This window comes from Dulcicalothrix desertica PCC 7102 (assembly GCF_003991905.1).
In the GTDB taxonomy this organism is placed as follows: domain Bacteria; phylum Cyanobacteriota; class Cyanobacteriia; order Cyanobacteriales; family Nostocaceae; genus Dulcicalothrix; species Dulcicalothrix desertica.
In genome coordinates this window covers 155,702-212,748 of the sequence record NZ_RSCL01000013.1, presented here as the reverse complement: position 1 = coordinate 212,748, position 57,047 = coordinate 155,702, and the positions used below count along the sequence as shown (strand labels likewise).

62 protein-coding genes and 1 pseudogene (2 of these 63 running past the window's edge) are annotated in these 57,047 nt (G+C 38.9%); 32 read left to right on the top strand and 31 right to left on the bottom strand.

The features are described 5' to 3' along the window. Window positions 1-728 carry the 3' portion of a cytochrome P450 gene (locus DSM106972_RS26500; protein ID WP_127083503.1) on the top strand. 607 nt of this gene lie to the left of the window's left edge, so only the last 728 of its 1,335 coding nucleotides appear in the window; its start codon lies beyond the left edge, outside the window; the stop codon is at window positions 726-728. A gap of 239 nt (window positions 729-967) precedes the next feature. Then, window positions 968-1,135: pseudogene (locus tag DSM106972_RS26495) on the top strand (DUF1902 domain-containing protein); the annotation flags it as partial. 90 nt (window positions 1,136-1,225) lie between these two features. Here DSM106972_RS26495 and DSM106972_RS26490 read toward each other — a convergent pair. Together DSM106972_RS26490 and DSM106972_RS26485 are read right to left on the bottom strand one after the other, a co-directional pair. After that, window positions 1,226-1,921 (bottom strand): potassium channel family protein, encoded by a 696-nt coding sequence (locus DSM106972_RS26490; RefSeq protein ID WP_127083501.1) that lies wholly within the window; start codon window positions 1,919-1,921, stop codon window positions 1,226-1,228. A gap of 151 nt (window positions 1,922-2,072) precedes the next feature. Further along, entirely contained in the window at window positions 2,073-3,407 is a 1,335-nt protein-coding gene (locus tag DSM106972_RS26485) for a TrkH family potassium uptake protein (RefSeq protein WP_127083500.1), read from the bottom strand. A 153-nt stretch (window positions 3,408-3,560) separates the two neighbouring features. Between DSM106972_RS26485 and DSM106972_RS26480 the strand changes: the two genes are divergently transcribed. Both DSM106972_RS26480 and DSM106972_RS26475 read left to right on the top strand, forming a co-directional pair. Further along, the gene (locus DSM106972_RS26480) at window positions 3,561-4,400 is read left to right on the top strand and encodes a methyltransferase domain-containing protein (RefSeq protein ID WP_127083499.1); all 840 of its coding nucleotides are present in this window, start codon (window positions 3,561-3,563) and stop codon (window positions 4,398-4,400) included. 132 nt (window positions 4,401-4,532) lie between these two features. Beyond that, window positions 4,533-5,453 carry a homogentisate phytyltransferase gene (locus tag DSM106972_RS26475; RefSeq protein ID WP_127083498.1) on the top strand — a complete coding sequence of 307 codons (921 nt, stop codon included), beginning with the start codon at window positions 4,533-4,535 and terminating at the stop codon, window positions 5,451-5,453. Window positions 5,454-5,532: 79 nt separating this feature from the next. Here DSM106972_RS26475 and DSM106972_RS26470 read toward each other — a convergent pair whose 3' ends face one another. Further along, a complete protein-coding gene (locus DSM106972_RS26470; protein WP_127083497.1) occupies window positions 5,533-5,718 on the bottom strand; it encodes a hypothetical protein in 186 nt (61 codons plus the stop codon). A 183-nt stretch (window positions 5,719-5,901) separates the two neighbouring features. Here DSM106972_RS26470 and DSM106972_RS26465 point away from each other — a divergent pair, with 183 nt between their 5' ends. The 5 genes from DSM106972_RS26465 (at window position 5,902) to DSM106972_RS26445 (ending at window position 10,532) form a co-directional block, all read left to right on the top strand. Further along, a complete protein-coding gene (locus DSM106972_RS26465) occupies window positions 5,902-6,366 on the top strand; it encodes a tetratricopeptide repeat protein (protein ID WP_127083496.1) in 465 nt (154 codons plus the stop codon). 75 nt (window positions 6,367-6,441) lie between these two features. Then, window positions 6,442-8,523 (top strand): ATP-binding protein, encoded by a 2,082-nt coding sequence (locus DSM106972_RS26460; protein WP_127083495.1) that lies wholly within the window; start codon window positions 6,442-6,444, stop codon window positions 8,521-8,523. 152 nt (window positions 8,524-8,675) lie between these two features. Continuing rightward, window positions 8,676-9,011 (top strand): hypothetical protein, encoded by a 336-nt coding sequence (locus DSM106972_RS26455; protein WP_127083494.1) that lies wholly within the window; start codon window positions 8,676-8,678, stop codon window positions 9,009-9,011. A gap of 292 nt (window positions 9,012-9,303) precedes the next feature. After that, a complete protein-coding gene (locus DSM106972_RS26450; RefSeq protein WP_127083493.1) occupies window positions 9,304-9,801 on the top strand; it encodes a GTPase in 498 nt (165 codons plus the stop codon). Between the two features lie 44 nt (window positions 9,802-9,845). Then, window positions 9,846-10,532 (top strand): N-acetylmuramoyl-L-alanine amidase family protein, encoded by a 687-nt coding sequence (locus DSM106972_RS26445; protein ID WP_127083492.1) that lies wholly within the window; start codon window positions 9,846-9,848, stop codon window positions 10,530-10,532. 32 nt (window positions 10,533-10,564) lie between these two features. Here DSM106972_RS26445 and DSM106972_RS26440 read toward each other — a convergent pair whose 3' ends face one another. The 4 genes from DSM106972_RS26440 to DSM106972_RS53880 form a co-directional block, all read right to left on the bottom strand. Then, window positions 10,565-10,930 carry a transcriptional regulator gene (locus tag DSM106972_RS26440; RefSeq protein WP_233787269.1) on the bottom strand — a complete coding sequence of 122 codons (366 nt, stop codon included), beginning with the start codon at window positions 10,928-10,930 and terminating at the stop codon, window positions 10,565-10,567. A gap of 192 nt (window positions 10,931-11,122) precedes the next feature. Next, window positions 11,123-11,467 (bottom strand): transcriptional regulator, encoded by a 345-nt coding sequence (locus DSM106972_RS26435; RefSeq protein ID WP_127083491.1) that lies wholly within the window; start codon window positions 11,465-11,467, stop codon window positions 11,123-11,125. Further along, a complete protein-coding gene (locus DSM106972_RS26430) occupies window positions 11,439-11,783 on the bottom strand; it encodes a type II toxin-antitoxin system RelE/ParE family toxin (RefSeq protein WP_127083490.1) in 345 nt (114 codons plus the stop codon). The genes DSM106972_RS26435 and DSM106972_RS26430 overlap by 29 nt, the downstream gene beginning before the upstream one ends. Before the next feature lie 52 nt (window positions 11,784-11,835). Beyond that, window positions 11,836-12,018 carry a hypothetical protein gene (locus DSM106972_RS53880; protein ID WP_127083489.1) on the bottom strand — a complete coding sequence of 61 codons (183 nt, stop codon included), beginning with the start codon at window positions 12,016-12,018 and terminating at the stop codon, window positions 11,836-11,838. A gap of 130 nt (window positions 12,019-12,148) precedes the next feature. On the opposite strand from DSM106972_RS53880, the gene acs reads away from it, so the two are divergent. The 4 genes from acs (at window position 12,149) to DSM106972_RS26405 (ending at window position 16,029) form a co-directional block, all read left to right on the top strand. After that, window positions 12,149-14,119, top strand: a complete 1,971-nt coding sequence (gene acs, locus DSM106972_RS26420; protein WP_127083488.1) for an acetate--CoA ligase — start codon at window positions 12,149-12,151, stop codon at window positions 14,117-14,119. 217 nt (window positions 14,120-14,336) lie between these two features. Continuing rightward, entirely contained in the window at window positions 14,337-14,969 is a 633-nt protein-coding gene (locus DSM106972_RS26415) for a hypothetical protein (RefSeq protein WP_233787914.1), read from the top strand. Next, the gene (locus DSM106972_RS26410; protein ID WP_127083486.1) at window positions 14,953-15,183 is read left to right on the top strand and encodes a hypothetical protein; all 231 of its coding nucleotides are present in this window, start codon (window positions 14,953-14,955) and stop codon (window positions 15,181-15,183) included. Before DSM106972_RS26415 ends, DSM106972_RS26410 begins: the two co-directional genes overlap by 17 nt. A gap of 237 nt (window positions 15,184-15,420) precedes the next feature. Then, window positions 15,421-16,029, top strand: coding sequence for a tetratricopeptide repeat protein (locus DSM106972_RS26405; protein ID WP_222596601.1), 609 nt, complete (start codon window positions 15,421-15,423; stop codon window positions 16,027-16,029). Window positions 16,030-16,068: 39 nt separating this feature from the next. Here DSM106972_RS26405 and DSM106972_RS26400 read toward each other — a convergent pair whose 3' ends face one another. Further along, complete coding sequence (locus DSM106972_RS26400; RefSeq protein WP_127083485.1) at window positions 16,069-18,651, bottom strand: choice-of-anchor D domain-containing protein; 2,583 nt, start codon at window positions 18,649-18,651, stop codon at window positions 16,069-16,071. 487 nt (window positions 18,652-19,138) lie between these two features. Between DSM106972_RS26400 and lpdA the strand changes: the two genes are divergently transcribed. From lpdA to DSM106972_RS26385, 3 genes are all read left to right on the top strand, one after another. After that, window positions 19,139-20,566 (top strand): dihydrolipoyl dehydrogenase, encoded by a 1,428-nt coding sequence (lpdA, locus tag DSM106972_RS26395; RefSeq protein WP_127083484.1) that lies wholly within the window; start codon window positions 19,139-19,141, stop codon window positions 20,564-20,566. 199 nt (window positions 20,567-20,765) lie between these two features. Further along, a complete protein-coding gene (gene trpC / locus DSM106972_RS26390) occupies window positions 20,766-21,668 on the top strand; it encodes an indole-3-glycerol phosphate synthase TrpC (RefSeq protein WP_127083604.1) in 903 nt (300 codons plus the stop codon). A 103-nt stretch (window positions 21,669-21,771) separates the two neighbouring features. Continuing rightward, on the top strand, window positions 21,772-22,020 hold the full coding sequence (locus tag DSM106972_RS26385; RefSeq protein ID WP_019493685.1) for a DUF5340 domain-containing protein: 249 nt from the start codon (window positions 21,772-21,774) through the stop codon (window positions 22,018-22,020). Between the two features lie 259 nt (window positions 22,021-22,279). Here the strand turns inward: DSM106972_RS26385 and DSM106972_RS26380 are convergent, their stop codons facing one another. The 6 genes from DSM106972_RS26380 to petM form a co-directional block, all read right to left on the bottom strand. Beyond that, window positions 22,280-22,510, bottom strand: a complete 231-nt coding sequence (locus DSM106972_RS26380) for a DUF2949 domain-containing protein (RefSeq protein WP_127083483.1) — start codon at window positions 22,508-22,510, stop codon at window positions 22,280-22,282. Window positions 22,511-23,034: 524 nt separating this feature from the next. After that, complete coding sequence (locus tag DSM106972_RS26375) at window positions 23,035-23,583, bottom strand: DUF192 domain-containing protein (RefSeq protein ID WP_127083482.1); 549 nt, start codon at window positions 23,581-23,583, stop codon at window positions 23,035-23,037. 145 nt (window positions 23,584-23,728) lie between these two features. Then, window positions 23,729-24,415 (bottom strand): response regulator transcription factor NblR, encoded by a 687-nt coding sequence (nblR, locus tag DSM106972_RS26370; protein WP_073621175.1) that lies wholly within the window; start codon window positions 24,413-24,415, stop codon window positions 23,729-23,731. Window positions 24,416-24,671: 256 nt separating this feature from the next. Next, complete coding sequence (locus DSM106972_RS26365; RefSeq protein ID WP_127083481.1) at window positions 24,672-25,589, bottom strand: NAD(+) kinase; 918 nt, start codon at window positions 25,587-25,589, stop codon at window positions 24,672-24,674. Between the two features lie 99 nt (window positions 25,590-25,688). Continuing rightward, the gene (locus DSM106972_RS26360) at window positions 25,689-26,684 is read right to left on the bottom strand and encodes an SDR family oxidoreductase (protein ID WP_127083480.1); all 996 of its coding nucleotides are present in this window, start codon (window positions 26,682-26,684) and stop codon (window positions 25,689-25,691) included. Between the two features lie 249 nt (window positions 26,685-26,933). Beyond that, window positions 26,934-27,041 carry a cytochrome b6-f complex subunit PetM gene (gene petM / locus DSM106972_RS26355; protein WP_127083479.1) on the bottom strand — a complete coding sequence of 36 codons (108 nt, stop codon included), beginning with the start codon at window positions 27,039-27,041 and terminating at the stop codon, window positions 26,934-26,936. Window positions 27,042-27,266: 225 nt separating this feature from the next. Here petM and DSM106972_RS26350 point away from each other — a divergent pair, with 225 nt between their 5' ends. After that, on the top strand, window positions 27,267-27,830 hold the full coding sequence (locus DSM106972_RS26350; RefSeq protein WP_186538537.1) for a hypothetical protein: 564 nt from the start codon (window positions 27,267-27,269) through the stop codon (window positions 27,828-27,830). A gap of 8 nt (window positions 27,831-27,838) precedes the next feature. Here the strand turns inward: DSM106972_RS26350 and DSM106972_RS26345 are convergent, their stop codons facing one another. Continuing rightward, on the bottom strand, window positions 27,839-28,999 hold the full coding sequence (locus DSM106972_RS26345) for an extracellular solute-binding protein (protein WP_127083477.1): 1,161 nt from the start codon (window positions 28,997-28,999) through the stop codon (window positions 27,839-27,841). A 74-nt stretch (window positions 29,000-29,073) separates the two neighbouring features. Further along, window positions 29,074-29,349 carry a DUF2470 domain-containing protein gene (locus DSM106972_RS26340; RefSeq protein WP_127083476.1) on the bottom strand — a complete coding sequence of 92 codons (276 nt, stop codon included), beginning with the start codon at window positions 29,347-29,349 and terminating at the stop codon, window positions 29,074-29,076. Window positions 29,350-29,743: 394 nt separating this feature from the next. On the opposite strand from DSM106972_RS26340, the gene DSM106972_RS26335 reads away from it, so the two are divergent. Continuing rightward, complete coding sequence (locus DSM106972_RS26335; RefSeq protein ID WP_127083475.1) at window positions 29,744-30,505, top strand: metallophosphoesterase family protein; 762 nt, start codon at window positions 29,744-29,746, stop codon at window positions 30,503-30,505. 76 nt (window positions 30,506-30,581) lie between these two features. Here the strand turns inward: DSM106972_RS26335 and DSM106972_RS26330 are convergent, their stop codons facing one another. Beyond that, window positions 30,582-31,439, bottom strand: a complete 858-nt coding sequence (locus DSM106972_RS26330) for a M48 family metallopeptidase (RefSeq protein WP_127083474.1) — start codon at window positions 31,437-31,439, stop codon at window positions 30,582-30,584. A gap of 377 nt (window positions 31,440-31,816) precedes the next feature. On the opposite strand from DSM106972_RS26330, the gene DSM106972_RS26325 reads away from it, so the two are divergent. The 3 genes from DSM106972_RS26325 to DSM106972_RS26315 all read left to right on the top strand — a co-directional run bounded on the left by DSM106972_RS26325 (window position 31,817) and on the right by DSM106972_RS26315 (window position 33,378). Then, window positions 31,817-32,344 (top strand): DUF4330 domain-containing protein, encoded by a 528-nt coding sequence (locus DSM106972_RS26325; protein ID WP_127083473.1) that lies wholly within the window; start codon window positions 31,817-31,819, stop codon window positions 32,342-32,344. 217 nt (window positions 32,345-32,561) lie between these two features. Next, window positions 32,562-32,984 carry a RusA family crossover junction endodeoxyribonuclease gene (locus tag DSM106972_RS26320; protein WP_127083472.1) on the top strand — a complete coding sequence of 141 codons (423 nt, stop codon included), beginning with the start codon at window positions 32,562-32,564 and terminating at the stop codon, window positions 32,982-32,984. Between the two features lie 88 nt (window positions 32,985-33,072). Continuing rightward, a complete protein-coding gene (locus DSM106972_RS26315) occupies window positions 33,073-33,378 on the top strand; it encodes a hypothetical protein (RefSeq protein WP_233787271.1) in 306 nt (101 codons plus the stop codon). Window positions 33,379-33,428: 50 nt separating this feature from the next. Here the strand turns inward: DSM106972_RS26315 and DSM106972_RS26310 are convergent, their stop codons facing one another. Further along, window positions 33,429-34,424: a Gfo/Idh/MocA family protein gene (locus DSM106972_RS26310; RefSeq protein ID WP_127083470.1), complete on the bottom strand. Its 996-nt coding sequence runs from the start codon at window positions 34,422-34,424 to the stop codon at window positions 33,429-33,431. Window positions 34,425-34,701: 277 nt separating this feature from the next. Between DSM106972_RS26310 and DSM106972_RS26305 the strand changes: the two genes are divergently transcribed. Further along, entirely contained in the window at window positions 34,702-34,995 is a 294-nt protein-coding gene (locus DSM106972_RS26305) for a ferredoxin (protein WP_019493669.1), read from the top strand. Window positions 34,996-35,099: 104 nt separating this feature from the next. Here the strand turns inward: DSM106972_RS26305 and DSM106972_RS26300 are convergent, their stop codons facing one another. After that, on the bottom strand, window positions 35,100-36,749 hold the full coding sequence (locus DSM106972_RS26300) for a SpoIID/LytB domain-containing protein (protein ID WP_127083603.1): 1,650 nt from the start codon (window positions 36,747-36,749) through the stop codon (window positions 35,100-35,102). A gap of 217 nt (window positions 36,750-36,966) precedes the next feature. Here DSM106972_RS26300 and DSM106972_RS26295 point away from each other — a divergent pair, with 217 nt between their 5' ends. From DSM106972_RS26295 to DSM106972_RS26280, 4 genes are all read left to right on the top strand, one after another. Beyond that, window positions 36,967-37,230: a ParB N-terminal domain-containing protein gene (locus DSM106972_RS26295; RefSeq protein WP_127083469.1), complete on the top strand. Its 264-nt coding sequence runs from the start codon at window positions 36,967-36,969 to the stop codon at window positions 37,228-37,230. Between the two features lie 43 nt (window positions 37,231-37,273). After that, complete coding sequence (locus DSM106972_RS26290; RefSeq protein ID WP_127083468.1) at window positions 37,274-37,759, top strand: Dps family protein; 486 nt, start codon at window positions 37,274-37,276, stop codon at window positions 37,757-37,759. A gap of 106 nt (window positions 37,760-37,865) precedes the next feature. Further along, window positions 37,866-38,522 carry a nucleotide exchange factor GrpE gene (grpE, locus tag DSM106972_RS26285; protein WP_186538539.1) on the top strand — a complete coding sequence of 219 codons (657 nt, stop codon included), beginning with the start codon at window positions 37,866-37,868 and terminating at the stop codon, window positions 38,520-38,522. A gap of 472 nt (window positions 38,523-38,994) precedes the next feature. Next, entirely contained in the window at window positions 38,995-39,324 is a 330-nt protein-coding gene (locus tag DSM106972_RS26280; protein WP_073621203.1) for an STAS domain-containing protein, read from the top strand. Here DSM106972_RS26280 and DSM106972_RS26275 read toward each other — a convergent pair whose 3' ends face one another. From DSM106972_RS26275 to DSM106972_RS26260, 4 genes are all read right to left on the bottom strand, one after another. After that, on the bottom strand, window positions 39,325-40,458 hold the full coding sequence (locus DSM106972_RS26275) for a PP2C family protein-serine/threonine phosphatase (RefSeq protein WP_127083466.1): 1,134 nt from the start codon (window positions 40,456-40,458) through the stop codon (window positions 39,325-39,327). Between the two features lie 52 nt (window positions 40,459-40,510). Continuing rightward, entirely contained in the window at window positions 40,511-41,302 is a 792-nt protein-coding gene (locus DSM106972_RS26270; RefSeq protein ID WP_127083465.1) for a DUF1350 family protein, read from the bottom strand. A 115-nt stretch (window positions 41,303-41,417) separates the two neighbouring features. Beyond that, window positions 41,418-42,137 carry a hypothetical protein gene (locus DSM106972_RS26265; protein ID WP_127083464.1) on the bottom strand — a complete coding sequence of 240 codons (720 nt, stop codon included), beginning with the start codon at window positions 42,135-42,137 and terminating at the stop codon, window positions 41,418-41,420. Between the two features lie 272 nt (window positions 42,138-42,409). Continuing rightward, entirely contained in the window at window positions 42,410-42,850 is a 441-nt protein-coding gene (locus DSM106972_RS26260) for a hypothetical protein (protein WP_127083463.1), read from the bottom strand. A gap of 649 nt (window positions 42,851-43,499) precedes the next feature. Between DSM106972_RS26260 and DSM106972_RS26255 the strand changes: the two genes are divergently transcribed. Continuing rightward, on the top strand, window positions 43,500-44,798 hold the full coding sequence (locus DSM106972_RS26255; RefSeq protein WP_127083462.1) for a cation:proton antiporter: 1,299 nt from the start codon (window positions 43,500-43,502) through the stop codon (window positions 44,796-44,798). 82 nt (window positions 44,799-44,880) lie between these two features. Continuing rightward, complete coding sequence (locus tag DSM106972_RS26250) at window positions 44,881-45,303, top strand: Na-translocating system protein MpsC family protein (RefSeq protein ID WP_127083461.1); 423 nt, start codon at window positions 44,881-44,883, stop codon at window positions 45,301-45,303. Here the strand turns inward: DSM106972_RS26250 and DSM106972_RS26245 are convergent. Next, on the bottom strand, window positions 45,266-45,685 hold the full coding sequence (locus DSM106972_RS26245) for a response regulator (RefSeq protein WP_158632881.1): 420 nt from the start codon (window positions 45,683-45,685) through the stop codon (window positions 45,266-45,268). The two genes, DSM106972_RS26250 and DSM106972_RS26245, sit on opposite strands and share 38 nt — an antisense overlap. Before the next feature lie 579 nt (window positions 45,686-46,264). Next, a complete protein-coding gene (locus DSM106972_RS26240; RefSeq protein ID WP_127083459.1) occupies window positions 46,265-47,356 on the bottom strand; it encodes a saccharopine dehydrogenase family protein in 1,092 nt (363 codons plus the stop codon). A 205-nt stretch (window positions 47,357-47,561) separates the two neighbouring features. Between DSM106972_RS26240 and DSM106972_RS26235 the strand changes: the two genes are divergently transcribed. Next, window positions 47,562-47,816 carry a helix-turn-helix domain-containing protein gene (locus DSM106972_RS26235; RefSeq protein WP_233787913.1) on the top strand — a complete coding sequence of 85 codons (255 nt, stop codon included), beginning with the start codon at window positions 47,562-47,564 and terminating at the stop codon, window positions 47,814-47,816. Here DSM106972_RS26235 and crtO (DSM106972_RS26230) read toward each other — a convergent pair. Continuing rightward, on the bottom strand, window positions 47,800-49,497 hold the full coding sequence (gene crtO / locus DSM106972_RS26230) for a beta-carotene ketolase CrtO (protein ID WP_127083458.1): 1,698 nt from the start codon (window positions 49,495-49,497) through the stop codon (window positions 47,800-47,802). The genes DSM106972_RS26235 and crtO (DSM106972_RS26230) overlap by 17 nt on opposite strands. Window positions 49,498-49,920: 423 nt before the next feature. Continuing rightward, window positions 49,921-50,103 (bottom strand): hypothetical protein, encoded by a 183-nt coding sequence (locus DSM106972_RS26225; protein WP_127083457.1) that lies wholly within the window; start codon window positions 50,101-50,103, stop codon window positions 49,921-49,923. Window positions 50,104-50,627: 524 nt separating this feature from the next. On the opposite strand from DSM106972_RS26225, the gene DSM106972_RS26220 reads away from it, so the two are divergent. Continuing rightward, window positions 50,628-51,086 carry a lecithin retinol acyltransferase family protein gene (locus DSM106972_RS26220; protein WP_127083456.1) on the top strand — a complete coding sequence of 153 codons (459 nt, stop codon included), beginning with the start codon at window positions 50,628-50,630 and terminating at the stop codon, window positions 51,084-51,086. Between the two features lie 59 nt (window positions 51,087-51,145). Here DSM106972_RS26220 and DSM106972_RS26215 read toward each other — a convergent pair whose 3' ends face one another. Both DSM106972_RS26215 and crtO (DSM106972_RS26210) read right to left on the bottom strand, forming a co-directional pair. After that, on the bottom strand, window positions 51,146-51,766 hold the full coding sequence (locus DSM106972_RS26215) for a type I restriction endonuclease (RefSeq protein WP_127083455.1): 621 nt from the start codon (window positions 51,764-51,766) through the stop codon (window positions 51,146-51,148). Between the two features lie 178 nt (window positions 51,767-51,944). After that, window positions 51,945-53,636: a beta-carotene ketolase CrtO gene (gene crtO, locus DSM106972_RS26210; RefSeq protein WP_127083454.1), complete on the bottom strand. Its 1,692-nt coding sequence runs from the start codon at window positions 53,634-53,636 to the stop codon at window positions 51,945-51,947. Between the two features lie 162 nt (window positions 53,637-53,798). On the opposite strand from crtO (DSM106972_RS26210), the gene DSM106972_RS26205 reads away from it, so the two are divergent. Further along, entirely contained in the window at window positions 53,799-54,356 is a 558-nt protein-coding gene (locus DSM106972_RS26205; protein ID WP_127083453.1) for an NUDIX hydrolase, read from the top strand. A 199-nt stretch (window positions 54,357-54,555) separates the two neighbouring features. Continuing rightward, complete coding sequence (locus tag DSM106972_RS26200; RefSeq protein ID WP_127083452.1) at window positions 54,556-55,020, top strand: ABA4-like family protein; 465 nt, start codon at window positions 54,556-54,558, stop codon at window positions 55,018-55,020. Window positions 55,021-55,096: 76 nt separating this feature from the next. On the opposite strand, the gene DSM106972_RS26195 is transcribed toward DSM106972_RS26200, so the two are convergent. Beyond that, entirely contained in the window at window positions 55,097-56,017 is a 921-nt protein-coding gene (locus tag DSM106972_RS26195; RefSeq protein WP_127083451.1) for a nucleoside hydrolase, read from the bottom strand. Window positions 56,018-56,131: 114 nt separating this feature from the next. Continuing rightward, window positions 56,132-57,047 carry the 3' portion of a ribokinase gene (gene rbsK, locus DSM106972_RS26190; protein WP_127083450.1) on the bottom strand. 11 nt of this gene lie beyond the right edge of the window, so 916 of the gene's 927 nt are visible here — the last part of the coding sequence; its start codon lies beyond the right edge, outside the window — the gene reads right to left on this strand; it ends in the stop codon at window positions 56,132-56,134.

Genomic DNA, 57,047 nt, shown 5'->3' with positions numbered 1-57,047 from the left:
TTGATAAGCTAATAGACCAGCGCTTACAACATCCTGCTGAGAATCAAGATGTATTAACGATTTTATTACAAGCGCAAGATGAAGAAGGTAAACACTTGAGTCGAGAAGAAGTAAAAGATAATTTGTTAGGTATGTTGGTTGCTGGACATGAAACCTTGACATCTGCGCTTACTTCGCTATGTTTACTACTCGCTCAACATCCAGATGTACTCGTAAAAGCGCACGTAGAACAGGAACAGTTTAAATTCTCAGAACCTATCACTCAAGAAGACTTAAAACAAATGACTTATCTTGAACAGGTTATGAAAGAAGTTTTAAGGATGGCGCCTCCTGTAGTTCGCAGTGGACTAAGAAAAGTTTTAGAACCATGCGAATTTGCTGGTTATAAAATTCCGCAAGGTTGGGGAGTATTTTATCAAATTCAAGAAACCCACCAAGACCAAACTATATATAGTCATCCTGAAAAATTTGACCCCAACCGTTTTAATACAGAAAAAGTAGAAGATAAACAAAAGCCTTTTGCCCATATTCCCTTTGGCGGTGGAATTAGAGAATGTTTAGGAAAAGAATTTGCCAAACTGGAAATAAAGCTATTTGCAGCATTATTAATTCGTGAATATGAGTGGGAACTGGCGCCAAGACAAAACTTAGAGCGAATTGTATTGCCTTTTTCTCGTCCGCACGATGGATTAAAGGTTAAATTTAGAAAACGTGGTAAGCTAGTATAAGTATGCTACCATTACAATTGACTTTAGTCATATGACCATTGCTCAATCAGCGAAACCTTTCAATAGCGATGTTACGGTGACATTGAAGCGGCTTGTCGGTCTATTAGAAACTTCGGCGCCTTCAAGCTAACTTTGTTAACTTTCTTCTCTATGGACTCTGCGTCTCTGTGGTAAAAAGATAATATGATTAAAACGTTGGAGATAAGATTATTGATAAATTATGACGGGATTTAGAAGCAGAAGTTTGGGTTGCAACGAGTGAAGATGTGCCAGCGTTGGTGACAGAAGCTGAGACAGTTGAGTTTTTGAATTCTAAGCTACGAATAATGATTCCGGAACTAATTTTTGCTAATAATGTAGTACCTTTAGATTATGCGGGTTTTATAAGTTTTCAATTAATTTTTTAGATAATATGTTGGGTTACGCGCTTCGTCCACCCAACCTACATATACTACATATGGAACAGGCAAGGATGCCTGTTCCACAAGAAAAGAAAATTAAATGGGTAGACGGTTAATGTCTTTGTTGCAACCAATTACAACCATTGCGGAACCTTTTTGCAGTCGTTTGTCGGGTTCTGGGTTAATTAAGAATTTACCGCCGTTACTAACTGCCAAAAGATTTAAACCGTAGCGGTTACGTAATTGTAATTCGGAGACGGTTTTGCCGTGAAATTCATCGGGGACTATGACTTCGACGATGCTGTTGTCGGGGTCTAGGTCAAATCTTTCGAGAATAGATGGTTTGGTTAAGGTTCTTGCTAATGCACAACCTGCTTCAAATTCAGGAAATACAACGTGGTCGGCGCCTACACGTGTAAGTAATTTACAATGAACTTCGCTTGAAGCTTTGGCGACGACATGAGGAACGCCACCTTCTTTAACATTTAAAGTTGTAACGATACTTTCTTGAATATAGTTACCTATTGCAACAATTACAGTATCAAATTCAAATATTCCTGCTTCTTTTAGTGCCGCTGGTTCGGTAGAATCAAGTTGTATTGCGTGTCCAACTATTTGTTCTGTCAAAGCATCCGATACGCGCTTCTCGCTAATATCGGTTGCTAACACTTGATAACCGAATTTATGCAATGTTGCACAGACAGAACGTCCAAAACGACCTAAACCAATAACGGCAAATTGATGGTTATCTTTACGCAAGCTGCGAAAAAAACCTAATGATGATAAATTCACGATTTTTACCTTGATGTATCCTGGCTATTTCTTGATTAGCTATTATTTAGCGGACGTCACTAGCTGCATAAATTTTAAAAAATAATTCTTTTATCCAGAAATTATTGTAACACTGCAAAGTCAAATTTAAGAGATTTACTTGTCACTTAAATTAGCCAACAAGCAAGTTCTCTTCTGGATAGCGAACATGACTTTGACGAGGGTCGCCTAATATCGCCGACATTAAGAGTAAAACACCAACGCGACCGATGTACATGGTGAGAATTAATATTAGTTTAGCGCCAATCGTAATACTACCAGTAATACCTGTAGACAGTCCAACGGTAGCGAATGCGGAAACTACTTCAAACAAAATTTGAATGAAAGAAACTTCAGGATCTGTAAAAGAGATTAAGATTGTTGCAAAAATTACTGTAGCAATTGAGCCAATTAAAACACCTACTGCTTTGAGAATTAAAGGCAATGCGATTCTACGTTCATACAACAATACTTCTTCTTTGCCTTGTAAAATGGCTTTTGTACAGCTTGTCAGTACACGCAAAGTTGTGATTTTCATACCCCCACCAGTACCACCCGGACTGGCGCCTATAAACATAAAAGCAATCGTAATAAACAAACCCGCATTAGTCATTTTACCAATATCTATGGTGTTAAAACCAGCGGTTCTGGGTGTGACAGATTGAAACCATGCAAGTAAAAATTTATCCCAAATATTAAACTTTGCAAAAGTCTCTGGATTTCTTAATTCCACTATAAAAAAGGCGACTGTACCAATAATCAGTAACATTATTGTGGTAGTAGTCGCTACTTTAAAATCAAGTGACAATACTAATTTTGTTTGCCTTTTTTTGATTCTGTCGCGTATCCACATGTATGTTTCTAAAATGACCTGGTAGCCAATTCCACCAAAGATAATTAAACCAGTAACTGTAAACACCACTAATGGTGATGTTTGATACTGTATCAAACTATCTTTAAACAAACTAAATCCAGCATTGTTCCATGCATTCACGCTATGAAATACTGCTAACCAAAGTCCTTGGTTCCATCCAAACTTAGGTACAAAAGCACCCATTAGTAAAAATATGCCGGTGATTTCAAAAATTAGCGTTGTAGCAATAATCGAACGAATGATTTGGTTACTACCGCTCATCCCCGGTCGGTCTAACGACTGTTGAATGGCTATTTTCTGACGCAGGTTAAATTTTTGACCAATCAGCAAAATTAAGAATGTTGTGGTGGTCATATAGCCCAAACCACCAATTTGTGCGAGTAAAGCAATAAAGAACTGACCCCAAAATGAGAAGTGTGTACCTGGGTCTACCACTGATAAACCCGTAACACACACAGCAGAAGTGGCAGTGAACAAAGCTACTATTGGGCTATCCCATGTACCGCTACTGGTAGCAAAAGGCATCATCAACAAGATGGTGCCTATCCCGATAACAGCTAAAAAGCCTAGACAAATTGTACGAGAAACAGTCATATACAGGTAAAAAATTAAACAATCCCAAGCCTTCTTGGTAGGGTGTACCGACTTGGGAACGAAAAATACCCTAATTCAAATCAAATCACACATGGTAGCCTACTTTAATATGTGTGACTAATCTTTCTGTTTTGTCTTAGCACTGCTTAACTTATGAGCGCAACACTTTATCAACAAATTCAGCAATTTTACGATGCTTCCTCTGGTTTATGGGAGGAAATCTGGGGCGAACACATGCACCACGGCTATTACGGCGCCGATGGTACAGAAAAAAAAGAACGCCGTCAAGCACAAATTGATTTAATTGAGGAGGTGTTGCGATGGGCAAAAATTGAACAAGCTTCTCATATTCTTGATGTTGGTTGTGGCATAGGTGGTAGTTCATTGTATCTAGCTGGTAAATATAATGCTAGCGCAACAGGAATTACTCTGAGTCCAGTGCAAGCAACAAGGGCAAAACAACGCGCGGCAGAGTTTGGCTTGAGTGACCGAGCTAATTTTCAGGTTGCAGATGCGTTAAATATGCCGTTTGCCGATAATTCCTTCGATTTGATTTGGTCATTGGAAAGTGGCGAACACATGCCTGATAAAGTCAAGTTTCTACAAGAATGCTACCGAGTATTAAAACCCGGTGGAACCATGATTGTAGTTACATGGTGTCACCGTCCGCTAGATACACCCCTGACTTCAGAAGAACAAAAACACTTAGAAGAAATTTATCGCGTTTACTGCCTACCCTACGTAATTTCTTTACCTCAGTATGAAGAAATTGCCCGTCAATTACCTTTAAATGACCTTCGTACTGCTGATTGGTCTACTGCTGTGGCGCCGTTTTGGAATGTAGTCATAGACTCTGCTTTTAATTTGCAAGCGTTATGGGGTTTGCTGCGTTCGGGTTGGACGACTATTCAAGGCGCCTTATCGTTGGGTTTAATGCAGCGTGGTTACGAAACTGGTTTAATTCGATTTGGTTTATTGTGTGGGAAAAAATAATTCGCCGCCTGGTTTTGGGGCGGAACGGGGTTTAGGGGCGGGTTTAGTATATTTTTATTAACAATGAAAATCTCGTTTAACCCGCCCCTACGGTAATTCATTATTCCTTATTCATAACTCCTAACTTTGATTATGGCTCGTGTTTTTGGTGTTAAATCTCAGGGTAATTGGTTTTATTCGCTGTGGAAGTTCTCTCGTCCACACACTATTATTGGTACGACTTTAAGTGTTGTTGGGTTGTATCTAGTTGCTGTTGGAATTACTAATTCTAGTTTTTCTGTTATAACTCCGCTCGGCGCCTGGGTTAGTTGTATTTGTGGGAATATCTATATTGTTGGGTTAAATCAGCTTGAAGATGTTGCTATCGACAAAATAAATAAACCGCATTTACCTTTGGCAGCAGGTGAGTTTTCTCAACGCACTGCACAAGTTATTGTCGGAATATGTGCTTTTTTGGCTGCTTCTGTTGCTTTTTTTCAAGGGCCGTATTTATTTTGGATGGTCGTAATTAGCTTGGCTATTGGTACTGCGTATTCATTACCACCAATTCGTTTAAAGCGCTACCCTTTTTGGGCTGCTTTATGTATTTTCTCTGTACGCGGCGCCATTGTTAATTTAGGGCTTTATTTACACTATAGCTGGGTATTACAAAATAACTCAAGCATTCCAGCGGCAGTCTGGGCATTAACTTTATTTGTACTCGTTTTTACATTCGCTATTGCTATCTTTAAAGATATTCCTGATATGGAAGGCGATTTACAGTACAATATTACTACATTTACAATTCAGCTTGGTAAAGAAGCTGTTTTTAAACTCGCACGCTGGGTTATTACAGTTTGCTACGTGGCAATGATATTAGCTGGTTTATTTAGACTTGCTAATGTTAATGCGATTTTGCTTGTAATTTCGCATATTATCCTATTAGTCTGGATGTGGCGCCGTAGCAAACGAGTTGATTTACAAGATAAAACATCTATTGCGAGCTTTTACCAATTTATCTGGAAACTCTTCTTCATAGAATACCTAATCTTCCCTATTTCAACCTTACTATAAACCCAGAAACCTGGTTTCTCTAACACTGAACACAACAATCTTCAATGAAAACGAAAAGAAACCAGGTTTCTCGAACACTTTACAAATCATAAAACCATACAAACGCTCTAAACAAATAACCACATGCCACAACCTGCTGAGTAACCCAAACAACAGGAAAATTACTATACTCGTCATACTCTTTAATCTCAGGTTGAAAGCGCTGCCACTCGATTCCAACCCCAATTAAGTAAGCACATAAAGCTACCCATAACCAAATTGACATATTTGTCTATCTCCTTTAACAACACTTAATATATATAAATACTTTTATTTGAATAATCGTCAACTCGCGGAAGCACGAGATACACTTCTTTCTTTTGATAGTGTTTATTACAATCAACTTATGCAGTTAATGCAGTTGTTGATATACTAAACAGGCGCCCCACCCGTACCAATGGTATAAAATATGGAAATCCCTACAAGCGGAAGTAATTTAGCTGCAACGCTGATTGTTTTTTTTAGTGTATGCCTTCTGATTTATTTTGCGGTTAAAACTTTAATAACATCGAACCGCTTTCAGAAGGGTGTTACTCTATACCAGCAGAAAGATTATAAAAATGCTGAAGCTGCATTTCGTCAGGTAATTGATATAAACTCAACGAACGATGTAGTTCATTTGCTCTTGGGTGACTGCTTGATGCAGCAGGATAGAACCGAGGAAGCAATGGCAGAATTTAAAGATGTAATTGAACGCGCTCCTAAAAAGGTTGATGCTTACTTGCGTCTCTCGAATGTTTTGATGCAGCAGGGTAATAAGACCGAAGCTGTCGCAAACCTGGAAAAAGCACGCGATTTATTTAAAGCACAGCGTCAGCAACAAAAAGCTGAACAAGTTGACCAATTATTACAGAATATTCAAAGCGCTTCATAAATCCAAAATCTCTCAACTAGCGTATACAAGGTGGAGATTCACTTTGTATCAATTGTGTATCGCGAGGGTTATACTATGCCATCATCGCTTTTGGGTCGCTTGAACGCAGAACGAAATCGTCGGTTTGTAGGAAGAGTGCAAGAGCTAGCACTGTTCCAAAATACTATAGCCTCGACTGAACTACCTATTAATATCTTGTATATCTACGGGCCTGGTGGAGTTGGTAAGACAAGTTTGTGCGCGCAGTTTATGCAGTTGTGCGAACAAGTTAATTGTGATTATCTTTCTATTGAAGCGCGTAACTTAGAAGCGGCGCCGGAATCGTTCTTAGCAGCGTTACGCGGTATTATGGGTTTGCAAGAATCAGAATCGCCTTTAGATATTTTAAAAGTAAGTAATAAACGTAACATCCTATTTATAGATACTTACGAAAACATAGCAACGCTTGATGAATGGCTGCGCGAGGAATTCTTACCACACTTATCTCTCGATACTTTGATCGTCCTTGCTGGTCGCACTCCACCTTCCCTAGCTTGGCGCAGTGACGCTGGTTGGCAGGCATTAATTCGTACTTTACCTTTACGTAATTTGAGCTATGAAGAAAGTTTAAGTTATTTAGCTCGTCGAGATATTCCCAACACTCAGCACCAAATAATTCTCGACTTTACTCATGGTTATCCACTTGCACTGTCGTTGGTAGCAGACGTATTTACCCAGAAAGAGACAACCTTTCAACCTGATAGTCAACCAGATATTATAAAAACTTTACTTGAACGCTTTATTCAGGATGTACCATCAACTGCTCACCGAATGGCACTTGAAGCATGTGCAGTAGTACGCTTGACCACAGAAGCTTTATTGAAACAAATGCTTGATTTGTCTGAGGTTAGGGATATTTTTGAGTGGTTGCGCGAACTTTCGTTTGTAGAATCAGGGCAAAATGGTTTATTTCCCCATGATTTAGCGCGAGAAGTCTTAATCGCTGACTTACGCTGGCGCCATCCGGAATTTTACGCAGATTTACACCAGCGCGCGCGAAATTACTACACCATAAAATTAGGTCAAACCCAAGGAGACGAGAAACACCGAGTATTGTTTGACTATATGTTTTTACATCGCGATAACCCAGCAATTCGTCCCCGCTTCACTTGGCAAGAACACAGCAGCTTACAAACAGATATATATAGAGAAAGCGATAAAGCTGGAATTTTAGAAATAATCACACAATATGAAGGATTTGAATCTGCTTCAATTGCAGCACATTGGATATCACGACAACCTGAAAATATTGTAGTCTTCCGTGATTCCAATCTTACTCCAGCAGGGTTTGCGATTTTTGTAGAACTGCATAAAGCCACAGCACAAGATATAGAAGTTGATACAGGTGCCGTTGCAGCTTGGCAATATTTACAATCAGAAGCTCCATTGCGTTCTTCGTCTGAAGGCGCCACTATATTTAGGTTTTGGATGGCACGCGATACATATCAAGCAGTCTCACCAACCCAAAGCCTAATATTTATCAACTTTGTACAATACTTTCAAAAAACACCTGGACTAGCTTATACATTTTTACCATGCGCCGAACCTGAAATGTGGGCGCCGATGCTAACGTACTTCGATTTAAAAAGACTACCCAAAGCCGACTTTGAAATAAACAAACGAAAATACGGTATTTATGGACATGACTGGCGAATAGTTTCACCCTCTGCATGGCGTGAACTCTTAGCAAAACGAGAAATAGATGCCAAAAGTGAAATAGAAACGACTTCCAGCACAACTCCAAGATTACTAGTACTAAGCGAACCCGACTTTATCGAGGCAGTATATGATGCCTTAAAAAACTTCACCCGTACTAACGCATTACATAACAGCCCGCTATTATATTCACACTTAATCGAAAATAGAGCTAACACCAACGACATCAACGAACGAATTTCCACCTTACAAACGTTAATCAAACAAACCGCCGAATCATTACAAGCATCACCACGCGACGATAAACTTTACCGTGCCATATACCGAACATATATAAGTCCAGCCCCCACCCAAGAACAAGCCGCCGAACTACTAGACCTACCATTTAGCACATACAGGCGCCATCTCAAAGCCGGAATGGAAAGAGTAGCCCAAATCCTCTGGCAACAAGAAATAAATTAATCATCTTAATTATCTTGTGGAACAGGCATCCCTGCCTGTAACTTACAATATTTTTTTCACCACAGAGACTATTAGGACACAGAGAGACTCGGCTATAGTTGATAAATACTAGTAATTGTCAATTGTTGCTAGTAAGTATACAAAACCGAACTATGACAGATTTAATACAGCGGCAGAAGCTTTTTGCACAAGATGACGTTTCCACTCGTTTAAGCAAGATAGCCAATAATCTCGGCGCCATTAAACGAGAAGTTACAATTAACCCTGATACAGCAGTTTCTTTGATTAGAGAAAGTTTGTACTTTATAGAGTGGACGGCACCAACTTTAGTAGAAGTCAATGCAGAACAAGCAACAGAGCTAGTTGATTTAGGAAGAACCTTAGCACGTTGGCAATACCACTGGGAAAAAATCTCTAAAGAAGCAGGCGCCCTATCAGATGTTGCTACTGAAGCAGGTAACTTATCCAAGCATTATATTTTTAGTTAAAAAGTTTAAGGGGAGACACAATTTAAATTTTTGCTTCTCTCCAAATTATTTGTAGGTTGGGTGGAGGAACGGAACCCAACATCAACAACCGAAATATTCTAAGTGTAAACTCTGATGATGAGTATAAATTATTGTGCCAACATCATATTAATCTCATCTTAGCAGCTTTCAATATTAAACTTAAATGCTTATCTTCAGGATAGGCATATATTTTTATACATATATTCTTCAAAGGCGCCAATTAACTGTCGCCACCTATTTGCATAAATACTTATACTTTAGGATACTTATAATGTCAGACAACGCATTAGAAACTCTTCGCTCAATTTTTCATGACCAACCAGACCTCTTAAAAATCATTCAACTCGGTGATATAGAGTCAAGCAAATTAGTCGGCGCCTTTAGAGAAAACAATGACCTATTCGCGGCGCCTATAAATTTATATGTAACTGGGCGTACAGGCGCCGGGAAAACCTCTCTAGGAAATTGCCTGTTAGAAGAAGTAAAAATGGAATCTACAGGGCATATGGACTGTACCGACAGTGTAGGATATTTTAAGCTAGCTAGTAATCTCTGTTATTTTGACTTACCAGGTGCGGGTAGCAATGATAACTTTGAAAATATAAATCGTGCTGTTTTATTAATGCCCCAACTTGTTGAAGATGAAATTCTTGATATCTCTACTATTCAAGAATTCAAAAAAATTGATTACTCAAATTATTTAAAAGAAGAGACAGGAACTATAAAAATTGAAGAATGGCAGTCAGAAGCTAAACAAAAACAAATATAATGATCAAAATACAATGGAAACGGCTTATTTGAAACCGTGTTTAAGTGAAACCATTATTGCTGTTATTGTGCCCTATAAGCTTATTGCTGTTCGTCTCGCCAACTTTGGCTCAACAGCAGTATGAAGCAAATGTTGCTCAAGCATCTGTTATAAAAGCCAAAAGTCAAAAATCTTTATCTGGTGTCAAAATTGTCATTAACCCAGGACATGGAGGTGAAGAAACTGGTGCTGTAGATCCAACTGGATATTTTGCTTCATATGCAAACTTGAAAGTGTCGAAACTATTAGCTGCTGAGTTACGAAAGTATGGAGCAATAGTTGTTATGACGAGGGATAATGATAAATATTTATCTTTGAGCGCGCGGCAAGAAATTATAAATCAAGAGCAACCTACCATTGCTGTGACGATACATTACACTTTTGCCGAAGATTATGAGGATGCAGAACAAACGAAAGGAATAAGAGCTTTTTGGTATCATCCTCAATCAAAAAGTTTAGCTGTTTTCATCCACAATTACCTAACTCGCAAACTCGGACGCGCGGAAGGTGGGGTATTTTGGAACAACTTAGCACTTACACGTCCAGAAGTGGCGCCATCAGTAGTTCTAGAATTGGGTTTTTTCAGTAACCCTGAAGAATTTGAGTGGATAACGAACAACAAGGAACAAACAAAATTAGCTTCTACTCTAGCTCTTAGTATTGTAGAGTGGTTTAAAAACGCTAAAAAATAAACTGGGTAGATTCGTTTACTAACCTACATCCTTTAATGTTTAGCTACAATAGCAATTCTGTAACCAAGTGCATCTAAAAACTCAATTAAAGTCAAAATCTCCTCACCACCTGTTTGTGCAAGAATTTTATCAAGTTTCTTGTGGTGTTGCTGTGCTAATAAAGAATAGTCACCTAGCTGCTTGCGCGCTTCAACTACTTTTTCTAATGCTGAACGTAAAATATTTGGGTTGTAACCATCTTCATCTAGTTCCAGCATTACTCCTATATAGTCACCTGCATCTTCTAAATCTTTAAGAGAATAAATTAGAGATTCACGGTAACTATTGCTAGCTGGCGCCTTTAAATCTTCCATCGTCTTTTTGTGGTTTGCATTATTAATTCTGAGAGTAGGCGCCAATATTTAAAACTTTTCTTGCTCTACCCTCTGCGCCCTCTGTGTCTCTGTGGTGAATATTGTATTAGCAAAGTTAACAACATGCATTAGCAGAGGAACTAAGCCAAAAACTAATTAGTTTTTGTTGGGTTGTGCGGGCGCTTCACCCAACCCATAGTCTATGTTATCAGTTTTGATTTGGTAAAAATTTAATATTCAGTCGCGACTATCAGTTGTTTCCTCATCTTTAGCTGCAACAGCAATTCTGTAACCAAGTTCATCTAAAAACTCAATCAAAGCTAAAATCTCCTCACCACCGGTTTTAGCAAGAATTTTGTCGAGTTTTTCATAATGCTGTTGTGCAGCAAGTGAAAAAGTACCTAACTGTTTGCGTGCTTCTACAACCTCTTCAAGTGCAGAACTAAACATCATAGGGTCATAACCTTCTTCGTCTAGTTCCAGCATCACTCCGATGTAACCTGCTGCTCGTTCTGAGTTTTTAAGAGATCTAATTAGGTAGTCACGATAACTACTACTGGTCGCTGCTTTTACGTTTTCCATACTCGCTCCAATATTCTTTCGCTTGTTTTATATCGTCTTGTTGGCTGCTTTTATCCCCACCGCACAGAATAAGTATAATTACTGTACCAATTTGTCCAAAATAAATTCTATACCCTGGACCGTAGTTAATCTTAAATTCACAAACTCCTTCTCCCACCGAACGGTAAGTACCCAGACTGCCTGACTGAACTTGCTTGAGCCTTTTCTCGATTTTATCAATTGCACGAATATCTCGCAAAGAATCAAGCCATTCGGCGAAAGGCTCTCTACCGTCTTTTGTACGATAGTTCTGAATTTCTTTTGGTAACGCCTCCATAACCCTGATGCAATATACCCTAGGTAGTTAGTTTGAACAATTGTACTCGCAACTACTTTGGATTTTTAGTTTTTCTTGAGGAAAATTTAATATTAGTCGCTTGCATCAATAGTTTGCTCATTTTTGGCGCCTTTGCTTCTTTCATACTCTCTACAATACCTTTCTCTGTGTACTCTGTATCTCTGTGGTAATAATAAGTACTTGTATTAGGTGCAGCCTGGGAAGGCTGCTCCACAAGAGTTTTTGAGCAATTGTATTTGTACTTAGCTTGCTTTTTTGGGTTTCCTTAATGAAGATCAAAGCATTTAGCTGTTAATTTTGGCTAAAAATAAGTTCAGTGACAACACCCTTTTGTATTTATTGCTATGTCTGAATCAACGATAGAATCAATTCTTCAAGAAAAGCGCTTATTCCAGCCTAGTGCGGAGTTTTCACAAGCTGCACAGATTAAAAGTTTGGAGGAATATCAAAAGCTTTACGACGAAGCAAAGGCTGACCCTGAGAAGTTTTGGGCGTCTTTGGCCCAAAAGGAATTACACTGGTTTCAAAAATGGGATACTGTCCTTGATTGGCAACCTCCGTTTGCAAAGTGGTTTGTGAATGGAAAGATTAATATTTCTTACAATTGTCTTGACAGACATCTAACTACATGGCGCAAAAATAAAGCTGCGATTATTTGGGAAGGTGAACCTGGTGACTCGCGGACTCTCACCTATGCACAGCTACATCGCGAAGTTTGTCAGTTTGCTAATGTTCTCAAAAGTTTAGGCGCCAAAAAAGGTGACAGAATTGGTATTTACATGCCAATGATACCCGAAGCGGCGATTGCAATGCTCGCTTGCGCGCGTATCGGTGCCCCTCATAGTGTTGTTTTCGGTGGTTTTAGTGCCGAAGCTTTGCGTGATAGACTTAACGATGCACAAGCAAAGATAGTAATTACTGCTGATGGTGGTTGGCGTAAGGATGCAGTTGTTGCCCTGAAAGAACAAGTTGATAAAGCTTTAGATAACGGCGCCTGTCCGAGTGTAGAAAATGTACTGGTAGTTAAGCGTACTGCCCAAGCGGTGAAAATGGAACCAGGACGTGACCATTGGTGGCATGAGTTACAGCAAAATGCTTCTGCTGACTGTCCTGCTGAACCAATGGACAGCGAAGATATGCTGTTTGTTTTATACACTTCTGGCAGTACAGGAAAACCGAAGGGAGTTGTGCATACCACTGGTGGTTACAACCTATATACCCACATGACCACTAAATGGATATTCGATTTACAAGATACCGATGTATATTGGTGTACTGCTGACGTAGGTTGGATTACTGGGCATAGTTATATTGTGTATGGGCCTCTTTCTAATGGCGCCACAACAGTAATGTATGAAGGGGCACCACGTGCTTCTAACCCTGGTTGCTTCTGGGATGTAATTGAAAAATATGGTGTAACTATCTTTTATACGGCACCTACTGCAATTCGTGCGTTTATTAAAATGGGTGAGCAGCATCCTAACGCGCGCAATATGTCATCGTTAAGATTACTGGGCACAGTCGGCGAACCTATTAACCCCGAAGCTTGGATGTGGTACTACAAAATAATTGGTGGAGAACGCTGCCCAATTGTAGATACTTGGTGGCAAACTGAAACAGGGGGTATTATGATTACACCTTTACCAGGCGCCATTTCAACCAAACCTGGTTCTGCAACTCGTCCCTTCCCAGGTATTCAAGCTGATATTGTAGATTTAGAGGGTAACTCTGTACCAGACAACGAAGGTGGTTATCTTGCCGTCCGTTATCCTTGGCCTGGTATGATGCGTACAGTATACGGCGACCCCGACCGCTTCCGTCGCACTTACTGGGAACATATTCCTCCCCAAGATGGTAAATATACATATTTTGCAGGTGACGGCGCCAGACGTGACGAAGACGGTTACTTCTGGGTAATGGGTCGCGTTGATGATGTGTTAAACGTATCAGGACATCGCCTCGGTACAATGGAAGTCGAATCAGCACTAGTTTCCCATCCTGCGGTAGCTGAAGCCGCTGTTGTTGGTAAACCTGATGAATTAAAAGGCGAAGAAGTAGTAGCTTTTGTAACCTTAGAAGGAACTCATCAAGGCAGCGAAGCACTAATTAAAGAACTTAAACAACACGTAGTTCAAGAAATTGGCGCCATCGCGCGTCCAGGTGAAATTCGTTTTACCGACGCTTTACCAAAAACTCGTTCTGGTAAAATTATGCGGCGCCTTTTAAGAAATTTAGCCGCAGGTCAAGAAGTTTCTGGTGATACTTCAACACTCGAAGATAGAAGCGTTCTTGATAAATTGCGTGAAGGCACCTAGAATTTTCAATTTTGGATTGATATCTATAATCTTGTGGGGTGGGCATCCTTGCCCGCCCTTTACTATAGGACACTTGAATAATATTATTACTTCTGTTAGTAGTACAGAAGTAGGTATATAGATAGTGCAAAGCCCCGACAATATAAAGCTTGAGCTAGTAAAACTGATTAACCAAGCCCAACCCGTTTACCCCAATCTAGCATCAAGGCTGGATGAGATGAGGCGTTGGATTGCTAAAACAAAATCTGGTCTTTTAATGCGTAAAAAGTATGTTATACGTCTTCTTGGAGAATTGATAGAGGATACAACTTTTTGGCTTACAATTCAATCACTATCAGATGAAGAGAGAGATGTAGTATTTGCTCGACTTACGCCAGCAGAAAAATACTGGTATCAGTATTTATTTCCTACATGGTTCACTGAAAAAGACCCTAAGCTAAACACTTGGAAGAAAAATTTGATGGCAGATAGCTTTGAAGCTAGCGATGCTTCTAAAATTTCTGAAATCTGTAAACATATAAAATCTTTGGGTGGAGCTACTTTAAAACCTTATATTGCCGATTTATCGATGGCCACGGACTTAATAGCTTCCGGTGGAAAAGAGTTAGTTTTGTGCGTCCAGTTAACAAGTATTAGAGCTAGTCTCACTGCTAGCAAAGAAAATGACTGGCTATCGACTTTAAGATATTGGGGAATTCTACGCGGACTATTTATAAGCTTTAATCCAATGCTAGTAGAAGCTGAAATGAAAATTGGTGAGTATGTATTTAGGAGTAGTGATGATTTTAGCGATAAATGTTATTATATAGCTAGTATTGATGAACAAGGTAATTATGTCCGCCAACTTTAAGCCTGTTATCTCAGAAAATGTAACAAGAGCAATAGAGGCTCTCCAAAGAGTTAGAAGCTTAAGAGAGTCTATACTAGCTAAGGGTATAGATGGCATCTATGATCATTTTGAGGATGTTGACGGTGATTGGCTCGAAAATTGGACAGATGAAGATATAGCAGTAATGGATGAAGCTGCATCTAATAGCGTGGTACAAAGCGCGCCTCAACATTAAAGGTGTAATGCACGTTCCCCAATTTTCGTTCCCAGATTGGAGATAATTACGTGACTATTGTAACTACGTTGAAGTTTTTTATTAGCGTCACGCACCCTACGTTTTATGTGGCAATTGGGTGAGTCCTACTTGGTTTAAGCAATTAAGTGAATATGAGTGATAAGTGACACAAGTAAGGCTCATGTAGAACGAGAATAAAACTATGATAGGGAAAAACCCGTAAATCAATTGAGTGTTATGAAGCTCAAGAGCCTTATTATATCAGCACTTGTACCATTTTACTGTGTGCTACCTACTATTGTGACTGTAATGGCGCCATCACAGGTACTTGCTCAATTCTCAGAACGTGAAAAAGCTGAAAGGACTGAATTAATTCAAAAGGCTAATTCGCTTTTGGGTCAACGTAACTTTACTGGCGCCGAAGAAACTCTACGTCAGCTAGTTAAGAAGTTTCCCAAAGATGCTTTCGCTCATTTCCAACTCGGTAATGCGTTGTATTTACAGGAGAAGCCAGAGGATGCGCTTGTATCTTTTACTGAAGCGGTTAAACTGAATCCGCGCTATGCCCTTGCTTATAATGGGATTGGTTTAGTTTATGCTAACCAAGAACGATGGGATGATGCTTTGGCGCAATTCCGTAAGGCGTTGGAAATTAATCCCCAATATGCTGATGCACTTATGTATATGGGACAAGTGCAACTTCAACTCAATAAACGTGATGAAGCGGTGGCTTTACTTAATAAAGCTTTGAATATATTTAAGTCACAAAATCGTAATGACCGAGTTAACCGCATTGAAGGTTTGTTGAGGAAAATTAAGCAGTCTGATGACCCTAGTGTGTCTTAATACCCATGTACTGCACAGGCAAGATGCCTGTGCCACATATTAGTTTGCTTGTATTGGGGTTTCTGTGGGTTCGGGTGTTGTTTCGATGTTTGGAAAAACTTCGGGTGATTCGGTTACTGTGTCCGTATGTTGTTCTGTTTGTATTGCTTGTGGTGGTTCGATAGGTTGTTGGGGAGTTTGAATTGGTGTTGGTGCAGTGTATGGAGTGTCCATGCCGTGTTGATTGTTAATTATTTTGGGTGTTTGAGGTGATATTAGTTTTGGTTTTGGGAGTGGTAAGGGTGTTTGAATTATAGGAGAAGGCGCCACTGGAATATCGTATGTTGGTTGAATAGCTGATATTGCCATTCCCTTCATTATTATTTGCTGTAATGTTTTGCCGTTACTGTCGGTTAGTTGTAAGCTTGCGCGATGTTCACCAGTTTCGATAGGAGCAAATACTATTGATATATTACACCTTTGTTTGGGTGGTATTGCGGTTGCACAAGTGCTGTTAGTAATATCAAAATCTCCTTGTTTGCCTATTGTTTCAATTTCGGCAATTCGCATTGATACTGAGCTATTGTTGGTAATTGTTACTGTTTCACTTTTACTTTCTGTGTTTACTCGCTGTTTACCAAAGTTTAAGTTGCTGGTGTTGACGTTAAATGTTGATACGTTTGTTAATTCTTTTGGTTGCGATAAGGCGCCACTTGGTGCTGGTGATGTGATTAAATGTGATACGACATACCAAGCTAGTAATCCGGCAAAAACTGAACACAATAGTGGTATTAATGCAATAGCCAAAAATTGTAATTTGGTATTAGTTTGCGTTCGATTAATTCTATATTGTGTGATTTCATCTGGTTCTGGTGAAGAAATTTTTACTAGTTTTAAATTCTGACTAGTAGCTGCAACTGCATCTGCTAAATTCAAAGATTCACGGATTTTTAACGCACTTGTTAAGTATTTGTGCGCTTCTACACTCGTATCATCTAAGCACAAAGCTATGCTTCCTAGTTGGTGCAGCATCCAAGCTTCGTTCTGTTTGTCGTTTAAAGCAATTGAAGCTTGCAAACCGTACTTTAATACTTGTTTCCATAATCCCCAACGTTTACTCAAGAATAAGGAAACTTCAGCAGCTTTTACTAAACGCAAAATGTTCGAGTAGCGTTCTGTTTCAATTGCCCAGGTAAGAATAGGTATTAAAGCATTGGGAGTACCCAAGGTTAAAAATTCAGGATATTTTTCTGCCCAAGTTATGAAGTTAGAGAGTACACGTTCGTAAAATGAGTTTAAAACTAGCTCTTGCTTTAATGCTAATACTAGAGTTTTATTTAGAGAATATAGATTAAACTCTGTATCAATTAAATTCCAATCTAGCAAGCTGGCTAATATTTCTGATGTATCGTTAGCTTCGCTTAAAGCTTCGATTTGCACCCTCGATAATCCAATTCCATCAACTGTTACTAACGTCGCTAAAATATTTTGATGTTCTGTTGGTAATACTTTCAAAATTTGCTTAATCAATTTTTGACTGCTTTCAGGTGGTTGTAGCTTTAACACCAACTCACTCAATGTACACACATTTTTGTTGATGCAATTTACAGCAAGCTGCATCATATATGGGTGTCCTGAAAGCAAATTAGCTAGTGCTTCTACTGTCACTAACTCTTCTGCACTAATTGATTGATGTAATTTCTGCGTGATAAATGCTATGCTATCACGTTTTGACAACCCTGATAATTGTATAGAAGAATTAGAAGACAGCTTTTGACTTGATGATGCTACTATAAAGCGGCTATCAGGTAATATTAATTCTAGTTGCTGGATGTCTTCGGACGTTAACTTTACGTCATCTAAAAAAATTACAAGCTTTTTATTGTGAAGAAATCGGCGAGTTTCTAAGTTCGTTGGTTTATATGTTGTGTCGCTTTCGTGGAAAAGTTCAAATAGATGTTGTAGTAAATCAACTTGCGAATAATATACATTACCAAACCAAACTGCACCATCGGTAAAAATTGAATTTTTGTGGATAAAGTATAATATATGCCTCAGTAATGCCGATTTGCCTAACCCTTCTGAACCATAAAATTCGATAGATTGATTTGTATCTAACAATGCTAAGGCGCCTTTTATTTGTGATAATCGTCCAATTAAATTGGGCAAAGGACGCGGCAGCATTACAAGGCACTGCGAATGATATTCAATCTCTTTTTGTTGGGCTTTGCTGACTATAATACCTTTGGAAGAGGTTTGAACTTTGTGCCTACCTATACTGAGTTGTTTCGCTGGCTGGGGATTTACAGGCGCCTTTGCTGAAGCGTAGTTGTTCAAATCTAAACGAAGTGGGTTAAGTGGAATTTCTTGTTGCCACACAGTCTTGTTTTGACCCCACTGTGCAGCATAAATCTTGGCGCTTTGCAACGATTTTATACCTAACTTGAGTATCCTTTTACCAATACATTTTACTAGAGCTTGCCTTTCTGGTATTTCTGCTCCCAGACAAGCAACATACAAACAACTGTCTTTTACTCCAACTTTTGCCTTGATTCCATTCGGTTCAATCAATTCATTTATCAAAGCTTCAATCGCGTTAACATCCCCTTGCTTGGCAAGTTCCTCTGTATGCTGCTGAGTCATTGGCTTTGCACGCTTATAAACTATCAAGTTTCCTCAAGCACCCTAGTAAGTAGCTACTGCTGTGGTTTTGTATTGTATAACAACAGTACATACTTAATGTTGTCTGCAAGGGACACTTAATAAAGCGGCGCCTATCCTGATTACTTTTTACTACAAATGTAGTATAAGCCTTGGGAAAATCATCATAAGTGTTTATACATATTTAATGAATAATAACGCTAATTTTATTTACATAAAAATTACTGAGATAGAATTTGTAATTGCTTGTCATAGTTAGCCATAAACATATCAAAATCTTAAAATGGCAGTGATTTATGCTACTATTGGTTGGTTATAAGCATCAATTTATTCATTGCGTTGGTATCTAAAGTCATAAAGAAAGGTTTTGCGGCACCCTAAAATTGAGTAGTTAGTACCAGTTGTACAATAAACTGATTGCTGAATTGATTCTTCTAAAATATAGGGCTTTCGCACGGGGTATATTAACGTGAGTGACGGATTTGATTACGACTTAGTGATTATCGGCGCCGGAGTAGGTGGACATGGTGCGGCACTCCACGCCGTTAGTTGTGGCTTAAAGACAGCAATTATTGAAGCGAATGATATGGGTGGAACCTGTGTAAACCGTGGTTGTATTCCTTCAAAAGCACTGCTGGCAGCATCTGGAAAAGTACGTGAGTTGCGTAATGCCCACCACCTAAAAGCTTTGGGCATTCAAATTAGCAACGTCCAGTTCTCAAGAGAGGATATTGCTAACCATGCAAATAACCTTGTCTCTAAAATTCAGGGAGACTTGACGAATAGTTTAAAACGACTTGGAGTTGATATTATCCGAGGCTGGGGTAAACTAGTAGGTAGTCAAAAAGTTAGCGTTAGTACAGATTCCGGAGAAAAAACTTTTACAGCAAAAGATATTATTCTTTCACCTGGCTCTATTCCTTTTGTGCCTCCTGGTATCGAAGTTGACGGTAAAACAGTTTTTACTAGCGACCAAGGTGTGAAGTTAGAAACACTTCCTGATTGGGTAGCAATTATTGGTAGTGGTTACATTGGTTTAGAATTTTCTGATGTATACTCAGCGCTTGGTTGTGAAATCACAATGATAGAAGCGCTAGACCAGTTAATGCCAGGATTTGATAGAGATATTGCCAAGCTTGCCGAACGAGTTTTAATTACTCCTCGTGATATTGAAACTCATGTAGGTATATATGCCAAGCGTGTCATTCCTGGTTCACCCGTGGTAATTGAATTAGCTAATTTCAAAACCAAAGAAGATGTTGATGTTATTGAAGTTGATGCTTGTTTGGTGGCTACAGGAAGAATTCCCGCAACCCAAAATCTTGGCTTAGAATCGGTAGGCGCCGAGCTTGACCGTCGTAATTATATTCCAGTTAATGACAGTATGGCTGTTCTTAGCAGTGGTGAAGTTGTACCACATTTGTGGGCAATTGGAGACGCAACAGGAAAAATGATGTTAGCGCACGCAGCTTCAGCCCAAGGTATTATCGCAGTTGAAAATATTTGCGGTAGAACTAAGCAAATTGATTACGAAAGCATTCCAGCAGCAGCATTTACCCACCCAGAAGTAAGTTATGTGGGTAAAACTGAAACTGCCGCACGTGATATGGGCAAAGAACTGGGTTTTGAAGTTGGAGTTGCTAAAAGTTACTACAAAGGCAATTCTAAAGCTTTAGCAGAAGGTGAAGCCGACGGCATGGCAAAAGTAATATATCGTAAAGACACAGGCGAAGTTTTAGGTGTACATATATTTGGCTTACACGCATCAGACTTAATTCATGAAGCGTCAGCAGCTATAGCTAACCGTCAAACTGTCCACACTCTTGCCCACCTCGTACACGCACACCCAACACTCTCCGAAGTGTTAGACGAAGCTTATAAACGCGCAGTCGCTTAATAAAGTGCTGAGTGGAAAGTGCTGAGTGCTGAGTAGAGACGCAATTAATCGCGTCTGTACGAAGTTAGCACTCCTTACTCATCACTCAGCACCCATCACTTCCTACTCAGCACCCATCACTTCCTACTCAGCACTCATCACTTCCTACTCAGCACTCAGCACTTCCTACTCAGCACTCAGCACTCATCACTCAATTGTTATGCAAATTCGTCGTATTAATCCTAACCCAGCGGTCAAAGTGTCTATTTTGCAGTATCAAACAGCTTTACCAGATACTGAACCAAGTAATATTTTAGAGGAAATAGTTTGGCATAAGGAAGCTGAAGTGGAAATGCTTCGCGAAAAAGTGCCGTTGCGCGAGTTACAAAAGCAAGCAATGACTGCACCCCCAACACGTGATTTTGTTGCTGCCATAAGTGATGGTAAAACTAACCCCGCATTAATTGCCGAAGTTAAAAAAGCTTCTCCTAGCAAAGGTGTAATTCGAGAAGATTTTGACCCTGTAGAAATAGCACAACAGTATCAACGTGCAGGCGCCTCTTGTCTATCTGTACTTACTGACCAAAAGTTTTTTCAAGGTAGTTTTGATAATTTAGCTATTATTCGTACTGCCGTAGATTTACCATTACTGTGTAAGGAATTTGTAATTTATCCTTACCAAATGTACTTAGCACGTGTCTCTGGCGCCGATGCAGTTTTATTAATTGCTGCAATTTTAAGCGACCAAGATTTACAGTATTTTGTTAAGATTGCTAATACCCTTAAAATGGCTGCCTTAATTGAAGTTCACACTTTAGAAGAACTTGACCGTGTACTAGCATTAGATGGAGTTTGTTTAGTTGGAATAAATAATCGGAATTTAGAGGATTTTTCCGTCGATTTACAAACCACCTGTAAATTACTCTCCGAAAGAGGTCAACAGTTAAAGGAACGTAACATTTTGGTGGTTAGCGAATCAGGACTTCATACACCCGATGACTTAAATGTCGTGACTTCTGCTGGTGCTGCTGCTGTCCTCATCGGTGAATCTCTGGTTAAACACCCTCAAATTGAAGCTGCAATTCAAAGTCTCTTTGCCAAATCTTCATTACCAACAAAATAAGGACTTTACCCAAAAACTTGTTCTCTGTGTCACAATTCCAAATAGTACCCTACTCGTTTTGCTGACTTAATACCCCATATTTAATCGAAGCGAATCAAACTTCATGGATCAAATTCCTCTGCCTTCACCTGTTCATTACGAACTGCTGCTACAACTGCTAGAACGGCAAACAATGTCAGCAGTAAATCAAAACCCGGCACTGCGGCAGCAGGTTAACCAGCTTATTATTACTCTTCGCAAAGCAGCTGTCCAACAGAAGCACCTAGAAGAAATTTGCCAGTTTTCTGCGATGGAGATAGACCACCGTTGGTCAATTAATCACGTCAATACAACTTCTCTAGCAGACCGCTGATAAGCTTTCATTAAATATCACTACACTTAAAAGCGGGTTAAACGGCTAACCCGCCACTTTTGTATACTATCTATCAAAATTTGCCACTGCCTGAGTTTGTTTGACATAAGCTTTAATCCTCTGAATGCCTGTAAATTCACTCAGTAATAATTCTTAATACTCACAACACTTAAATATCTTAAATTTGAGTGGTTTTATTACATTGTCAAGATTTGTTATCGATACAACAATAATTCTCTATCTACATCTGGTATGGTTTTTATGATGACGTTTCTAGCCAATCGTAAATTCGCTCTAACTGGTCTAACGTAATTAGCCCATACTGCCACAAAATCATTGGCAGCGGTCCAGGGTCTTGTTGACTACGACGAAGTGCAACAGCTATTGATGCACTCGAAATTGCCAAATCCTCTTGTAAAAAGTCAATTAGTCCGGGATATGTCGATGGTGACATTTTTTTCTCACCTCCTTGGGTAGTGTGTATTGTCATATATCAGTGAGTAAATATTAATTGCCTAGTTGCCAGTATTTGATCTGTCACTACACAATCGTCTCTACATTTTTCACAAAATAGCTTTGAATCAGCAAACAATAAGTTCCTTGATGTCAAAACTGCTAAAATTTAACCAAAAATTTTATGGGCGTTATTTTGATCTATTTTATTAACGTGAGTAAATATACTTAATTAGGTTATTTCACTCGTTAAATTCCGCTGTATCAAAACTTTAATTTGCTTATATTGCATCATTAAGGTCTTGTAACTCTTGCATCTAAAGGAATATCTTTTGATACTCAAAGTTTAAGATTTTACCTTCAACTTGCGGTGCTGGTTTTGAATGACTAGCAGTATACCAAATCTTATCGCCAAAATAAACTTTTTTACAACTAAATCATAACTGTCTTGAGCAAGTATTTTATGCTATCTTTTCCCAGAAAGGGTTTCAAGCCATTTTGGTTACATATTTATATCAGCATTTTCTCTATGTGTAAAGAAGCATTTTTAACCAAGTATATTTAGCCAGCAGTGGATTTGCCACTTGTGCTGATCGGTTGTATTTTTATACGGTCGCCAACTTTGAGTTTGAGTTCAGCTGCTCTACCTGCACGCAGTTCTATTACCTGGTCGATTAATTTATTGGGACCATAGGTTGGACAGGGTTCTGCGGTACAAGGTGGAGCGGAGTCTGTAATATACTCAACAACACCTTGATGAATGAAAACCATATCTAATTTCACTGGTACATTTTTCATCCAAAAGCTAACTGGTTGGGGTGAAGCAAATGCAAACAACATACCTCGGTTATCAGGTAATGCTGGTCGATACATTAACCCCATTTGTTGTTGCTCTGGTGTTTTCGCAACTTCTAATTCGATTTTGGCGCCACTTGGCAGAACAGCCACAGCCGATATAGGTAATTGCTGCCCTTTGTTGGTGTTTTGTGTCACTTGAGCATTTGATAACGAAGTTGGCGCCTCTGTAGGAGTTTTAGCCGTTGTAGATGCCGAACACCCCATTAGCCAAATACTCAAAATAATCGGAGACAAGTGTAGCAAACGTAACATAATTGAGTATTCTGAGATTTTAAACCTCGATTCTACATCTTTGTTCGCGTTTATTGGTAATTAAAGTCTAAATTTTTTATGAGAATTTTAAAACGAGTATCTCTTGGATACCACTTAAGTATTATTGCTTATTCGCTATAATTTCTCAAGTATCCCTTAACACGTAACCAACACCACGCACAGTTTGAATTAAGCGCTTTTGACCTTCATCCTCAATTTTGAGACGCAAATAGCGGATGTAGACTTCTATAACATTAGACTCACCCATAAAATCGTAGCCCCAAACATTTTCAAGAATTTGCTCGCGTGTTAAGACTTCACGGGGATGCTCCATCAAAAACTTCAAAAGTTCAAATTCTTTCATCGTCAAATCAATATTGCGTCCACTATAAATAGCGCGACGAGTAGCGATGTCAAGCACTAAGTCACCAAAACGTAGTTGTTCAGTAGTATCTACATCGGGCTTTAAGTACAGACGAATTAAATTTAAAAAATCTTCAGAGCGATAAGGTTTCAAAAAGTAATCATCAGCACCTGCCTCAAGACAAGCAACACGGTCATCAACAGTATCGCGTGCCATTAGTATCAGCATTGGTGAGCGAGTACCAGAACCACGAATACTTTTACATAGTGAAAGTCCAGATTCACCTGAAAGCATTCGGTCAACAACAATTAAAGCTGGTTCACGTTCACGACTATATCGTAACCCGCATCCAGCATCATGCGCGACAACTGGTTCATAACCAGCTTCTTTTAAATCGCACGAAAGTTGATTTGCCAAGCTTTCATCGCTTTCAATCACTAAAACACAAGGATTGTGAGCAAGCGTCATATTTATAAAGTTAGGAGTCAGGAGTTATATTTTGATGTAGAGACGTGATTTATCACGTCTAGGCGCCGTCGATGTTGATAAATTAAACAATTGAATCAATTTTGAGACATACGATTATACGTGGGAGTACGTATAAGTATCCACGATTCCATTCGGTATTTTGATAAATTTTATATCTTATTCTAATTTTTGATTAAAAGAGGCAACAAATAAAACTGTTCCTGGGGTTAAAACCCCAGGCTACAAGCGATGCTTATCAAGGTAACTCTACCGAAGTTGGTTTAGCTATGTGGGGTAGTCCCCAACCTAGCTTTTCTCGCAAAATTCGGAAAAACTCGTGTCTTTGTAGACGAATAAACTTGGCGCCATATTCTGAACGCTCTAAATAAACCCTGTCCTCTGGCAGAACATAAAAACCAGCGTTTCCATCAACGACCATAACTAAACGCGGTGTATTTACTGGGTAAATATTTACCGGGTCGGTATTTGGGAAAACTAATGCTCTTGATGCCAGCGAGTGTGGACAAATTGGGACTAATTGTAGTACAGGTACACCAGGTATAATAACGGGGCCACCAGCGCTTAAAGAATATGCTGTAGAACCTGTAGGAGTAGAAACAATTACCCCATCAGCAGCAATATCTACCGGAGCATGGCGCCCAACAACAATCTCAAAATGACACATCGAAGTTAGGGGTTCTCGATGTAAAACCATTTCATTCAGACAAAGTGCTTCCCAAACAACATTTTCTTTACGGAAGACTTTGACCGCGAGCATTGTTCGTTCTTCAATATCATAATCACCTGCAAGCACAGTATCTATAGCTTGAGGCAACTTATTGAGGTAAGTTTCAGTGAGAAACCCCATATGACCAGTGTTGACGGCTAACAGCGGAATACCGCAAGGGGCAACCTGCCGTGATGCCGCCAATACCGTTCCATCTCCCCCTAAAACCACTACAAACTTCATTTCAGAGTCAAAACCAGGGGGTATAAGACCGGAAATAGGGGTATGACAAACAGGACTATCGGGAGTCGCATAGCCCAACATGCCACCTACACCAGTTGCGAGTTGAACCTCCCAACCAGCAGCGGTCAGTTTGTCTTTAACCTCGATAGCAACACGTTCTGCTATCGGCTTAATGTCGTTGTAAATAATGCCTGCTTTGGGCACACTCAAATATCCAAACTTTTCACAAGACGCTTTTTATTATGTTAATCGTTGCACATTTTTGAGCAAAATTCATCCTAGTCTTAAACGATTGACTATTGACTATTGAGTATTTGCTTTTTTAAATGGTGTTCGTTTTGGTTGCTGTTTTTTATTCTTAGATTTATTTTTCTCGTAATCAAGCTCTTTAAGCTTCTTCATAATTCGGTTAAAGTATTCTTGGAAATAGCTTTCTAGGGTTGTGGTCTCACTTACGTCAAATCCGAAGACTTTATAGACTTCATCCATTGAAGCATCAAGAGGCTTACCACTAGCTAGTACTTCTGTAAATGCCAAGCGGTCAGAAACATTCCATCCCCACTGGAAAAACCGCAAGCTGCCACGTACTGTACGTAAAAGATTTATTGGCATTCGGGTAACACGCGCAGTTTTACCAGAAAGACGTTCACATACACTAATAATTTCTTCAGCACTCCACGCACGAGTTCCGACTACCGGAAATGCTTTCTTAGAAGTTTCTGGAAGTTGTAGAGCGCGGACTGCGAATTTTGCTATATCTTGTGTATCCATATAAGCAACAGGTGATGACGCTCCTGTTACCCAAACGGGTTGACCTTCTAAAATAGGTATTCCATACTGACCGATTAAACCTTGCATAAAGCCAGCAAGTTGCAGCACCGTATAATTCAAACCAGACTCAGCCAAATATAATTCTGTACACCGCTTAATTTCCATTAGCGGTACATCTGGGTATTTATCGGCGTTTAAAATCGAAAATGTAATAAATCTTTCTACACAAGCTTTGTTCGCTGCTTGAATTAATGCGACTTTGCTATCCCAGTCAATTTGCTTGATGCTTAACGAGTCAGTTGGGCGGGCAGTTGCAGCGTCAATTACGGCGGTCACACCTTCTAAGGCACGTTGCACGGTTTCAGGGTAGCATAAATCTCCCCCCACTAACTCGGCGCCCCATTCTCTAAGAAATGCCGCTCTTTTAGCACTTCTGACTAGACAACGCACCTTATACCCCTCATCGATAGCACGACGAGCCACTTGTCTTCCCAAGGTGCCAGTGGCACCGACGATTAGTAATGTCATGAGGGTCTTGTTACGAAACTTTAAGCTTTATTAATAGAATCTTATCAGAATGTAAGGGCTTTAACATAAAATGGCAACTTTTTTGACCAATATAGTGCTGAGTGCTGAGTGCTGAGTTATGAGTGGTGAGTGGTGAGTGGTGAGTGCTGAGTGGTGAGTGCTGAGTTATGAGTGGTGAGTTATGAGTGGTGAGTGCGTTCGTTGTTACTCATATCCCACTCAGCACTCAGCACTTTCTACGAGCGCACTCTACTCTTCTTCTGCTCCTTGGATTTTTAGCAGTGCTTGACCAAGACCCCAACCTAAGAAAATCAAACCGAAGGGTAATATTGCTGCTGCAAATAATTCGCCGCCCATTTCTTAATACTCCTTTACAAAACTTTTACTTCGATTTTAATTTTATCAGATGCCCACGAGAATCCGTTCGGGAACCTATGATTTGTAGTTGGTGACTAGTACTTGTAGCACAGGCGCCTCATCGGTGCCAAATTGGGGTGCAAAATCAAAATTGATGGAAGAAGGCACTGTTTTTAGGCGATTTGATTGTAAATCTATATAGAAAAATTTTAAGCTGAACAACTTATGCAGTCGATGAGTAACTTTAGTGTGGCATTTTTTAAAGTATCTGTAGCTACTTTTACTGGTCTTTTATTAAGTTCTATTCCCAATTACTTACATCAACCTGTCCATGCACAAACATTAGCTGTCATCAAGCCTTCAAATTTGCCTTTAGATTTAAATATGCTGAAAAACCCTGTAGGTGTCACGACAGCTAATACCTTTAATCAAGATAAATCAACAGTTCCTAGTTTGTGGTGGGCAAAAGAAAATTCGGAGACTAAATTACTTGATAATTGGATAGCTTACCCTGCAACTACACAAGCTTCTGCGCGCGTTGATTTAATTGTGAATCAGCAAGTTTGGAGTGTTCTCGATTATCTTGAACGCTATCAATTTATCAATCGTTTAGGTTATGATGCACGCAGTCACGGTTATAATGTTCGAGTTTTTAATTATCAGCAAGAACTTCTTGGGACTTACACTTGTAATTTTTCGGCAACTCCTGCAAATTGTCGAATTAACATGAATAATCAAAACCGTTTTCGGATACGTCCCTCAACACCAGTTTCATTAATAATCAATTAATAATAATTTTAAGATTTTTTCATGCTCTCAAATAAATTAATATACTGCTGTTCTACTTCGACTGGCAAAGGAAGTATAAATTCACTTTTATCGAGGATATTTTGACTTATTATTAATGAGCTACGCAATGCTTCTGGGATTTCTGATGTTTCTATTTTTATAGGTATTGGTGAGTGACTTCGAGTACGTGTTGCTATTTGTCTAGCTATTTTTGGTTGCCATAAAAAATTAATCCATTGTGTTACAAGTTCTTGCTGGCTTTGGCGCCCACTGGGATTAACCCATAAGTCTACCGATTGAGCGGTGCCAGACTGCGGTACAACTACTGCAAGGTCTCGATAGTTAGCCAGGGCTGGTAATATATCTTGTGACCAACCAACTGCGGCTAATGTGTCACCTATTAATAAAGGTTCTATATATTGAGTCGAGCCGTAAAATTTAACTTGTTGGTTTAAATTGTTTAATTCACGTTCTAATTCGGTGATAGATTTTAAATCAGTTTCATTATAAGATTTATTTAATCTTTTTAGAACTAAACCAATAACTTCGCGTGGATGATTTAATAATGAAATTCGGTCGCGTAATTCTGGGCGCCATAAGTCAGCCCAGTCTTTGATTGGCGCCCACTTTTTTTCCTCAAATTTATCGCGACGGTAAACAATAACTGTATTTCCCCAACGGTAAGGGGCGCCCCAAATTTTACCCTGTGGGTCTACAAATCCTTTATCGTTGCGCGTGACTAGTTCTCTATATTGTTGTGGCAAAACAGACCATTGTTGAACTTTACTTACATCTATCGGTTGAATTAATTTCTTTTCTATTGCCCCTTGAAGCCAATAATCACCTAAACTAACTAAATCAGTCGAAATTTTATTCTCATTACCTGAATTACCAGACGATAGGCGCCGAAACCATCCAAATAAATCATTTTTTGGTTGAGTAGGTTTTTGCCAAGTTTCAAGCTTATTAAATACATCTTTAAATTGCTCGACCAGCGCAATATTAATATCTGTATTCGATTTTAAAGTTCTACGAAATTCATCAACTACCTGAGCAGGTAGTGAATTTTTTAATAACTCTACAGTTAATCTAGTCTTATTATCAGAACATCCTATGAGCAACTGCGAAAATATTACACCAGTACCAATTAAAAAATAACGTCTGTTCATTAATTTTAAGTTTGATATTTTACATAAATTGTACGGTGGGCACTGCCCACCCCCACCTACTAACCTAACCTTCACTAACTTTGACGCGCTTGCTTTACCATTGCAATTAATGTGTGGTGAGCATCTTCAGAATCTTGAAGAACATGGTCAAAATTTATACGTACAGGTACATTCTCGCCGTTAACTTGAGCGTTAATATCCATTCCTGTGGCATCTATTGCTTGCATTTGAGCAGCTTGCGCTTCTTTTAAACCACCAAAAGCTTGAGCATAGAGAAGTATAGCGTTGCTGTGGTCGTCGTTCATATGCTGACATATTCGAGAACTTACTTCTATAGTAATTTCTGACATGGCTAAAACTCCATCGTTATTTTTTCTAGAAACTGAGAAACCGGGTTTCTTTAAGATATCTTGTAATAAAATTACGAGTTTGGGTAGAAACGCGGTTTCTTTGCGGGTTTCTTTTGAGTAGCGATATTAAGGCTACTAAGTAATATACCAATCCTAGTGTGCAGGTTTAAATTATACTAGAGATGTTTAAGCTTTGTATTTGAGTCATACTAGAAATTACCGGGTATCTCAACTATACTCTTTGAGGTAAGCGATTAGAGTTATGGTTGAGTACGGTTGAAGAGACATGCAGTAATTTTTACTGTTTTTTCCTGAAAATCACTCACACAGGGTGTAGCCAAGAATATTAATAGACAAAAAATATTTGTTGATAAGTATTAAAAAGTTAAAACTGATGAGCGCCGAAAGCCACCGTCGAATTGTGATTGGGGATGTTCACGGTCACTATAAGGGACTGATGACGCTAATGGATGCTATTTCTCCAACTTCTGATGACTCAATTTATTTTCTTGGAGATTTAATTGACCGTGGTCCTCAAAGTGCTGAGGTCGTGTCTTTTGTGATGGAAAATGAGTATCATTGTTTGCTTGGCAACCACGAGCAAATGCTGATTAATATCTTGACACAAGGACGTAATCCAGAGACAGTAGTACAAGCGTGGTTATACAGTGGAGGTCAAGCCACGGTAGCTTCTTACCAGCAAGGGATTGTGCCTTTTGAGCATGTAGAGTGGTTTTCTAGTTTGCCGACACACATAGATTTAGGGGATGTTTTGCTTGTTCATGCTGGTGTTGACCCTTCTATGCCTTTAGAAAATCAAACTGGTGAACAGCTATGTTGGATACGTGATGAATTTCACAGTATTCAAAAGCCCTATTTCCCTGACAAGCTAATTATTATTGGTCATACTATTACTTTTACTATGCCCGGTGTGGCGCCTGGTCAATTAGCTCAGGGTAGAGGCTGGCTTGATATTGACACAGGCGCGTATCATCCTCGTAGTGGTTGGTTAACTGCCTTAGACATCACCAACGGCATAGCATATCAAGTTAATGTACTCAAGAAAATAAAGCGAATTTTACCGATGGAAGAATTAGTCGTGCATGTCAATCCTAACGACATGAGATATACTCATCCGTCAAAGCGTCGAGCTTAATAATTTAATTTTGATTAGATTTTGACCAATTATAAGAAAACACCCTGAAAATCCTGACCATTCAGGGCAGGGATGCTCATCGTAACGAACGAGTATTAGCTCGATATGTAGCTGCATCTAACCCACCATTACTATTAGTCGGTTGAGCGTTGATAAGGCGCCTGAGAGCAACAACACGGTCACCAGCACCAGGGTGAGTACTCAAAAAAGCTGGAGTCGAACCGCTAGACTTTTTCTGGAGTTTTTGCATAAACGAAACCATTGCTGACTGACCATAACCAGCACCACTCATGGTTCTTAAACCTCGTCTGTCAGCATCAAATTCATCTTGACGACTGCGAGGAAGATTAAGGGCAAGATTTACACCTAAGCCAACAATTTGACTACGGTCTACACCTGCTGCGGTTGCAATTCCACTGGCAATAGCTTGTTGTCGCATTTGGCTAAGTAGGTGTTTACCTTCAATATGTCCCATTTCATGCGCGATAACGCTTGCTAATTCAGCTTCATTGTCTGCGGCTTTAATCAAACCTGTGTGAATGTAAACAAAACCTCCTGTAGTGGCAAAAGCGTTAATACTGTCTTCATCAACTACTTGGAATGTATACTTGACATTTTTGCGGTTACTAAAGGGAACAAGACGCTCACCAATGTTTTGTACATAGCGGTTAATTTCAGAATTACGAGAAAGCCGAACTTGACCACCTAGAATTTGCTGGTTCATTTGTTGACCCAGTTGAAACTCTTGCTGAGATGATACATTAGATAGCTGGAATACTTGTACACCGCGAATTAACAGTGGTAGAAAATCCAGCGCTTGGGATGGTTTACCCGTACCCAAAAACAGTGACAAAGCGACTGCTACTGAGATTAACGGGTATATAAAGCGGCGCCTTACAGAAAAGAAATTGCGAGAATTGTATTGCCAATTCATCCAAAAATTACCTCGATAACCTTCCGGGCTTAGATGTGTTTTGATAGAACTTAAGGGTATATGACGGCTTGTTGAGCCAATAAGTTGCATCAAAGACCCTATTACACATACTTTAGCCAACATCATACGTATGTTGCTACTACCGATTAAAAGAATATTCGCGCTCGTATCTTAATGACCTTGACGAAATGCAGGCTATAGAGTTTAACATTACTCAAAGAAACCCAGAAACCTGGTTTCTATGTAACATGTCGTTTTTATTACAATATTTCAATCAAGAAACCAGGTTTCTTGTGATACACTTTCGCATGACTTAAAAGAACTGAATATTTTTGTTTCGCACGATTATCGATTACTCGTTCTCAAAGGAAGTTTTTATGGCTATTTTAGATTCTAAAGGCCGCTTGTTCGGCAAATTCAACCTTCTTGATGTCGGCGCCATCTTCGTTATTTTATTAGTGGTTATTAGTATATTTTTCTTTCCGGGTACCACAGGTTCGGTTGCCCAGGTCAACAGCAAAACTGTACCTATCGAAGTTGACTTAGTTGTACGAGGGTTAAATGTTCGCGACCCACAGCGCTTAGTTGACAAAGATTTTCGCAAAGGTGGTAAAACTAAAGTCATTATCCGTAACCAACCCTATGGCGAAATTGCTATTAAGTCCGTACAAGAACTACCTCGGACTCTCAGCGTTCCCCAACCTGATGGTTCACTCAAAGAATTACCCGACCCCAGAAAAAATAACTTTAGCACCGATATGCTTTTAACCCTAGAGGGTAAAGCTAATTTAACCGATGGCGGACCCGTACTTGGTAATAGTAAAGTTAAAATCGGTATGCCTTTTGAATTAGAGGGCTTTAATTACAATTTTAATGCCACTGTTATTGATATTCGTTTACCTTAATAATTGTCATTATAGGTTAATTACCCGTTTTGGTTGTAGAGACGTTACATGTAACGTCTCTACTTTTAGTTTAAATAATTTATAAAATTTGTATCTTTTAGTATTTTCTCTTTTTAATACTTGCACTTTTTTATAATGACTATTGGAAATATGCTAATCTTTAAGTATAGACGTATGAGAAAGTGTCACTTTTATTACAAACTACTTAAAGAACCCAATGCTACCATTTGAATTTGTTGTCATTGGTAAACCAGTTTCTTATCAAACAAAAGAACGTAAACGTTTACAAACTTGGAAACAGAAGGTTCGTTCGGCATCTGTTGGTCTTTGGGGTAGTCAGGCGCCTTTGGGTGATTATATACAAGTAACAATTACTCACTATTATGATGCTCCTTATGGAGATGAGTCAGCGGTTCCAGACAGCGATAATATTGTTAAGCCAGTAAGAGATGCGTTGAATGGTGTTATTTATGTAGATGATTACCAAATCACAGATTTTGTGAGCAGAAGACGTAATCTTAATGGTTCTTTTCGGGTTCGTGGTTTATCTACTGTTCTTGCTGAAGCATTTTGTCAGGGTCAAGAATTTTTGCATATTGTTATTGATATGGCGCCTGACCCTAAAGATTTAGCTGCTTAAACGAAAATTAGGATGTATTAGTTCATACGAAGCTATTTTTTTAGTGCTGTTACAATACCTTATAGCAAGTGAACTTTTTTATACTCGTATGAATACTTCTATCCATCAAAATAATCTTGAACACAAACGAGTGTTAAAATTAGCACGCGAGTACCGTGAACAAGGTTACTCAGTTTGCGTCTACCCTTCTGCTGATAAATTACCACCTAAATTAGCTGATTGTTCGCTTGATTTGATAGCTAAAAATGGTGAGAAAGTAGTAGCTGCTAATGTACGTTCACGCGAAAGTTTGAGTCTTAATGGCTCACTTTCTTTGCTTAAAATTAGTGAATCTGTTAAAGAAATCCCCGGTTGGGAATTTGAATTGGTTGTTACTAATGCTCGTAAGAAATAAAAAAATTAAGAAACCTGGTTTTTTGAAGAAACCAGGTTTCTGTGAGATATTCAATCAACAACCATTGTTAAACCTGTTTGTGCTGAACGCAAAGCTGCATCGGCAACTTTCATGGTATATAAACTTTGTTCTGGAGTCACATAAAGTTCGGCGCCTGTCAAGAGGTGGTCTAATACCATACTTGTATCTTTTGTAAATAATCCTTTACGGTTGATTGTTTCAATAGGTACTGTTCCGTCACGACGTACCATTTGACCAGTATCTTCGTTAAAAATTATCCCCCCATGTTCACCGTGAATTTCAAATTTACGTTCGTTTTGCCAAAGAGTTTCACCTTTAGCGTAAATAACTTGTCCTAATAGTCCGCTTTCAAACGAAAGTTGGGCAACACAAAAACAACCTTGAAAATAGTCGTCTTCAATTTGCCAGAAGCGCTGATGACAATTTACCGTTAACACTTTGCCAAATAAATCTGTAAAGCGATGTAGCCTGGATAAGGCGCCCATAAACGGAAACCCAAACGACTCATGGTTATAAGTCCATTTGCGTGGGGCAGGATGCTGAGGTTTGATAGTGTTATAACGAACATAGAATACGTGCCCAACTTCTGATATGTGTTGTTTAATGGCTTGATGTAAACCACCCAGAAGTTCTATATGCTCAACGTGGAGCAGTAAATTTTTGTATGAAGCTAAAGCTATAAGTTCAGTAGCTTCGATAGCATCGAGTGTTAAAGGGTATTCAACTACAACATGCTTTCCTGACTCCAACGCTGCACGAACTATTGCGCTATGCTCACTGTTTATCGTCGATACAATTATTAAATCTATACTCGTTGACTCGACCAGTTGCTGCCATGAGTCTATTGCTTGCGCTTGATAAGACGCTGCAAATGTTTCGGTACGCGCTTTTTCGGCGCCTGCAACTGCGACTAAATTTGCTCTTTCATCTTGCAGCAATGCTTCTGCCCGTAGCTTTGCCGCATATCCTGTACCAACTAAGCCGACATTTATACGCCCAGTTAGATTCTGTCCTAAATCGTACATTACTACTACGCCAATAATGTTGATGAATTTATCACTTGAGTATAAATTTACTTGATGATTTTACTTTGTATCAGTAAATAATATAAACAAAACTTATCGGTCAGAAGTAACTAAATTTCATTACTAATCGCGTCAAATTTCCGGTTACATAGTGTTGTTTTTCTCGTAGTATCAGAATGAAGTAAATAAAAAACGACGGCTAATCTTATATGATAGGTCGCCGCTATTGACTTGCGAGAATTTATACCGTCCGTTTGCAAAAGAGAGGATTACGAAAATGGCAACCTACAAAGTAACACTTGTTGGCGAAGAAGGTACAACCACCATTGATTGTGCAGATGATACTTATATTTTAGACGCTGCTGAAGAAGCTGGTCTTGACCTACCTTACTCTTGCCGTGCTGGTGCTTGCTCCACTTGTGCTGGTAAAATTACCGCTGGTACTGTAGACCAGTCTGACCAATCCTTCTTAGATGATGACCAAATGGAAGGTGGATATGTATTAACTTGTGTTGCTTATCCAACATCTGATTGCACCATCGAAACCCACAAGGAAGAAGAACTCTACTAGTAGAAACGCGAATATTCAGTAGAAAAATATAGATAGCATAAAAGGGAAACATTTTTCCCTTTTTTTGCTTGTTTTTTATTGGCGCCTTTATATCACACAATTGGCTATTTTTTGATTTTGTCGTTGAGAACTTGAAGTTGTGTGCCTGGGTAATAAAACTGAAGAATATCAGCACTTGACCTGCCAAGTTTAGCTAAATTTTGCGCTCCAACTTGACTCAACCCCACTCCATGTCCCATTCCTCCACCAACAAAAGCATATCCCCACAAGTCTGACCCACCTTTGTTGAGTGGTTCTAAGTAAAATAGTGTACTTATTGGCGCCGCGAATGCACTACGAACTTCGTCTTTAGTCAATTGAAACGAACCAATATCGGTTTTTATCTCTAATTTCAAAATCCTTCCACTATCACTACGTTCGACAACTTCCATTTCCCGAACTTCCTTAAGCTTGGCAAATGGACTCTTTTTAACCGCCAAAAATTTCTGCAAACTCTTAGTTATATCCTCAATGCGCGACTCTCTCCTCCAACGGAATAAGTCCCAGCCAGTTTCATTGAACCCTTCTTCTTTATTGACAAACGCTTTTAAATTATTCTCCTCACGCAGCGATTGCCCCGTCAAGTTCCATATATTGTTCGGCGCATCTAATATGGGTCGCAAGTACGAACGGTCGTCTCCATTCCAAACATCAGAAAATGAAGCTGTTACGCCTCCTGTGCTAGCTGAATACAATGCATCTACTAATTGATTTTTATACGTTACTACCATCCCTTTAGTACTAGCGATAGCTTTGTCTGTACTAGCTGAAACATCTTTTAAACCAAAATAAACTTGACAGTGTGTATCAGCACAGAGTTGATAATTATCGGCGGCAAACCTACGTATATTTCGCAATGCGTATGTTCGGGCAATGATTGCTTGTGCTTCAAGTGCTGCCATTGGGGCGTTATTACCAATTTCGTAAGGTACTACTCCACGTAAATATGTTTCTAATGGAACGTTATTTACAAGCGTGTAAGTTCCATAAGCATTTGGTTGTACCTGTAAATTACCAGGGAATAAACGTGCTTTGTTCGGATTGAGAGTATCCTTTTTTTGTTGATTATTTGGAGTTTTTGCATCTTTATCATCAAGTTTCTTACCTTGGTTTACCAAAACCCGGCTTTTTTGACTATCGATAGCCAACGAATTGACGTTATAACGCTTGCCTCCCACTGTCCAACTTACAACTGGCGCCTGTTTAATGACTTCGGTATCAATGAAAGGAGTCTTTCTACCGCTCGCTTGTAAGCTCTGTAATAATAACCGTCGCAACAGCGGAGTACTATATACTTTGCGAGAAGCCCATACCTGCCAACGGTTTGGCTGGGCTATTTCTACCTGAATACCTAACTCGCGCCATCTATTGGCATTATCTTCTGCTGTCTCAAAAGTCCGAAAAACCCCCAAAACAACCCGTTCGTTAATGCTAGGTTTTGCTGGTGGCTGCATCGCAATTTCTAATCGCACAGGTTTATCGGTACTAACAGTCTGTTGACCATTACTCGTCCGAAAACTCAATAGCAGCTTATCCCCCTTAGTTGGTTCAAGCTGTAACAAATCTTTTGGACTATCACCAAACCGCTGCACAATCCCAATCTTCAAATCAACATCTGTTTTATCACCTTTTGTACTCGCTGATGCACCTGTTAATCCCAACAGGCAAAACACAGTCAGCGTCGTGTAGTACATACGCCCGCACATGCTTTTCATAGAAAACCGCTTTTTTTCGCTTTGCCAAAACTTAGAAGCACCCAATGCATTCATATTGTAATTGTAGTAACTTTGTAGCATCAAACGTCTAAATTATTACATTACAACTTTCTTCGATTTTTTCCCAAATTGGTTGCAAAACGAAGTCATAATGAGTATGATTTATTTAAGGAGTAAAAGATAGGAACAAAAAATAAAGTTAGGTGGTAAAAATATCATGGTAAAAGTCCAAGAGATACCCTTAAATCAAATTCGGCGCCCGTTGCCGCGTGTGAACGACCAAGAGAAAGTAAAATCCTTAATGGCATCGATAGGTGAAATTGGGCAGCTTGAGCCAATAGACGTGCTAGAAGTTGATGGGGAGTACTATGGTTTTTCAGGATGTCATCGTTACGAAGCGTGCCAGCGTTTAGGAAAAGAGACAATCCTTGCTAGAGTTCGTAAGGCACCTCGTAGTGTGCTGAAAATGCACATAGCGTAATTTCGTAAATTATCTATAAAATAACAGGGAGATTCAAAAGGGTATGGCTACTCAAGTAAATTCAGTAAATATCGGTATTGATGACACAAAGCGTGCAAATATCGCTGAAGGATTATCACGCTTATTGGCAGACACTTACACGTTATATCTTAAGACACATAACTTTCACTGGAATGTAACGGGGCCAATGTTTCAAACGCTGCATTTAATGTTTGAGACACAGTATACCGAGTTAGCACTGGCAGTTGATTTGATTGCCGAACGTATTCGTGCGCTTGGTTTTCCGGCGCCTGGGACTTATAGTGAGTATGCTCGTTTAAGTTCTATAGCAGAAACACCAGGAGTTCCAAAAGCTAAAGAAATGATTCGTTTGCTTGTAGAAGGACAAGAAGCAGTAGTCAGAACAGCACGTTCAATTTTTCCTGCTGTTGAAGAAGTTAACGATGAACCCACTGCTGACTTGCTAACACAACGGATGCAGGTTCATGAAAAAACCGCTTGGATGTTGCGGAGTTTACTGGAAGAATAGATCATAGTGCGCTCGTGCACTCGTGCTGAGTTATGAGTTAAGAGTACTTCTAACTCCTAACTCTTAACTCCTAACAACTAACTCCTAACAACTAACTTTGATTAAAATGTCTGACTTTACTCCGCATCTGCAAGATTTAATCAAACAAGCTGGTATTCCTTCGTTGAAAGCGTTGGGACGTAATGCTGGTGTGTCGGAGCGGCAAATTTTGCGGTTACGACGAGGTGAAGTCAAGGAAATACGAGTTTCTGTTCTGGCAAAACTTTCACAAGCTTTGAAAGTTAGTGTTTCGGAGTTGGTTACAGGTTTTTCGGAGTCAAGTAGTGTTGAACCGTCCGTAAGTACAAAGAATAATGAAAATGATTTAATAAATAGAATTTCGGAATTAGAACGTGAGTATTCATTTTTACAACAGCAGGTTGAACAGCAGAAAGAAATATTAAAGCAGGAATTTCAGCAAGAAAGCTTACAGGTATTAGAATCTCTACTCGTTCAGTTGCCGACAGCAGCGCGTGCATGTCAGGAAAATCCGCAATTACCCGCAGCGAATATTTTACCTTTGGTGCAAAAACCACTCGAACGTTTACAGCAACACTGGGGTGTCGAAGCTATTGCATCAGTAGGGGAAGAAGTATCTTATGACCCGCAGTTACACCAGTTGCTTGATGGTACAGCACAACCTGGTGAAAAAGTGAAAATTCGCTATGTTGGATACCGTCAAGGTGAAAAATTGCTAACCCGTGCAAAGGTTAGTCCTGTGTAAAAACCTTAGAAACCGGGTTTCTTTAGGGTTTCTTGGAGAAATGTTAGTTTATCGAAAAATTTGGGAACAATCTTTACTAGAGGTGAAAATCTCTCATGTATTAACTTGGTAGTTTTTGCTACTACTGTATGCTTTATCCCTTACCAGTCAGGATTTGACGACATGAACAAGGGCAACACATTTATGGGGTACCTGTAAAATTTGCAGCTACTTATTTATGATTGTCCATTAAAAATTAAATACAATTGTGACATTAAATGTCCTTCTCCGGATTATCAGGTGCATCCAACCATAAAATGTCGTTAAATCCTCGTTGGTAAGCTGGATTACATTTATAAGCAAATATTCAATTTTATAAATATTTGTATGAAAATAGTGCTTTGAAAGAAATTTGCAACACTTTTTCAAATGAATTATCATTAATTTACATATCATTGTCAAAATCGAGTTAAAAGAAGCAATTTCATTAAACATGTTGACTCAAGAAGTAAAAATTTTTCAACCAAGTGGAAGTTTAGATGCCACTAAATCGCAAGCATTTCGCCAAGAAATCGCTACTATTGTCGAAAACGGCACTAAAGTTGTTTTGGTTGACCTAAAAAATGTTACCTTTATGGATAGCTCTGGTCTTGGCGCCTTAGTTCTAGCTTTTAAGACATTAAGAGCAGCTAACAGTAAATTAGTACTTTGTTCAATTAACGAACAAATTCGGATACTGTTTGAATTAACGGGTATGGATAAAGTATTCGAGATTTTTGCCAATCAAGAAGAATTTGAAAAATCGATGATGTTAAGAGCCTGATTAATCGAATCGAACTTGCAGTATAGATAAATCGTCATCGAAGGCATCTTTAGCGTTTAAAGTCTTCAAATGTATGATTATCTCGTCGAGTCGAGTGTCAATTGGATGATGTAAATCACCCAGCATTTTGATAAAAGCATCCAGACCCCATAGTTTTCCATCAGTTTTGGTAATTTCATACGCACCATCACTAAACAGGTATAGCTTACTGGATTCCGCTATGCTGCAAAACCCATCAATGTATTTGGCATCCGGAAACATTCCAACTGGCATTCCTGAAGTTCTCAATAACTGGACTTCACAGCTACGGTTGTTACCGGATATTAATACACCTGGTGGATGACCTGCGCTCGAATAAATTAACTGGCGCCGTTTTCGGTTGTATACGCCATACCAAATAGTAAAATATTTATCGTTTTGATAATTCATCTGAAAAGTTTCGTTTAGCGCTTTGAGTACCTCACTTGGTTGGTAGTAATTCAAGTTTTGTAGCGCACGTGAGCGTAACAAATTTAACACAGAGATTGATGGTAAAGTTGCTTTAAGCCCGTGTCCAGCAGCATCAAGTAAGTATAATGCCAGATAATCAGGGTCAAGCCAGTAATAATCGAAACAATCGCCACCGAGTTGGCGCGAAGGAATAAATCGGTAGCTAATATCTAATGGTTCGAGCATTGGCGGTGGTAATAACGAACAAACATACTCTGCTGCCTCTGTAAGTTCGTTTTCGAGTTTTTGTTTCTGCTCTCGTAAGTCGCGACTAAGTTGATGCAGTCGTAAACCTGCCCTAACCCTTGCCTGAAGTTCGTTTTGCTCAATCGGTTTAGATAAATAATCGTCGGCGCCAGCATCAAGTCCTTTAACACGGTCAGCAACCGAATCAAGAGATGTTAGCAAAATAAAAAACGTCGTTGATAGTGCGGTTGAACCTTTAATATGTTGACAAACATCTATACCACTTAATCCTGGCATCATCCAATCACAAATAATCAATGCGGGTCGATTAGCATTCGCAATTGCAATTCCCTCTGCGCCATTACTAGCTGCTATGACCTCATAACCTTGTCTAACCAACATTCGTTTTAAGAGTATCAGCACCGCAGGGTCATCATCGATTACCAAGATTTGATACATAAGAGATAGCCGCGAAAAACTATTAGAAATTATCAACTACTAACTGCAAGCTTCAAACTGGTGGTAATAAAGGATTCAACCATAACAGAATAATGCTTTTTAGTAGATTTAGGTCACGGTATACTTCTTGTTTGAACCATTGTCCTATAGCATCAAGTGGATTAAAGTCACGTCCTGCTTGCCATTTTACATCTTGACCTAAAGGTGTAAGATGATTTCCAGCAATTATTTGCATCGTCACCATATCATTAAAGCGTTCTCTTAAAATTTCGCTTAAGCCCACTGATTGGTCTATTGTATCGCTCGTAAATTTGATTAATAGATTACGACGAACATTATAGTATTCACGAACTAAATCGTTCGTCTGTGCTGGTGAAGGAACAAACTCAACGGCAAGCTGTGAATTTGTAAACGCTGTGTTAAATTGCTCGATAAATGGAACTGCATCACGTGCAGCGTAGTTATTGAAGGAAATAAAAATATTTCCAGCACGCTCAACTTTTGGAAAGCGACTGCCGACAAGTAAATGCAGCTTGCAACCCATACTATGTCCGATACCATATATTGGTAGGTAGCCATTGCCTAATATACCTCGTTCTTCAAGACGAATCATAGCACGCTCAAAGTTGAGTAGTACTTGCTGTGCAATAGCATCGTGGTCAAAAGTATTGACAAACGGGGTGGCAATTACGATATAACCTTTTTCAGCCAACGCTTCTAACAGCAAACGATATGTAACGTGTGGTGCAGTCGCAACGAAGGCGCCACCTAGAAAATGTATGATACCAAGGGGTTTTTGCTTTGTCGCTAAAACCCAATTACCGGATATTTCTTTCCAACTCATTGACTAATAACCATGCCTATCCACTTCCCATTATGTACCAAATCCAAGAAACCTGGTTTCTATCTAAAATCATTGTTTTTATTACAATATCTCAACAAAGAAACCAGGTTTCTAACTAGCTTTGGCTTTGCAAACGTTTCATTTCCAACTGTACATCTAAAGCAATTTGTAATGCCTCGTTTAACAGCCTTCCATGCTCAGTAGCTTGTTCACTAACTTGAAGTGCGCTTAAAGTTGGTAGATTATTGGCAAATAATTCGCTATTACCAATAATAAAATTCTTGTTCTCACGCAAAATTCGTTCTGTTTTTAATGCTCTAATTAAATCTGCGCGTGTGAGCGATAAAGCATCAAGTACTTTGTGTCTCTCTTTAATACTTACATCTACATTGCCCGCAGCTTCAATTTCATCATTAATATATATAGCTTTAATAACATTATTATACCTTTCAACATCACTCAATAAAATCTTTAAAGAAGGAGTAATATTAGCTTGGACAATTTTGTTCCTTTGTTTCCAGATAAAATATAAAATATATTGAGAAGCGGCGCCACCAATTCCTAACAATAATAAAGCTACAAGCCATGATGGGACAGGCAACCAAGGCATCATTAGACTACCAACGGCGCCTAAAATTAGATAACTAAATACTACTGAGGATATACCAAGAAAATAGGCAGTAGCAGCTTCTGGACCTCTAGCTCTTTCAAAAAAATTATTTACAACTTTTTTAAATTGATTAACAACGAGTGTAAGTTCTTCATTTACTGGTAAATTTGTAAATTGCTGCAATTCTTTTTTACTTATATCTAAACCTTTTAAGTCATTTTCCACAGCTACTAATTCCTTGTTTCAATAAATAAATAGATAAATATTTGTATAGTACTATATAACAATCAAGTTTATCAACTTGATTCAAAGATAATATATGTGAATTTTTTTCACAAAAATTAAGAAACCGGGTTTCAACAAGGAACCAGGTTTCTAGGATTGTAACCAAAATTTTCAGTAGTCGCCAGAGTTATGTATAAGATTCAACAAAAAATCGAAGAAACCGGGCAACTTTTACGAAACCCAGTTTCTGTGAAATATGAAGTTGCCCTTTATTACCTGACTTGTCGTCGCACGTGCAACCCATCCATCCCTTGCTTTATCCAACTGATACAGTCTATTTCAGATGTGAACACTTTCGGTGCCGCAATATTGTTCAAAGTTTCAGGGGGATAATGGTCATAGAAGTATTTATTGGCTTCGTTGAAAATAATGATGAGATTGTGACGAAAAGTGTAACGATGCTTGAACACATCTTCTCGACTAGTAAAGTCAGAGTACTTGTCAAGATGTCCTTTGGCAATATCAACGACATTACCAATACTAGCTCCGTATGACTTAGCAGGATTATCGGCTTTGTGATAACGACTTCGGTATCCGATTTCTGCTAAAAGCTTATACGAGTATATATCATTACCATCCACTTGATTAAAAACAAAAGGAATGATCAGATAACCCTTATACGAGACTGAACTTTCGTACAACAAACGACTCATATGCTGCTCCTTGAATGCACCGATTGACTTGCATGACTCAACTTGTAATGTAGATAGCCACATTACAAAGCAAAAAGCTTGAGTAAACTATGTATCTATTTACTTGGTTTGATTAAATATCAATTAGCGATAATTAAAAGTATCATTGATATTCATCTATGCCATAACCAGAGATAATCAACTTGGCGCCCACCATCGTTTTGGCTATTAATTCTTGATAATTTCAACTTACCATATTTAGTTAACTATATGTATAAGGGGTTAAAAACCTCATTGGCAACGGATTATTAACGGATGTAACGGATAATTAATGTATTTTTTCCTAATCTTTGTAAAATAAATTACTAGTTATCAGAACTTACGCATAAAATCCTAGAAACCGGGTTTCTTCATTGAAATCTTGTAATAAAAATAATGATTTGTCTGCGACAATGAATGCTTATAAACCGGGTTTCTGAGCGTAAGTCTTAGTTATATTTAGACAAATATCGAATTTGCATCCGTTACATCCGTTACATCCGTTGCCAGAAATCTATCGCAAGGTTATAAAAATTCCTCTGTTGTGGTGATTAAAATAGCGGTCTCAATAATTACATTAATCAAAAAGGTTATTAATTATTGACCTCATCGCATCCCCCTGGTTTTATTTATGATTGATATTTACATCCTTGACCTGCTGGTAATTGGGTTGCTGCTATTAACGGTAACATTGGGGTCTGGGTGGATTTCGCGCTTACCACTTTCATTTGCTCTTATCTATCTTGTGGTAGGTATTTTTCTTGGACCTTATGCCTTTGGACTGATTAACCTACGCGCTGCAGAAACATTCAACGCTGAAGTGTTAGAAAGAATAACCGAATTGGTTGTAATTATTTCTGTTTTTAGCTGCGGTTTGAAGATTGTCCGTCCTCTAGGACTAAGAACATGGAATATAACCATAAGGTTAATTGCTTTACTGATGCCAATTTCAATTTTTGCTATTGCTTTAGTTGGTAAGTATATTTTGGGAATGGACTGGGCAGGAGCTATATTATTGGGAGCAATTTTGGCGCCGACAGACCCGGTACTAGCATCAGAGGTACAGCTAACAGATGTTAAAGATAGAGATGAATTACGTTTTGGCTTAACATCAGAAGGTGGTCTAAATGATGCTTTAGCTTTTCCTTTCGTTTATTTTGCAATTCATGCACTCAAAGATAATAATTGGAATAATTGGTTAAAAAACTGGGTTTTAGTTGATTTAATATGGGCAATATTGGCAGGTATTGTAATGGGTATCATTATTGCCAGAGCTGTTGTTTGGGTTGACCGTAAAATACAGCGTGTGCGTCCTGCCGATAGTTTAATGGAAGATTTTGTGGCGTTAGGGACGATTTTACTGACTTATTCTTTAACAGAAATTGTTAATGGATATGGTTTTTTAGCTGTGTTTGTTGCTGGATTAGTAGTACAACGCAGTTACAGAAACCCTGAAAAACCACTAGCACAATTGGAATTTATTGAGCGTATCGAAAAGTTATTAGAGATTGGTACTATATTAGTACTGGGTACTATATTATTAGTAGAACCAATGGTGAATTATGCTGTTCAATCATTAATAGTTACAGTATTACTATTTTTGGTGATCAGACCTTTAGGTACTTGGGTCAGCACGATTGGTATGCGCTCTCCAGATTCTAATCGTAAAACGGATGGACGCACGCGGTTATTGTTGGGGTGGTTTGGAATTCGTGGTGTTGGTTCGCTATACTACCTTGCCTATGCTTTTGGCAACGGTCTAAAGGGTGAACTTGGTGAACAAATAGCTTGGATAACTTATACTGTGATTGTAATTTCTGTAATCATACATGGTGTAAGCTCTACGCCACTAATGAACTGGTACGAGCGCGATGTTGCTGCCAAAAAGCCCAAAAAACAAATGCCGGCTACGATAGATGAATTTGAGTAAATCAAAATAGCATTATAAGGGAAGTCGGGTTGACTTCTCCTTGAATTAATTCGAGTTATTACAAATAATGGAGCTAAATCATATGGCTGCATCAGATATAACGCGCGGACAACTTGAACGAAATCTGTCGCAAAAGTTACAAGCTTTTTACTTTGAAAAAATTGGGCGCCGTCCTGAGAAAATAACATGCCAGTTCTTTGACGAAAAACTGGCAATGGTTCTCGAAAGAATCATTACTCCATCTGAGCGTTTATTATTAGAGAGTCAACGTCCAGAGTTTGCATATCAACTCCGGAATCAACTTGATATTGAAATGAAACCTTTATTACAAGCAATACTCGAAGAAATACTTGGAACCGGGGTAGATACAATCTTAATAAACAGCGATTTGAGAAAAGATGTCTCTGGCATTATTGCCGTCTTGAGTAATATACCATCGATTCGTGACCCGGAATCTATTCCTAAAGTCAAGAGAGAGAAGGTAATAGCTTCAAACAACGAGTAAGTACATGCTCTAAAGTTTCAAACTCGAATGGTTTCTCAATATAGGCATTAAAACCAGCCCTCAAAGTTTGTTCGTAAAATAAATGGCTTGGTAAACTAGTTAAAGCAATTATTGGAGTTTCGTTGGCGCCCGCTCTTACACATGTAGCAAAACCAATGCCATCAACATCGGGGAGCATTAGCTCAGAGACTACCATTGCTGGCTGGTATTGTTTAAAAATCTCCAAAGCTTTAAGACTATTTGTGGCTGTCATCACTTGAAAGCCATAATAACTAATTAGCTTTGACGTCAATTCCAAATTATCTTCATCGTTATCAATGACTAAAATCAACACCTTAGATCGATTTAAGGTTGATTCATAATCACAAGTCCTGTTTGCCACAACATTATACTCAGTACAGCATTTACCCTGCATATCAATTAATTAAACATAATAAAAAGTAATTCAATGGTGAAGCTAGCCTGCTTTACTTGCCGAATAAACTAGTTACTCTCAACAGCACGCATTACTAATGAACTGAGATTGGCTCGAATCACTTATCAGGTTGTTGTGTATTAATAATTTATCCTCGCAATTAAGCTATTTGCTGTAAATAAACTGTACTATCAATTATCACACTTAGGATTTACACAGTTACGCACAAATAGGCTTTGCAACACAACAAGCAAAAAAGTTTATTATCATCAAATACTCTTATAGCGTGGAATCAGTTGTGATTCTTACAATTTTAGCTTTTTTTAAGCTCTTGGATGAGTAACTTTACAATCTACATAAAGTTTTATTACTAAAATGAGTAAAAATGTGATAATAGATACATATCTAATTCCGATTGTTGGTAAATTACCAACAATAATTAAAATGAAATTTTAATTATGTCAGGGATTTGGTAATAAATATTTATATAAGTAAAACTTATGAAGTTGACTTTAGAAATTCACAGGCAAGATGCCTGTTCCACAATTATGGAAGCCAATGATAATCAATATTAATTTTTCGACTGTGCATCGTTTGTTCAAATAAAGATGTGGGTAATGCTTCTTCGACTGGGTAAACGCCAGGTTTGCTATACCCGTCAAGCAATAACTGAGCAATGCTGCCAGTTCCGGCGCCTGCTGCGATTGCGGTGTTGTTATGTACTAAAGTAGAGCAATAAGTAGCATTTTTTCCGTCTTTAATACCGCTAACTTCCGAACGCACTGCAACACCGATACCGCTAAAGGCATCAGTAACGTCAGTCATTTTGTGGCTAACATTCGATAGAAACTCAACACCAAACTTACTTTGTATCCAAGACTTAGGGAAAATATTGGCAGCTATCCAAGTTAAGTGGTTATAAAAGTCAGGAACCGAGCCAAACTTAGTAATTACATTTTTGATGGTAGGAAAAGCTTTAGGGAGAGTAAAAGTTTCTGGCATATCGAACCAGTACACCCCACTACGACCGTATGGTTTTGGAAATTCAACAGTTTCACGCTGAGTATAAGGCTTAACAACTTGCCATTGTCCATCAATCCAAGCATCGAAGGGATTTTGCAAACCTAAAAAAGTTGTTCGCATTACAGTTACACCGGCGCCACCCGAACCAGCAACTAAATAGCTCAAATGAATTGTTTCTGCTGTATCAAATTGCTCTATATTATGGCGTACCATACTATTTGATATGCCAGGAAATATACCAGTATTAACAATAGCGGTGATACCTGATTTTACAGCATCTTTGTGATATTTTAAAGCTTTAATAGTAAAAGAGCGATGGTCACTAACATCAAGATAATTTACACCATGCTCAATACAGTATTTAATAACTTTCGCATCGCGGTAGTGAAATGGACCTGCACAGTGAACAACAACGTCTGAATTAGATATAGCTGTGCGTAGCTTATCATCTTCGGCTAAATCTAACTGTAAAAATTGCAGGCGCCCATCGTTAGGTTTAATTGTAGGACTACGACCAGTAATAGTTACCTCCGCCTCAGTATGGGCGACAATATCCTGAGCAACGCTGCTGCCAATCCTTCCTCGTCCACCGAGAATTAAAACCCGCTTTGTCATAGTTCTACAATTTAGCTACGCTTTATACATTTGAACAGGTTTTAAAAATATTTTCATCAGTAGTAAGTATGACCTGAGATTATGCACAAAGTAAGAAGTTACCTTTATGGGCGCCAAGAGTAAAAGATAGGACAAAAAATCATCAGACATGCTAGACATGTTGTACATTTTAGACTAGACTTAAGAAGTAGTCTAGAAACACGAGATGTCAACAAATTATGTACCACCAAGGGTTGCTGCCTCTAAACTTGGAGTCAGTACCAAAACGCTCGAAAGGTGGCTCGAAGCGGGAAAAATCGAAGGAATCTTTACCCAAGGAGGTCAAAGAAGATACAACCTCGATTCAATTATCCCTGTACGAAGAGGTAATCCAGCAGACGAACGAGTTACCGTTCTTTATGCCAGAGTTTCAAGCCGCAGTCAAAAAACTGAAATGCAGTTACCTATGAGTTACCTTTAAGCATAGCTTCCACAGTTGACTGAATCGAATCTGCTGTTTTTTTCAACGTTTGCGTAATAGGTTGATGTGTTTGTAAAAACATTTGCGCGCAGTTACGTCCTGGTAGTCCAGATATGGAGCCACCCGGATGCGTGCCGGCTCCCGTCAAGTACAAATTGTCAATAGGGGTTTTATAATTTGCAATTTCTGGTAACGGACGGAAACACAGCATTTGTTCAAGTGTCATATCAATATGATAGTAATTTCCTCCGTAAGTACCCAACCTTTGTGCTAACTCTGCTGGACTTTCAACATGACGCGCAATAATAGAGTGTTTGAGATTAGGCGAATATTCTGCCAGTTTATTTAATACTCTATCAGCGACTTTATTCTTCAATTCATCCGTCCAACCAGTACCTTGTAACCCGGTACCCTCAGCACTAGCTATTTGATACGGTGCAAAAAACTCAATCCATAAAGTATGCTTACCTGGTGGCGCCATCGAAGCGTCAAGTCCAGTAGGCATAACTACATACATAGAAGGGTTTTCATCGGGTATTTTACCCAAAGTAATCTCACTATGCGCTTGTTCTACATGATTTACAGAATCAGCAATTAAAATTGAACCAATCAAATATTCATCCCGATGCTGGTGATGTTCAAAGCGCAAAGGTTCAGATAACGCACAGTCTATCTTCAAAATAGTCTCGTTGTTATTAACAATGCGTCGTTCTAGTCTTTTTCGCAAATTGGCATCTGCACTATCAACGTCACTGCCATCCATTAGCTGTAAAAATAACCGTTTGGCATCAAGGCTAGAAATTACACCTTTCTTGGCACGGTACTCTTTACCGTTACTGACGCGCACACCGACAGCTTTACCGTTATCTACCAGTACATTCTCAACTCTTTGGTCAGTGAGAATTACTCCCCCTAAACTTTTAACACAATTTACTAATGCTTTTGTCAAGGCGCCTGTACCACCACGTGGACGTGCCATACCAGGGTTGTGTCGCAGTGCCATCATCATCGCTCCGAATGACATGGCTTTTTGTGAAGGTGGTGAACTTAGTTCTGCTGAAAGTCTTGCTAATGGTGCTTTAACAAATTCGGAGTCAAAATACTCGTTGATATTGTCCATAGGACTGCTCAACAAGGTACGAAGTAAATCTAGCGTTGTGTCTGGGCCACCTAAAATAGACAATAAATCTTGTAGATGTGTCAACCCGTAACTACCTGCAATATCTACTATTGATTTAGGCGCCGCATTAAAAAACGGAGTTACTGCTTTGATAAACCGCTGCCAAAATTCAATATATTCAGCATACCCTTGGGCATCACTCGTACTAAAACGGGCAATTTCTGCACATGTTTTTTCTACAGATTTATGTGCTAAAAAGTACTTCCCGTCGGGATGCGGACAGAATACTACTGGGTCACAAGTTAGATATTCTAAACCGTATTTCCGTAATTCTAATTCTTCGATTACAGGCCCTAAGAAAATAAATAGGTGATTAATCGCACAAGGGTTAAATTTAAAACCAGGCGCCAATGTCGGTAAAAGTTCTTCGGTTGTGGCGCCTCCCCCAGGTATAGAGCGTGCTTCAAGCAGTAAGACGCTGTACCCAGCTTTAAGTAGATAGGCGGCGCATACTAATGCATTATGTCCGGCGCCGATTATTACAACATCGTATGCTTCCATCGTTAAAAAGTAAATAATAAGGTATATTCACTGATGTTAAGAAGCATGTAGAGAATTTTACTCTTTCGCGAGTTATACAAACCGCCTATTTGACTTATTTTTCGCTTTTCTCCCTCATGTCATGCTGAGGAACGAAGCATCTGGAACGAAGCATCTGGAACGAAGCATCTGGAACGAAGCATCTAGACACAGGTTGGTTGGAGCGCGAACATAAGGGACGGGCAAGGATGCCCATCCCACAAGATTTATATCTTAGAATAAATTCAACTTTTAATAAAATAAAAGTTACTAAATTTCTATAAAATATTGTGGAATGGGCATCCCTGCCCGTTATAAACCACTAATTCTCGTAGTCATTTCAATCCCTTAACAGTACTATATATATCATCACCACGATAAATTGATAAAGGGTAAGACCTACGATTAAGACCTACGATATTGAGGTGTACCCTGTCTAGTTAACTTTAAAAATTGGAATTCATTACCATTAGTAACAAAACCATAAGCAGGCTTATCAATATCAGGATTCGCTAACATATAAACTAAAGCTTGAGGAATTGCAGCTTCTAGAGAAAACTCTGCTTTTTTGGCTTCAATTACAAGCACCCAAAATTGCGGATGAAATACTAAAACGTCTATTTTGCCTCGAACTATAGTACCTTCGTCTTCGGATGTTATTTCGATTTATTTTTATGCTGCGAGGTAAAATGGAGGACGGTAAAAGCCTGAAAATTTTAATATTGGCGCCAAAACTAGCATTTAATCACTGTACTGCACTGTATTTTGATAAAATATTAAAATATTAATTTTATTGCATTTCAATTAAGTTGTAAAATTAACTGCGTTATAGAGACACGATAAGAAGCATCTCTACATTTAGGCATGTTTTATTCGACAACAAGAAAACTCATGAATATTTTAGCAGCTTCAGGTGCTGTTTGGAGGTGTCCAAACTTCATAAACTTTATTTATGTTTGAGAATTTTCTGTTTTGTAATGTAAGCCTATGAAAATGCAGGTTAGTTTTGCTTTGCTAAAATTTAATATTTTTTTCCGAGTATTTACGGTTATATTCTATTTGAAATTAAAAGTATAAAAATTGTATGTTGATACTTCAAATATATAGGTATTATGAAAGAAGGCGACCACATTTATATTTATTTACATAGCAATGGTGTAAAATTTACGCATCACGGTATTTATATTGGTGACGATAGAGTAATTCATTATTGGAACAGTAAAGTAAGACGTAGTAATATTTATAAATCAACATGGTATGGAAAAACAATTCATACTAAGAAGCATAAAGAGAGTTATGAAAGAAGCCGTGTCGTCAAAAGAGCAAAAAAAAGGCTTGGAGAGAAAAACTATCATTTAATTTTTAATAACTGTGAGCATTTTGCTTATTGGTGTAAAACAGGTGAGCATCAAAGTTTACAAGTGAATGAAGTTCCTTTAAAGCTTTTTAAAAAAGCAGATAAAACAGTTAAGAAGAAAATCTGGCAAGAAAAAAAGAAACTAGAAAAAATTCTAAAAAAATTTAAAGCTCCTAAGATACCAAAACTAAAACGCTTTCAAATCAAATTTTAATGAATAAAAATCCTTAAACTAATATAATTATTATGGAATGGGCTTTCTCTTGCCCCGTTCTAAACCACTAATTCTCGTAGTCGTCTTAATCCACTGACTGTATTATATATATCATCACCACGATAAATTGATAAAGGATAAGACCTACCATATTGAGGTGTACCTTGTCTAGTTAGCTTTAAAAATTGAAATTCATTACCATTAGTTACAAAACCATAGGCAGGTTTATCAGAATCAGGATTGGCTAGCATGTAAACTAAAGCTTGAGGAATTGCTGCTTCCAGAGAAAACTCAGCTTTTTTCGCTTCAATTACAAGTACCCAAAATTGCGGATGAAATACTAAAACGTCTATTTTGCCTCGAACTATAGTTCCTTCGTCTTCGGATGTTATTTCGATTTCTTTTTCTGCTGCAAGGTAAAATGGAGGACGGTAGAAGCCTGAGAGTTTTAAGATAGGCGCCAAAACTACCATTTGAACTAGTGGTTCTAGTAATGGATATTTGGATAAGTATAAGTACTCAGTTTTTACTTCATATAGTGCTTGTTTTTGTTGTTGGTTTAGTTCTGGTAAGTTGTCTTGCCACTCACGGAAGAAGTTTTCATCGTCGCTGCGTTCTAACCCAAATTTTTCGCTTAGTTGAGCGAGTGTTACATCTCTAGCTTTGAGAATTTCTAGCATATTACGTTTATGTATACTAAGAATGGGCTACAAGTTTACTTTAAAACGATGTAAGAATTTTGAAGATGCTACCCTTCGGGAAAACTGCGTTAACGTTCCTCAGCATGACAATAGTGTAGATTTTAGTGGTTTGTAGTATAAATTTAATGTACAGGCAGGATGCCTGTACCACAAGAGTTTAATTTATTTTGAAGACTGAGGAGACTGTGGAAGCTATGGCATCTCTTGCGTCTTTGAGTGTTTGGGCTATGGGACGGTGTGTTTGGAGGAATACTCGCGCGCAGTTTCTTCCTGGCATTCCTGATATTGAACCACCTGGGTGAGTACCTGCACCTGTTAAAAATAGGTTGTCGATGGGTGTTTTGTAGTTGGCTATTTCTGGTAATGGACGGAAGAAGACCATTTGGTCTAGGGTCATATCTATATGGTAGTAGTTACCTTTATAGGCGCCTAATCTTTCTCCTAGTTCTGCAGGACTTTCAACTCGACGCGCGATGATGGAGTTTTTTAGGTTGGGTGAGTAATGCGCGAGTTTATCAACTACTTTGTCGGCAACTTTGTTTTTTAATTCGTCAGTCCAACCTGTACCTCTTAAGCCTGTTCCTTCGGCGCCTGCTATTTGATATGGTGCAAAAAACTCAATCCATACTGTGTGTTTGCCATCTGGCGCCAAGGATGGGTCGCGGAAGCTTGGCATGACTACATACATGGATGGGTCTGCATCGGGAATTTCTCCAAGTGTACATAGACTATGCGCCTTTTCAACATGCATCATTGAATCAGCAATTAATATTGACCCTACCAAATATTCGTCTTTGTGTTCGTGGTTGGGGAAATGTAAAGGCTTGTCTATGGCTAAGTCTATTTTAAGAATTGTCTCATTATTATTGACGATGCGGCGTTCTAAGCGCTCTCGTAAATTCTTATCGGCAGCATCAACGTCGCTAGCATCCATCAACTGTAGAAACACTCGTTTGGCATCGATGTTAGAGATTACACCATATTTGGCACGATATTCGTTACCACCTGCTGCTCGAACACCTACTGCTTTACCATCATCGACTAGCACTTTTTCGATGTGTTGGTCACATAAAATTTTACCGCCTAAGCTTGTTACTAAGTTGACTAAGGCTTGCACTAAGGCGCCTGTACCACCCCGTGGACGTGCCATACCTGGGTCATGACGCATTGCCATCATCATTACACCAATGGCGAGGTTTTTCTGTGAAGGTGGCGCCCCTAGTTCTGCGGCAAGTCGTGATAATGGTGCTTTGAGAAATTCTTCGTCGAACCATTCGTTAAGAATGTCTTCTGCACTAGTTAGCATGGTGCGAACAAAATCTAAAGTTTTATTCGGGGAACCTACTACCGAGAATAAATCTTTAATTTTGGCGATGTCATAGTTACCAAATATATCTATAACAGACTTTGGAGGAGCATTGAACATTGGTATCATTGCACCAATGGCGTGCTGCCAGTAACTTGTAAAGTCTGCGTACTTCTTAGCATCGCGTTCATTATAACGCGCGATTTCAGCACAAGTTTTTTCTACTGACTTGTGACCTAAAAAGTATTTTCCGTCGGGATGTGGGCAAAATACTACTGGGTCGCACTCTAAATACTCTAAACCATATTTTTCGAGTTCTAATTCTTGAACTACTGGCCCAAGATGTATAAACTCGTGGTCTATAGCACATAGATTAAATTTAAACCCTGGTGCCTCTGGTATACATTCCTCTGTTGTTGCGGCGCCACCTGGTACAGAACGCTTTTCGAGTAACAGCACACTATAGCCAGCTTTGAGCAAATACGCAGCGCACACCAACCCGTTGTGTCCGGCGCCGATAATCACCACATCGTACTCTTGCATAGTTTAGATTTTGGTAAGGAATAACCTTTATTAATATTAAAAACTTATTTGTGTGATTACATCTTTCGCGAGTAATATAAATCTATCATAGAGGGTAGATTTTATGATATATCTTTGTACAAGGATTTTTATTACTTTTGTTTAAATTTCTTAATATTATTTATGACTGAATTACAAAAATGGAACCTTGTACAATCAGAAATGGTTATCAATCATCGTTGGTGTAAAGTTCGGCGTGATGAGATTGAGTTACCTAATGGAAAGGTTGTAGATGATTTTTTTGTACATATTAAACCTGATATTGCTTTCGTTTTAGCTATTACTCCTAATAATGAAGTTATATTTGTTAGGCAGTATAGGTACGCAAGAGACGATTTTTTTATTGAAATTCCTGCTGGAGGGTTTAATGCTGAAAATGAAAATCCTGAAACGGCAGCTTTGAGAGAGTTAGAGGAAGAAACTGGGTATAGCTCGCAGAATATTAAGAAAATTGCTACGCTTTACAATGGACCAAGTAAAGATACAAACCAATTACATTTATTTTTAGCTCAGAACGCTGTTAAGGTGAGTGAGCAGAATTTAGATATTACAGAAGAGATTGAAGTTTTGTTAATTCCGATTGATGAAATTGTAAGTAAAATAGAAAGTGGTGAAATTTCTGTAGTGAGTAGCGTTGCAGCCTTATTTTTTGGCTTAAATTTTTTAAAAACTCAAAAATAACAATTTTATGAAATGCTTAACCAGCAAGATAATGATTTTTCATAATCATCAATTGCTTCTATCCGCTTTCTACTCCATTCTCGAATGCTATTCTCCCAGTTATAATTAGTCATTGCTACTCCAAACGCGCCTTGGTAAAACAAATCAACTATCCGTTACATCCGTTACATCCGTTGCCAATCTACCATATTATATTTCTATGACTATTGCTCAAATTTTTAACATTGCTAATTTATTTGTACTACCATTTTGGGCTTTGATGATTTTGTTGCCAAAGTGGAAGGTTACGCAAAAGGTAATGGAGTCTTATATTCCATTTATTCCTTTAGCGTTAACGTATGTTTATTTATTTGCCAGTAGCATTACACCAGAAAATGCTCAAGCTCTCTCAAACCCTCAATTAGCGGATATTGCTAGATTTTTTGCGGATGAGACAGCAGCAGCTACAGGATGGATTCATTTCTTGGTGATGGACTTGTTTGTGGGTCGATATATTTATTTGGAAGGGCAAAAAACTGGGGTTTGGACTTTTCACTCCTTAGCGTTGTGTTTATTCGCTGGTCCGATGGGGTTGTTGTCGCATATCTTGACTTTTTGGATTAGTACAAAGTTTTTGGCTAAGAATGATAGTTCATCTGTTTCGGATGCTTCTACTCAAGTTTAAGAATTTTACAAATAATTATGAATATAGGACGGGCAGGGATGCCCGTTCCACAAGATAGTTCCACAAGAGAATTATTTTACCTTTTCCATTGCTCTAGGATATAGGAGTAAAACCAATCTTTATCAACTTTGTCCATTGCTAGAATCTTTCTTCCTTTTTCAACAATTTTGGTTCTTCCTTGGCTTTTTCCTGTGGCTATGATTTCTGTTTCTAGTTCTTTTAATTGAAATGCTTGTGGATTACCTAAATATGAGGTTGCTAATACGTCCCAGGCGTAATAATCTTGAGAAATTACTAAGGCATAACACTGTCCTGCTAAATCGGATATATTATATTGACGCTGTTTGCCTATTTTTTGGACAAATTCAGGCGTAACTGGAACGTTGTTTGTGATATCTAGCGAACACATTATTATTTCTATTGAACTTTCCCAGACGCGCGCTACTGCTTTTGGGTCCCAATAAGCGTTCCATTCAGCAGAACCATCTTGTCCAGACTCCCAATTTTTTTCTACGTTACCTGCTACATTTAAGGCGCCTCCCATCCAAATAAGGCGCCGTATTTTACTTTCAATATCCGGGGCTTTATCTAGGGCATACGCGAGGTTAGTTAATGGGCCTGTTATTAATAATGTGACGGGTTCGGGTGCTTGTTGTAATGCGCGTATCATAAAATCTTGACCAGGTTCTGTAAGTAACGGGGTTGTGTACGTATCACGCTGGTTAAGAATTGGCAGGTTATCGATAACAAAGGAGTCTCGACGGTATAGGTATGGAAATGGATTTATACCACGGACGGTACTTTCTGCTACGCTGATGTGAGAAAAACCCATTAGGTCTAAAATTTTACGTGTTGCGCTGACTGCTGGTTGAATGTAACAGTCGGCTGGGGTGACAATAATACCGATGGGTTCGACTTTTTCTATGGTCATTAGGAGCATGACGGCTAGAAAATCATCTACGGCGCCGTCGTGGTCTAATAATACTTGTTCTTTCATTAATGTTGATTCTTGTGTGGGGGATGGGGTGGGACGGGGTGGGACGGGGTGGGGCGGGGTGGGGCGGGTTTATTGTATTTTGGTAAGTGATTGAAATTTTGGGTTAACCCGCCCCTACGATATTCCCCTTTCTTTTAAAAATGCTTCAAACATGTATCTGTCGGGTAATGATGGTTGGGCGCCTGGTCTTGTGGCTGCTATTGCTCCGGCTGCGGCGCCCCATGTGACACATTGACGTAAAGGTAATTCTGCTTCTATTGCTGCTGCTAGTCCACCACTAAATGCGTCTCCCGCTGCTGTTGTGTCTACTGCTTGTACCGGAAATGCTGGTATAAAAAAGTTTTCTTCCTTGGTGGCGCAATATACTCCTTTGGCGCCAAGTTTAATGATGGCGCATTTGACTCCGCGTTGTAATAGTATTTGAGCGGCTTCTGCTGCGGATTCTTCATTGTCTACCGGAAAACCAACAAGTTGTCTTGCTTCGACTTCGTTGGGTGTAATTATGTCTACTAAAGAATATATTTCTGATGGTACATCTAATTGTACGGGGGCTGGGTCAAGGATAACTTTGACACCAGCATTATGACCTGCTTTGGCGGCAGCAACTACAGCAGCCATTGGAACTTCAAATTGTAATAGTAATGCTTTTGCACGTGGTAATAGGTTTGTGAGCCTTTCAACGTCTTCATTATCTAATAGTCCATTGGCGCCTGGAATCACAATAATTTGATTTTCGCCACTGTCATCAACGATAATAACGGCTACACCTGAACTAGCATTTGCTTCGATTGATACATTATCGGTTCTTACACCCGCAGCTTGTAAGCTATTTACTAATTCGGCGCCAAAACTATGGGCACCCACTCGTCCAACAATATGTGTACTAATTCCTAAACGGGCACTAGCAACTGCTTGGTTGGCACCTTTTCCACCTGGTGCTTTGAAAAATTCTTCTCCCAACAGCGTTTCGCCGGCGACGGGTAATCTGGGTGCTGTCGCGATTAAATCTATATTAATGCTGCCGAAGACG

Coding starts and splice junctions, on each gene's coding strand:
- DSM106972_RS26215 (WP_127083455.1), bottom strand. CDS start 51,766: ATGCTAGAAATTCTCAAAGCTAGAGATGTAACACTCGCTCAACTAAGC.
- DSM106972_RS26430 (WP_127083490.1), bottom strand. CDS start 11,783: ATGGAGGCGTTACCAAAAGAAATTCAGAACTATCGTACAAAAGACGGT.
- DSM106972_RS26195 (WP_127083451.1), bottom strand. CDS start 56,017: ATGAAAGAACAAGTATTATTAGACCACGACGGCGCCGTAGATGATTTT.
- DSM106972_RS26300 (WP_127083603.1), bottom strand. CDS start 36,749: ATGAAAAGCATGTGCGGGCGTATGTACTACACGACGCTGACTGTGTTT.
- DSM106972_RS26480 (WP_127083499.1), top strand. CDS start 3,561: ATGAGCGCAACACTTTATCAACAAATTCAGCAATTTTACGATGCTTCC.
- DSM106972_RS26450 (WP_127083493.1), top strand. CDS start 9,304: ATGTCAGACAACGCATTAGAAACTCTTCGCTCAATTTTTCATGACCAA.
- DSM106972_RS26405 (WP_222596601.1), top strand. CDS start 15,421: ATGAAGCTCAAGAGCCTTATTATATCAGCACTTGTACCATTTTACTGT.
- DSM106972_RS26255 (WP_127083462.1), top strand. CDS start 43,500: ATGATTGATATTTACATCCTTGACCTGCTGGTAATTGGGTTGCTGCTA.
- DSM106972_RS26325 (WP_127083473.1), top strand. CDS start 31,817: ATGGCTATTTTAGATTCTAAAGGCCGCTTGTTCGGCAAATTCAACCTT.
- DSM106972_RS26435 (WP_127083491.1), bottom strand. CDS start 11,467: ATGGAAAACGTAAAAGCAGCGACCAGTAGTAGTTATCGTGACTACCTA.
- DSM106972_RS26345 (WP_127083477.1), bottom strand. CDS start 28,999: ATGAACAGACGTTATTTTTTAATTGGTACTGGTGTAATATTTTCGCAG.
- DSM106972_RS26320 (WP_127083472.1), top strand. CDS start 32,562: ATGCTACCATTTGAATTTGTTGTCATTGGTAAACCAGTTTCTTATCAA.
- DSM106972_RS26380 (WP_127083483.1), bottom strand. CDS start 22,510: ATGACAATACACACTACCCAAGGAGGTGAGAAAAAAATGTCACCATCG.
- DSM106972_RS26350 (WP_186538537.1), top strand. CDS start 27,267: ATGCAGTCGATGAGTAACTTTAGTGTGGCATTTTTTAAAGTATCTGTA.
- DSM106972_RS26260 (WP_127083463.1), bottom strand. CDS start 42,850: ATGAGTCGTTTGTTGTACGAAAGTTCAGTCTCGTATAAGGGTTATCTG.
- DSM106972_RS26485 (WP_127083500.1), bottom strand. CDS start 3,407: ATGACTGTTTCTCGTACAATTTGTCTAGGCTTTTTAGCTGTTATCGGG.
- nblR (WP_073621175.1), bottom strand. CDS start 24,415: ATGACGCTTGCTCACAATCCTTGTGTTTTAGTGATTGAAAGCGATGAA.
- grpE (WP_186538539.1), top strand. CDS start 37,866: ATGTCTGACTTTACTCCGCATCTGCAAGATTTAATCAAACAAGCTGGT.
- DSM106972_RS26315 (WP_233787271.1), top strand. CDS start 33,073: ATGAATACTTCTATCCATCAAAATAATCTTGAACACAAACGAGTGTTA.
- DSM106972_RS26385 (WP_019493685.1), top strand. CDS start 21,772: ATGGATCAAATTCCTCTGCCTTCACCTGTTCATTACGAACTGCTGCTA.
- DSM106972_RS26305 (WP_019493669.1), top strand. CDS start 34,702: ATGGCAACCTACAAAGTAACACTTGTTGGCGAAGAAGGTACAACCACC.
- DSM106972_RS26275 (WP_127083466.1), bottom strand. CDS start 40,458: ATGTATCAAATCTTGGTAATCGATGATGACCCTGCGGTGCTGATACTC.
- DSM106972_RS26270 (WP_127083465.1), bottom strand. CDS start 41,302: ATGAGTTGGAAAGAAATATCCGGTAATTGGGTTTTAGCGACAAAGCAA.
- DSM106972_RS26220 (WP_127083456.1), top strand. CDS start 50,628: ATGAAAGAAGGCGACCACATTTATATTTATTTACATAGCAATGGTGTA.
- DSM106972_RS26330 (WP_127083474.1), bottom strand. CDS start 31,439: ATGAATTGGCAATACAATTCTCGCAATTTCTTTTCTGTAAGGCGCCGC.
- DSM106972_RS26400 (WP_127083485.1), bottom strand. CDS start 18,651: ATGACTCAGCAGCATACAGAGGAACTTGCCAAGCAAGGGGATGTTAAC.
- DSM106972_RS26465 (WP_127083496.1), top strand. CDS start 5,902: ATGGAAATCCCTACAAGCGGAAGTAATTTAGCTGCAACGCTGATTGTT.
- DSM106972_RS26295 (WP_127083469.1), top strand. CDS start 36,967: ATGGTAAAAGTCCAAGAGATACCCTTAAATCAAATTCGGCGCCCGTTG.
- DSM106972_RS26200 (WP_127083452.1), top strand. CDS start 54,556: ATGACTATTGCTCAAATTTTTAACATTGCTAATTTATTTGTACTACCA.
- DSM106972_RS26335 (WP_127083475.1), top strand. CDS start 29,744: ATGAGCGCCGAAAGCCACCGTCGAATTGTGATTGGGGATGTTCACGGT.
- DSM106972_RS26415 (WP_233787914.1), top strand. CDS start 14,337: ATGAGGCGTTGGATTGCTAAAACAAAATCTGGTCTTTTAATGCGTAAA.
- petM (WP_127083479.1), bottom strand. CDS start 27,041: ATGGGCGGCGAATTATTTGCAGCAGCAATATTACCCTTCGGTTTGATT.
- DSM106972_RS26460 (WP_127083495.1), top strand. CDS start 6,442: ATGCCATCATCGCTTTTGGGTCGCTTGAACGCAGAACGAAATCGTCGG.
- DSM106972_RS26360 (WP_127083480.1), bottom strand. CDS start 26,684: ATGACATTACTAATCGTCGGTGCCACTGGCACCTTGGGAAGACAAGTG.
- crtO (WP_127083458.1), bottom strand. CDS start 49,497: ATGGAAGCATACGATGTTGTAATAATCGGCGCCGGACATAATGCATTA.
- DSM106972_RS26310 (WP_127083470.1), bottom strand. CDS start 34,424: ATGTACGATTTAGGACAGAATCTAACTGGGCGTATAAATGTCGGCTTA.
- DSM106972_RS26205 (WP_127083453.1), top strand. CDS start 53,799: ATGACTGAATTACAAAAATGGAACCTTGTACAATCAGAAATGGTTATC.
- DSM106972_RS26475 (WP_127083498.1), top strand. CDS start 4,533: ATGGCTCGTGTTTTTGGTGTTAAATCTCAGGGTAATTGGTTTTATTCG.
- DSM106972_RS26280 (WP_073621203.1), top strand. CDS start 38,995: ATGTTGACTCAAGAAGTAAAAATTTTTCAACCAAGTGGAAGTTTAGAT.
- DSM106972_RS26470 (WP_127083497.1), bottom strand. CDS start 5,718: ATGTCAATTTGGTTATGGGTAGCTTTATGTGCTTACTTAATTGGGGTT.
- DSM106972_RS26290 (WP_127083468.1), top strand. CDS start 37,274: ATGGCTACTCAAGTAAATTCAGTAAATATCGGTATTGATGACACAAAG.
- DSM106972_RS26375 (WP_127083482.1), bottom strand. CDS start 23,583: ATGTTACGTTTGCTACACTTGTCTCCGATTATTTTGAGTATTTGGCTA.
- DSM106972_RS26340 (WP_127083476.1), bottom strand. CDS start 29,349: ATGTCAGAAATTACTATAGAAGTAAGTTCTCGAATATGTCAGCATATG.
- DSM106972_RS26455 (WP_127083494.1), top strand. CDS start 8,676: ATGACAGATTTAATACAGCGGCAGAAGCTTTTTGCACAAGATGACGTT.
- DSM106972_RS26240 (WP_127083459.1), bottom strand. CDS start 47,356: ATGACAAAGCGGGTTTTAATTCTCGGTGGACGAGGAAGGATTGGCAGC.
- DSM106972_RS26235 (WP_233787913.1), top strand. CDS start 47,562: ATGTCAACAAATTATGTACCACCAAGGGTTGCTGCCTCTAAACTTGGA.
- trpC (WP_127083604.1), top strand. CDS start 20,766: ATGCAAATTCGTCGTATTAATCCTAACCCAGCGGTCAAAGTGTCTATT.
- DSM106972_RS26250 (WP_127083461.1), top strand. CDS start 44,881: ATGGCTGCATCAGATATAACGCGCGGACAACTTGAACGAAATCTGTCG.
- crtO (WP_127083454.1), bottom strand. CDS start 53,636: ATGCAAGAGTACGATGTGGTGATTATCGGCGCCGGACACAACGGGTTG.
- acs (WP_127083488.1), top strand. CDS start 12,149: ATGTCTGAATCAACGATAGAATCAATTCTTCAAGAAAAGCGCTTATTC.
- DSM106972_RS26410 (WP_127083486.1), top strand. CDS start 14,953: ATGTCCGCCAACTTTAAGCCTGTTATCTCAGAAAATGTAACAAGAGCA.